This is a genomic window from Lysobacter sp. Soil_C_15 (assembly GCF_057657315.1).
This window is the reverse complement of sequence record NZ_JBDGIR010000006.1, coordinates 56,960-114,107: the sequence shown is the minus strand read 5'-3', so window position 1 is coordinate 114,107 and position 57,148 is coordinate 56,960. Positions and strand designations below refer to the sequence as shown.

General features: G+C 70.3%; 46 protein-coding genes (2 of these 46 cut by a window edge). 19 read left to right on the top strand and 27 right to left on the bottom strand.

Going from position 1 to position 57,148, the window contains the following annotated elements:
* On the top strand, positions 1–626 hold the 3' portion of the coding sequence (locus AC3A57_RS15340; RefSeq protein ID WP_064745944.1) for an HAD family hydrolase. 55 nt of this gene lie to the left of the window's left edge; only the last 626 of its 681 coding nucleotides appear in the window; its start codon lies off the left edge, out of view; the stop codon is at positions 624–626.
* Between the two features lie 59 nt (positions 627–685).
* Complete coding sequence (gene eda, locus AC3A57_RS15335) at positions 686–1,333, top strand: bifunctional 4-hydroxy-2-oxoglutarate aldolase/2-dehydro-3-deoxy-phosphogluconate aldolase (RefSeq protein ID WP_487579703.1); 648 nt, start codon at positions 686–688, stop codon at positions 1,331–1,333.
* A 183-nt stretch (positions 1,334–1,516) separates the two neighbouring features.
* On the opposite strand, the gene AC3A57_RS15330 is transcribed toward eda, so the two are convergent.
* From AC3A57_RS15330 to AC3A57_RS15285, 10 genes are all read right to left on the bottom strand, one after another.
* Complete coding sequence (locus tag AC3A57_RS15330; RefSeq protein WP_487579702.1) at positions 1,517–2,563, bottom strand: LacI family DNA-binding transcriptional regulator; 1,047 nt, start codon at positions 2,561–2,563, stop codon at positions 1,517–1,519.
* Between the two features lie 63 nt (positions 2,564–2,626).
* The gene (locus tag AC3A57_RS15325) at positions 2,627–2,986 is read right to left on the bottom strand and encodes a hotdog fold thioesterase (RefSeq protein WP_487579881.1); all 360 of its coding nucleotides are present in this window, start codon (positions 2,984–2,986) and stop codon (positions 2,627–2,629) included.
* Positions 2,987–3,284: 298 nt separating this feature from the next.
* A complete protein-coding gene (locus AC3A57_RS15320) occupies positions 3,285–3,470 on the bottom strand; it encodes a hypothetical protein (RefSeq protein WP_487579701.1) in 186 nt (61 codons plus the stop codon).
* Between the two features lie 426 nt (positions 3,471–3,896).
* Positions 3,897–4,325: a DUF4279 domain-containing protein gene (locus AC3A57_RS15315; RefSeq protein ID WP_487579700.1), complete on the bottom strand. Its 429-nt coding sequence runs from the start codon at positions 4,323–4,325 to the stop codon at positions 3,897–3,899.
* A gap of 162 nt (positions 4,326–4,487) precedes the next feature.
* On the bottom strand, positions 4,488–6,482 hold the full coding sequence (locus tag AC3A57_RS15310) for a phospholipase D family protein (protein ID WP_487579699.1): 1,995 nt from the start codon (positions 6,480–6,482) through the stop codon (positions 4,488–4,490).
* On the bottom strand, positions 6,479–7,177 hold the full coding sequence (locus AC3A57_RS15305; RefSeq protein WP_487579698.1) for a YceI family protein: 699 nt from the start codon (positions 7,175–7,177) through the stop codon (positions 6,479–6,481). Before AC3A57_RS15305 ends, AC3A57_RS15310 begins: the two co-directional genes overlap by 4 nt.
* Positions 7,168–7,644: a SixA phosphatase family protein gene (locus tag AC3A57_RS15300; protein WP_221670830.1), complete on the bottom strand. Its 477-nt coding sequence runs from the start codon at positions 7,642–7,644 to the stop codon at positions 7,168–7,170. The genes AC3A57_RS15305 and AC3A57_RS15300 overlap by 10 nt, the downstream gene beginning before the upstream one ends.
* A gap of 157 nt (positions 7,645–7,801) precedes the next feature.
* On the bottom strand, positions 7,802–8,431 hold the full coding sequence (locus tag AC3A57_RS15295; RefSeq protein ID WP_487579697.1) for a nucleotide-binding protein: 630 nt from the start codon (positions 8,429–8,431) through the stop codon (positions 7,802–7,804).
* A 55-nt stretch (positions 8,432–8,486) separates the two neighbouring features.
* The gene (locus AC3A57_RS15290) at positions 8,487–9,581 is read right to left on the bottom strand and encodes a hypothetical protein (RefSeq protein ID WP_487579696.1); all 1,095 of its coding nucleotides are present in this window, start codon (positions 9,579–9,581) and stop codon (positions 8,487–8,489) included.
* A 36-nt stretch (positions 9,582–9,617) separates the two neighbouring features.
* Positions 9,618–10,520, bottom strand: coding sequence for an AEC family transporter (locus AC3A57_RS15285; RefSeq protein ID WP_487579695.1), 903 nt, complete (start codon positions 10,518–10,520; stop codon positions 9,618–9,620).
* A gap of 373 nt (positions 10,521–10,893) precedes the next feature.
* On the opposite strand from AC3A57_RS15285, the gene AC3A57_RS15280 reads away from it, so the two are divergent.
* A complete protein-coding gene (locus AC3A57_RS15280) occupies positions 10,894–12,378 on the top strand; it encodes an AAA family ATPase (RefSeq protein ID WP_487579694.1) in 1,485 nt (494 codons plus the stop codon).
* Between the two features lie 120 nt (positions 12,379–12,498).
* Here AC3A57_RS15280 and AC3A57_RS15275 read toward each other — a convergent pair whose 3' ends face one another.
* Both AC3A57_RS15275 and ggt read right to left on the bottom strand, forming a co-directional pair.
* A complete protein-coding gene (locus tag AC3A57_RS15275; RefSeq protein ID WP_487579693.1) occupies positions 12,499–12,852 on the bottom strand; it encodes a gamma-glutamylcyclotransferase family protein in 354 nt (117 codons plus the stop codon).
* Positions 12,853–12,920: 68 nt separating this feature from the next.
* Complete coding sequence (ggt, locus tag AC3A57_RS15270; RefSeq protein WP_487579692.1) at positions 12,921–14,660, bottom strand: gamma-glutamyltransferase; 1,740 nt, start codon at positions 14,658–14,660, stop codon at positions 12,921–12,923.
* A gap of 286 nt (positions 14,661–14,946) precedes the next feature.
* Here ggt and AC3A57_RS15265 point away from each other — a divergent pair, with 286 nt between their 5' ends.
* On the top strand, positions 14,947–16,452 hold the full coding sequence (locus tag AC3A57_RS15265) for a Tle-like phospholipase domain-containing protein (RefSeq protein WP_487579691.1): 1,506 nt from the start codon (positions 14,947–14,949) through the stop codon (positions 16,450–16,452).
* 358 nt (positions 16,453–16,810) lie between these two features.
* A complete protein-coding gene (locus AC3A57_RS15260; protein ID WP_487579690.1) occupies positions 16,811–17,473 on the top strand; it encodes an ankyrin repeat domain-containing protein in 663 nt (220 codons plus the stop codon).
* Positions 17,474–17,877: 404 nt separating this feature from the next.
* On the opposite strand, the gene AC3A57_RS15255 is transcribed toward AC3A57_RS15260, so the two are convergent.
* From AC3A57_RS15255 to AC3A57_RS15230, 6 genes are all read right to left on the bottom strand, one after another.
* Entirely contained in the window at positions 17,878–20,766 is a 2,889-nt protein-coding gene (locus AC3A57_RS15255) for a hybrid sensor histidine kinase/response regulator (protein WP_487579689.1), read from the bottom strand.
* Positions 20,767–20,773: 7 nt separating this feature from the next.
* Positions 20,774–21,970, bottom strand: coding sequence for an EAL domain-containing response regulator (locus AC3A57_RS15250; RefSeq protein ID WP_487579688.1), 1,197 nt, complete (start codon positions 21,968–21,970; stop codon positions 20,774–20,776).
* A 196-nt stretch (positions 21,971–22,166) separates the two neighbouring features.
* Positions 22,167–22,805 carry a tetratricopeptide repeat protein gene (locus AC3A57_RS15245; protein WP_487579687.1) on the bottom strand — a complete coding sequence of 213 codons (639 nt, stop codon included), beginning with the start codon at positions 22,803–22,805 and terminating at the stop codon, positions 22,167–22,169.
* 204 nt (positions 22,806–23,009) lie between these two features.
* Positions 23,010–25,400 carry a family 20 glycosylhydrolase gene (locus AC3A57_RS15240; RefSeq protein ID WP_487579686.1) on the bottom strand — a complete coding sequence of 797 codons (2,391 nt, stop codon included), beginning with the start codon at positions 25,398–25,400 and terminating at the stop codon, positions 23,010–23,012.
* A 283-nt stretch (positions 25,401–25,683) separates the two neighbouring features.
* On the bottom strand, positions 25,684–28,359 hold the full coding sequence (locus tag AC3A57_RS15235) for a TonB-dependent receptor (protein ID WP_487579685.1): 2,676 nt from the start codon (positions 28,357–28,359) through the stop codon (positions 25,684–25,686).
* Between the two features lie 199 nt (positions 28,360–28,558).
* Complete coding sequence (locus tag AC3A57_RS15230) at positions 28,559–29,632, bottom strand: glucokinase (protein WP_221670846.1); 1,074 nt, start codon at positions 29,630–29,632, stop codon at positions 28,559–28,561.
* A 395-nt stretch (positions 29,633–30,027) separates the two neighbouring features.
* Here AC3A57_RS15230 and AC3A57_RS15225 point away from each other — a divergent pair, with 395 nt between their 5' ends.
* The 6 genes from AC3A57_RS15225 (at position 30,028) to AC3A57_RS15200 (ending at position 36,920) form a co-directional block, all read left to right on the top strand.
* A complete protein-coding gene (locus AC3A57_RS15225; protein WP_487579684.1) occupies positions 30,028–31,338 on the top strand; it encodes a sugar MFS transporter in 1,311 nt (436 codons plus the stop codon).
* Positions 31,339–31,495: 157 nt separating this feature from the next.
* Positions 31,496–32,302 carry a lysophospholipid acyltransferase family protein gene (locus tag AC3A57_RS15220; protein WP_487579683.1) on the top strand — a complete coding sequence of 269 codons (807 nt, stop codon included), beginning with the start codon at positions 31,496–31,498 and terminating at the stop codon, positions 32,300–32,302.
* A gap of 7 nt (positions 32,303–32,309) precedes the next feature.
* On the top strand, positions 32,310–33,299 hold the full coding sequence (locus AC3A57_RS15215; RefSeq protein WP_487579880.1) for a YheT family hydrolase: 990 nt from the start codon (positions 32,310–32,312) through the stop codon (positions 33,297–33,299).
* 131 nt (positions 33,300–33,430) lie between these two features.
* Positions 33,431–35,506 (top strand): tetratricopeptide repeat protein, encoded by a 2,076-nt coding sequence (locus AC3A57_RS15210; RefSeq protein WP_487579682.1) that lies wholly within the window; start codon positions 33,431–33,433, stop codon positions 35,504–35,506.
* A 221-nt stretch (positions 35,507–35,727) separates the two neighbouring features.
* On the top strand, positions 35,728–36,354 hold the full coding sequence (locus tag AC3A57_RS15205; protein WP_487579681.1) for a YbhB/YbcL family Raf kinase inhibitor-like protein: 627 nt from the start codon (positions 35,728–35,730) through the stop codon (positions 36,352–36,354).
* Between the two features lie 98 nt (positions 36,355–36,452).
* Positions 36,453–36,920 carry an RDD family protein gene (locus AC3A57_RS15200; protein WP_487579680.1) on the top strand — a complete coding sequence of 156 codons (468 nt, stop codon included), beginning with the start codon at positions 36,453–36,455 and terminating at the stop codon, positions 36,918–36,920.
* Positions 36,921–36,954: 34 nt separating this feature from the next.
* On the opposite strand, the gene AC3A57_RS15195 is transcribed toward AC3A57_RS15200, so the two are convergent.
* The 5 genes from AC3A57_RS15195 to AC3A57_RS15175 form a co-directional block, all read right to left on the bottom strand.
* Entirely contained in the window at positions 36,955–37,815 is an 861-nt protein-coding gene (locus AC3A57_RS15195; protein WP_487579679.1) for a DUF4377 domain-containing protein, read from the bottom strand.
* Between the two features lie 122 nt (positions 37,816–37,937).
* On the bottom strand, positions 37,938–38,879 hold the full coding sequence (locus AC3A57_RS15190; protein WP_487579678.1) for a DUF4377 domain-containing protein: 942 nt from the start codon (positions 38,877–38,879) through the stop codon (positions 37,938–37,940).
* A 125-nt stretch (positions 38,880–39,004) separates the two neighbouring features.
* A complete protein-coding gene (locus AC3A57_RS15185) occupies positions 39,005–39,496 on the bottom strand; it encodes an META domain-containing protein (protein WP_487579677.1) in 492 nt (163 codons plus the stop codon).
* Positions 39,497–39,602: 106 nt separating this feature from the next.
* Positions 39,603–40,112, bottom strand: a complete 510-nt coding sequence (locus AC3A57_RS15180; protein ID WP_487579676.1) for a DUF2750 domain-containing protein — start codon at positions 40,110–40,112, stop codon at positions 39,603–39,605.
* A gap of 19 nt (positions 40,113–40,131) precedes the next feature.
* On the bottom strand, positions 40,132–40,938 hold the full coding sequence (locus AC3A57_RS15175; RefSeq protein ID WP_487579675.1) for an undecaprenyl-diphosphate phosphatase: 807 nt from the start codon (positions 40,936–40,938) through the stop codon (positions 40,132–40,134).
* 299 nt (positions 40,939–41,237) lie between these two features.
* On the opposite strand from AC3A57_RS15175, the gene glnA reads away from it, so the two are divergent.
* The 4 genes from glnA to AC3A57_RS15155 all read left to right on the top strand — a co-directional run bounded on the left by glnA (position 41,238) and on the right by AC3A57_RS15155 (position 45,880).
* Positions 41,238–42,647 carry a type I glutamate--ammonia ligase gene (gene glnA, locus AC3A57_RS15170; protein WP_064749696.1) on the top strand — a complete coding sequence of 470 codons (1,410 nt, stop codon included), beginning with the start codon at positions 41,238–41,240 and terminating at the stop codon, positions 42,645–42,647.
* 635 nt (positions 42,648–43,282) lie between these two features.
* Positions 43,283–44,092 (top strand): TorF family putative porin, encoded by an 810-nt coding sequence (locus AC3A57_RS15165; protein ID WP_487579674.1) that lies wholly within the window; start codon positions 43,283–43,285, stop codon positions 44,090–44,092.
* A gap of 42 nt (positions 44,093–44,134) precedes the next feature.
* A complete protein-coding gene (locus AC3A57_RS15160) occupies positions 44,135–44,473 on the top strand; it encodes a P-II family nitrogen regulator (RefSeq protein WP_221670859.1) in 339 nt (112 codons plus the stop codon).
* A 21-nt stretch (positions 44,474–44,494) separates the two neighbouring features.
* A complete protein-coding gene (locus AC3A57_RS15155; RefSeq protein WP_487579673.1) occupies positions 44,495–45,880 on the top strand; it encodes an ammonium transporter in 1,386 nt (461 codons plus the stop codon).
* Positions 45,881–45,922: 42 nt separating this feature from the next.
* On the opposite strand, the gene AC3A57_RS15150 is transcribed toward AC3A57_RS15155, so the two are convergent.
* The 3 genes from AC3A57_RS15150 to AC3A57_RS15140 are packed head-to-tail and all read right to left on the bottom strand — an operon-like array spanning position 45,923 to position 48,483.
* Entirely contained in the window at positions 45,923–47,218 is a 1,296-nt protein-coding gene (locus AC3A57_RS15150; RefSeq protein WP_487579672.1) for a caspase family protein, read from the bottom strand.
* A 9-nt stretch (positions 47,219–47,227) separates the two neighbouring features.
* Entirely contained in the window at positions 47,228–47,911 is a 684-nt protein-coding gene (locus AC3A57_RS15145) for a M23 family metallopeptidase (RefSeq protein WP_487579671.1), read from the bottom strand.
* Positions 47,908–48,483: a hypothetical protein gene (locus AC3A57_RS15140; RefSeq protein WP_487579670.1), complete on the bottom strand. Its 576-nt coding sequence runs from the start codon at positions 48,481–48,483 to the stop codon at positions 47,908–47,910. The genes AC3A57_RS15145 and AC3A57_RS15140 overlap by 4 nt, the downstream gene beginning before the upstream one ends.
* Positions 48,484–49,057: 574 nt before the next feature.
* Between AC3A57_RS15140 and AC3A57_RS15135 the strand changes: the two genes are divergently transcribed.
* The 3 genes from AC3A57_RS15135 to AC3A57_RS15125 all read left to right on the top strand — a co-directional run bounded on the left by AC3A57_RS15135 (position 49,058) and on the right by AC3A57_RS15125 (position 55,543).
* Positions 49,058–50,425 carry a S8 family peptidase gene (locus AC3A57_RS15135; RefSeq protein ID WP_487579669.1) on the top strand — a complete coding sequence of 456 codons (1,368 nt, stop codon included), beginning with the start codon at positions 49,058–49,060 and terminating at the stop codon, positions 50,423–50,425.
* Positions 50,426–50,895: 470 nt separating this feature from the next.
* On the top strand, positions 50,896–53,574 hold the full coding sequence (locus tag AC3A57_RS15130) for a TonB-dependent receptor (protein ID WP_487579668.1): 2,679 nt from the start codon (positions 50,896–50,898) through the stop codon (positions 53,572–53,574).
* A 406-nt stretch (positions 53,575–53,980) separates the two neighbouring features.
* Complete coding sequence (locus tag AC3A57_RS15125; RefSeq protein ID WP_487579667.1) at positions 53,981–55,543, top strand: sodium/sugar symporter; 1,563 nt, start codon at positions 53,981–53,983, stop codon at positions 55,541–55,543.
* 50 nt (positions 55,544–55,593) lie between these two features.
* Here the strand turns inward: AC3A57_RS15125 and AC3A57_RS15120 are convergent, their stop codons facing one another.
* The gene (locus AC3A57_RS15120; RefSeq protein ID WP_487579666.1) at positions 55,594–56,619 is read right to left on the bottom strand and encodes a LacI family DNA-binding transcriptional regulator; all 1,026 of its coding nucleotides are present in this window, start codon (positions 56,617–56,619) and stop codon (positions 55,594–55,596) included.
* Positions 56,620–56,807: 188 nt separating this feature from the next.
* Here AC3A57_RS15120 and AC3A57_RS15115 point away from each other — a divergent pair, with 188 nt between their 5' ends.
* Positions 56,808–57,148, top strand: partial view of a glycoside hydrolase family 3 protein gene (locus AC3A57_RS15115; protein WP_487579665.1) — the 5' end (the start) only. 2,236 nt of this gene lie beyond the right edge of the window; only the first 341 of its 2,577 coding nucleotides appear in the window; it begins with the start codon at positions 56,808–56,810; its stop codon lies beyond the right edge, outside the window.

Genomic DNA, 57,148 nt, shown 5'->3' with positions numbered 1-57,148 from the left:
ACAGCGTTTACCAGCACGTGTTGGCGTGGAAGCACGCGCTCGATGCCGACGGCATTCCGCTGTCGGTGTGGCGCATCCACCGCAAGATCGGCATGAGCGGCGGCTTGTTCACCAATATCCTGCTGCGCGAGACCGGGATCGACATCACCCCGGAACGGGTCGAACGCCTGCACCGCCTGCACGCCCAGGCCTATGCCGCGCAGGCGACCCAGATCCGGCCGCTGCCGGGCGCGGTCGAGTTGCTCGCGTATCTGAGCGACAACGGCATTCCCTGGGCGATCGCCACCAGCGGCCGGATGGAGACCGCGCGCCACAACCTGGTCGCGCTCGGCGTCGATCCGGAGCGTTCGGTGGTCATCACCCGCGACATGGTCAAGCACGCCAAACCCGACCCGGACCTGTTCCTGGCCGCGGCCGACCAGGTCGGCGCCGACATCGAGCATTCGGTGGTGGTCGGCGACAGCATCTGGGACCTGCTCGCCGCGCGTCGCGCGCGTGCGCTCGGCGTGGGGCTGCTGTCGGGCGGCTACGGCCAGGAAGAACTCGAGCGCGCCGGCGCGTTCCGGGTTTACGAAGATCCGGCCGACCTGCTCAAGCACATCGACGAAGTCGCCGCGCGTCCTTGAGCGCGCATCTTCGGGCGAGCGTCTTTGAGCCAGCATTCCAGCTATCGGGAGTTACGGGCATGAGTTCGATCCAGGATCTGCAACAGCGCGTCGGCGCAGTGCTGGCGTTAGCGCCGGTGGTGCCGGTGCTGGTGATCGATGAGTTGAAGGACGCGGTGCCGCTGGCGCGCGCCCTGGTCGCCGGCGGCTTGCCGGCGATCGAAGTCACCTTGCGCACGCCGGTGGCGCTGGACGCGGTGCGCGCGATCGCGGCCGAAGTCGAAGGCGCTGCGGTCGGCGTCGGCAGCGTGCGCCGGCCGTCGGATTTCGCCGACGCGTTGAAGGCCGGCGCGACTTTCGCGGTGTCGCCGGGCAGTTCGCCGGGCCTGCTCGCCGCCGCGCGCGACATCGACCTGCCGTGGCTGCCCGGCGCGGCCACCGCCTCGGAAGCGATGGCGTTGTTGGAGCAGGGCTATACCCAGTTGAAATTCTTCCCGGCCGAATCGATCGGCGGCGCGACCGCGCTGAAAGGCATCGGCGGGCCGCTGCCGGAGCTGCGGTTCTGCGCCACCGGCGGGATCGGCGCGCACAACGCCGGCGAGTATCTGGCGTTGCACAACGTGCCCTGCGTGGGCGGCTCCTGGGTGGCGCCGGCGGCGGCGGTGCAGGCCGGCGATTGGGCCAGGATCGAAGCGCTGGCGCGCGAGGCGGCGGCGTTGCGCGGCTGAAACTGCTGTTCCCCCCTTTGAAAAAGGGGGGTAGGGGGGATTTGCTGTTGCTGTTGCTGTTGTTTAGAGCGTAAGAGCACAAGCCAAAACAAATCCCCCCTGCCCCCCTTTTTCAAAGGGGGGTAGTAGCAAAGGCAGAGGGGGGCGGTTGCCGCAGCGGTGGCTCGGCGCTATGGCTCGGCGCTATGCCGGCTGCGCCGGTCGCGGCGGCGCGGTCGAGCCGCGCACCACCAGGATCGGGCTGAAGCCTTCGTTGGCCGGCGCTTCCACCGGCTGGTCGGTCTCGCGGCGCAGCTCGGCGATCAGCCGGTACGCGGCATGCCGGGCGATCTCTTCGGTGGCCTGGCGCGCGGTGGTCAGGGTCGGCCAGGACTGCTTGGAGAACGGGCTGTCCTCGAAGCCGGCGATCGACAGGTCGTAAGGCACGTGCATCCCCGAGGACTTGGCCGCGGCCAGCACGCCGGCGGCGATCTCGTCGTTGCTGCCGAAGATCGCGGTCGGCCGGTCGGGCAGGGCGAACAGCCGGCGCGCGCCGCGGAAACCGTCGTCGAAGGAATAGTCGCCCGGCAACACCAGGTTTTCGTCCTCGCCGATGCCGTAGTCGGCCAGCGCCTGCGCATAGCCCTTGTAGCGTTCCCAACTGGAGCGGTGCGACTTGCCGCCCCACAGGAAACCGATGCGCTGATGGCCGAGCTGGATCAGATGCTCGGTGATGTCGTAGGCGGCGTCGCGATCGTCGACCCAGACGCAGGGCGAGCCGTCCTTGGGGTCTTCGGCGGCGGAGACGATGCGCACCAGCTTGATGCCGTGCGCGACCAGTTCGCTGACCAGTTCCATGCGTTCGGACATCGGCGGCGCCAGCACCAGCCCGGCCAGGCGCGCGCCCTGGACCAGGTCGATCAGGTCGGCGGCCAGCAGCGGCGAGGACGAGTCGCAGGGATGGATCTGCAGGCCGTAGCCGGTTTCGCGGCAGGCGGCGAGCACGCCGTTCTGCACGCTGATGATGTAGTACGGGTTCGGGTTGTCGTAGACCACGCCCAAGGCGTACGGCTGGGCGCTGCGCAGGCTGCGCGCCGACGGATCGGGCCGGTAGTCGAGTTCGGCGATGGCTTCGTGCACCCGCGCGCGGGTGCGCGCGCGGACGCCGGATTCGTCGTTGATCACCCGCGACACGGTCTTCAGCGAGACCTGGGCGAGTTCGGCGACGTCTTTGATGGTGGGTCGGCGCACGGGGCTCCTGCGGCGGCGCGGCCGGCGCGGGCGCGCCGTCGGAGGTCTAGCCTACTCGCCGGCTCAGGCCTTGGGTACCACGGCCAGGGTCAGGCGCGAGACGCAGGCCAGACGGCCGGCCTCGTCCTCGATGCGGATCTCCCACACCTGGGTGCTGGCGCCGACGTGCAGCGGCCGCGCGGTACCGGTGACCTGGCCTTGGCGCACGCCGCGCAGGTGATTGGCGTTGATCTCGATGCCGACGCAGACCTTGCCCTCCGGGCAGCACAGGTTGCCGGCGCTGCTGCCCAGGGTTTCGGCGAGCAGGACCGAGGCGCCGCCGTGCAGCAGGCCATAGGGCTGGTGGGTGCGGGCGTCGACCGGCATGGTGCCGCGCACGTAGTCGGGGCCGATTTCGGTGAAGACGATGCCGAGCGGTTCCATCGCGGTATTGCGCGAGAGCCGGTTGAGGTCGTCGACGGTGGTGGTGCCGCGGAACAGGGGACGCGCGGCGGAGGCGGGAGCGTTCATCGCTCCACGATAGCGGCGCGGACGGGGCCCGGCCAGTCGCGATGCGGCGGAAAGCGGACAGGCGCAGGTACTGCGCGGGCGTTGCGCGGAACTTCAAGAAGCCCGGATTCGGCGCGCCGGGCAATGATTGCGGGGGCGCGCCGATCCGGGTCGGGGTGAAGGTGGACGGAGACTTGCTGCGATCGGCCGGTCCATGGTCGGCGACCGGCGATCAGGCGAAGCGGAAGCGCGGCTGGACCCAGTTGCTGGCGTAGCTGCGGTTGCTGGCGTAGCCGCTGCTGTTGCCGTAGCCGACGCCGAAGTCGCGCTGGCGGTGCAGGTGGCGGACCGGAGCGACGGTCTTGGCGGCGGTCGGGGCGGTGGTGGCGACGGTGCGGGTGGTGGTCAGGGCGTTCATGGCGGTTTCCTTTTCCTCGTGTTGTGGAGTCGTAGTGCTTCGGTGTGTTGGTAAAGTACAACACCTGGTCTGGTTCCCACCCGTGCCGTAAGTCATGGTCCTTTCGGCGAGATCCTGAACAGGGGTTCCGGACTGGGCGGCGGGTGCTGGGCACCTGCCAGGGTTCGTAGATAGAGATGTCTTCCGGAGCGGCTTGGTTGCATCGCCGCGCCTATGACTGAAGACCTAGCCAGGGCGGAAAATGTGACCGCGCCGGGGCCGGGTTCTTTTCGCCGGGCTTACGCCGCTGCGGATGCCGGCGCCGGGGCGCCGTCTAGTTCAAGCGCGGTTGCCGTAGCCGCGCGACCGGCGGAAGAGCAAATCCCCGCGTCGACGCGGCCGCTGCAGGACTTCGGCCGACCCAGGGCGCAGCCTCGAAGCTCCAGATCAGTCGCGAATGATCGCGACGGTAAACCGGACCGGCAACGCCAGTTGGTTCAAGGTCGCGACAGCGGCGGCGTCCATGAAGAACTCGCTGGTGCCGCCTCCATCGTGCTCGGCCGTCTGGGCGATGAAGATGTCCACGAAAGCGTCTTCCACGCCGGGCAGGCTCGAGAGGTCGTTGCCGCTGGCCAGGAGTTCCGAAGCGATCTGCTGCAGCAGCAGCGGCAGGTCGATCGCCGATTTCGCGGTCCGGCTCGACTTCCACAGTCCTGTCCGTGCGACGATTTCCTTGCCGCTTTTGGCGATGGACTTCTGGCCACGTCGATGCGATTTCGTCGCTACGACGCCGAGGCGAGCGCTCAGCTCCTCAGGCATCAGATCATCGCCTTTGAGGTAGATCGCCACGGTGTGCAGCGCCTCGGCCTTGCTCATGTCGCTTCCCGGGTCTGTAGTGGGTTCACGCTGGCCGCTTGGTCTTATCGGCGGGGACAGCGGCTTGCGGGCTTAGCGGTTGCGGCAACACTGATTGCCGCATGCAACGATTGACCCGAAGGAGTCAGGACGAGGGCGCTGCTTCGACTCCCGACTCCCGACTCAAAGAATCGGCGCCAACCCTGCCCCGAAGGCGGTGAACATGCGCGTGGTCAAGCTCTTGACGCCCAGGTTGACCTCGGGGAAGTCGCCGACCGGCTTGTAGCAGGCGCGGAAGCCCGGGTCGTTGCGGTACAGCGGGTGCGGGCAGTTCGGGCCGGGCACGAACTCGTAGCTGGTCGCGTAGCGCACCGGCCACAGGTCGAAGATCGGCAGGTGTTCGGAGATCTTGGCCAGCGAGTACTCCAGCCCGGAGAACACCGGCGGCTTGTCGCGGCGCGCGATCACCCAGGAGTTGGCCGGCGCGATGTCGCGGCGGATGCTGTCGGCCAGGGCGCGGGCGAAGGCCGGATCGTCGATCACTACCGCGCTTTCGGTGTTGTAGTGGTCGCCGCGCGGGTCGAAGTTGTGGGTGCCGATCACGCCGATGCGTTCGTCGATCACCATCGACTTGGCATGCATGCCGATGCGCACGCCGGCGCGCTTGAGCGGCACCGGTTCGTTGCTGCGCCGGCGCGCGTAGCGGATCGCGGCGTACTCGCGCGCCAGCGGCTGGCGGTAGCGTTGGCCGTACAGCACGCTGCTGCGGTCGGGCAGGCTGCCGCGCGATCCGCTGCCCTGCAGGGCCACCCGGTTGGGCCGGCTGCGATCGCGCGGCCCGCTCTGGTCCGGGCCCTGCGATTCGGGCAGGCCGGGCAGGTCCAGGTCGGGCAACTGCGCGCCGGTGGCGGCGATGTCGATCGGCGCGTCGGCGGGGAAGGGCTTGTACTCGTAGATGTCGAAGCCGAACTCGCGCAGGTAGCGGCGCTTGTATTTGTACGACAGCGCGTAGGCGATGAAGGCGTCGGTCGCGGCCAGGCTGTTGGTCGAGACGATCACCCGCGGCGCGTCGGGGCGTTCGTGCAGGGTGCGGAACAATTGCTGGGCCGATTTCGACAGCACCAGATAGGGCGTTTGCAGCATCACCTCGTCGCGCGAGTTGGCGATCAGATTGCGCAGCGAGTCGGAAGCCAGCGCGGCGGCGGCGCTGTCCTCGCGGTGCTTGTCCGGGGTGTCGGAGATGTAGCGCACCGCGCCGACTTCCAGCGCCTGCGCGGCCAGCCGCTGGCGCACCTGCTCGGTGTCGGCCGCGTCCTCGCGCATCCGCGCGGCGCGCTGCGGGCGCTCGAACTCGGTCTTGGGCAGGGTCGGCACGCCCTGCTTGAGCAAACGCCGGCCGACGTCGCCGAGCCGCTCGACCGGAACGCTGCGGCGGTCGTTCCAGAACAGCTCGAAGTCGGCGCCCATCAGGTCGGCGACCGGGCCGGCGACCAGCACGTCGCGGTCGCGGAAGTTGTATTCGTCGTCCCAGTCGTAATAGTCGTCCTGGTAATTGCGGCCGCCGGCGATGCCGGTCTGGCGGTCGGCCAGCAACAGCTTGGTGTGCATGCGCTGGTTGAGCCGGCGCCAGCAGCAGGCCGCGGCCAGCACGTACTGCGGATAGCTGATCCGGGCGCGTTGCAGCACCGGGTTGTACAGCCGGACTTCGAAGTTGACGTGCGCGCCGGACAGCGCGGCCAGGGTATCGACGTGGCGCAGCGCCGACAGCTGGTCCAGCAACAGGCGCACGCGCACGCCGCGGCGCGCGGCGGCGAGCAGTTCGTCGAGCACCAGCTTGCCGGCGTCGTCCTCGTCGAAGATGTAGGTCTGCAGGTCCAGGCTACGGGTGGCGCCGCGGATCAGGTCCAGCCGCGCCAGCATCGCATCGGGGCCGCGGTCCAGGATCAGGGCGTAGTGGCGCGGCCGCTCCGGGGTCGAGGCGGCGCGCGCGCGCAGGCCCAGGTCGCGCAGCGGCGACACCTGGGCGCAGGCGTCGGCGGCCTGGCAGTCGACCTGCTGCGAGCGGGCCTGCGCGGCGATCTGGCTGGCGCGGTCGCGCTGCGCCGGACTCAGGGTCGCGCAGGCGGTCAGGCTCAGGGCCAGCAGGGCGGCGGTCAGGCCGCGCGGCACGGGGTTCAACGGGACGGCTCCTTGCGTTCCGTGCCGTCGCCGGCCGGAGTCTTGCTGTCGCTGGGTTTCGGGTCGGCCATTCTGAGGCCTGCAGGCTTCAACCGTACCTGCATGGTGAAGCGGACCCGGTCGCCGAGCGCGAGCTGCCAGCCGTCCAGGCGGTAATCGTAGCGGCTGACGCTGCCGTAGGCGTAGGCGTCGCAGTCCTCGCCCGGGCGGGCGCAGGCGCCGGGGGGCAGGACGAAGGTCTCCCAGCGGCTGACCCCGTGCAGGGTCAGCCGGCCGCGCAGCGGCCCGCCGGTGCGGACCAGGTCGGCGGCATGCGGCTCGGACACGAACTCGATGGCCGGGTAGCGGGCGGCGTCGAAGAAACGCTCGCCGCGCGCCAGCCGGGTGTAGCGCTCGGATTCGCCGACGACCACGGCGGTGGTGGCCAGGCGGATGCGGACCTGGTGGCGGCCGTCGGCCAGGGTCGCGACCTCGCCTTCGTAGCGTGGGAACTCGCCGGTGACCTTCTGCCCCCAGCGGGTGCGCAGTTCGAAACCGAAACGGGTGTGCAGCGGGTCGAAGCCCTGGCTGTGCGCCACGGCGGGCGGTTGCGCCAGGCCCGCGCCGGCGCACAGCGCCAGCGCGATGCCGCCCAGGGTCCGCCGGACCCGGCCTCGCCAGCGCATCGGCGCCGGCGCCGCCGGGTTCACGGCCACCAGAACTGGCTGAGCTGGGCGATGCCCGGTTCCAGGCCGGTGCCGGCCGGCACGGTGAGCACGGCGATGCCCGCCGGCGGCATGCCGCGATAGTCGCCGGACTGGCCGCTGTACAGCAGCGCCGCCAGCCGTTCCAGGCCCGGGTTGTGGCCGACCAGCATCAGCCGCTCGGCTTCCAGGTGGGTGTCGGCCAAGCCGATCAGGGTGCCCGGCGTGGCCTCGTAGATCGACGGCTCGATGCGCTGTTCGACGTAGCCGACCGCGCCGAGCACCGCCTCGAGGGTTTCGCGGGTGCGCCGCGACGGCGAGCACAGCACGCAGTCGGGCACCAGCTTGTTCTGCGCCAGCCAGCGCCCGGCGGCTTCGGCTTCGGCCAGTCCCTCGGCGGACAGCGGGCGGTCGAGGTCGGCCTGGCCTTGGGCGGCCGGCTCGGCGTGGGCATGACGCAGCAGGATCAATTCGCGCATGAGAGCCAGTGTGGTGAGGAAAGGAAACGGGCCGCGGCGGGGGCGCGAACGTGGTCGAAGCATGCCTGTCGGCGCGGGGGAAGGGTAGCGGCGCGGCGGCGGCGGGCGCGTGAACGCGCGCCGCGCAAGGCGGCGCCGGCGCGCGCGGACGGAAGGCTTACTTGCGGATCCACTTCAGCAGCGGTTGCCAGTCGGCCTGATGGTCGCGGATTTGCTGCGAGTGGTAGTCGAACAGGCTCTTGCCCAGCGCGGTCATGACCACGTAGGCCTGGCTGTCGCGGATCTGCCCGACCACCGGATAAGGCCATTCGCGCAGCAGCTCGACCGCCTGCTGCGAGGCGTTGGTCCAGGGCTTGAGCTTGTTGCCGACCAGGCCGACCCGGAGCTGGCCGCGGCGCACCCGCGGATGCTGGGCCAGGGTGTCGAGGAAGGGCACGGTGGCCTCGATGTCCAGGGTCGAGGGCTGCACCGGCACCAGCACCGCGTCGGCGATTTCGAGGAACCCGTCCAGGTCGTCGGCCATCGCCCCGGCCGGCGCGTCGATGACCGTGCGCTGGGCGTCTTCGGGCAGCTGCTTGCGCCAGGCCTTCTTGCGCGTGCCGTCCAGCGGCAAGACCGCGCTTTCCAGCACCGCGCGGCGCTGCGCCCAGCGGGTCGAGGAGCCCTGCGGATCGGCGTCGATCAAGGCCGTGCGCAACCCGTCCAAGGCCGCCTGCGCGGCGAGATGGGTCGCGATCGTGGTCTTGCCGACCCCGCCCTTGGAACTGGCCACCAGCACGGTCTTCATGCGAGCTCCCCTCCGGAAGGAACCCGCAGCGTACACCGGGGGCGGGGGCGGGTCATCACGGGGGCGGGGCGGGTTCGGGCAAGCGGCCGGTCAAAACCAGCGCGCGCGCGTTCTCGCCCTCCGGCAGCCAGTCCGGTGGAGCGCGGTCGCGGCCGGCAGCACGCAGGGCCGTATCGAAGGCGGCCACTTCGCCGACCCGCACCAGCGCCGCACCGAGCTGGGCGGGGTGCCGCAGTTCGCGCGCTTGTGCATTGCGCCAGTGAGCCTGGCGCAGGCGTTCGCGCCAGGCCGGGCCGCCGGCGTCGTCGGCCGTCAGGCGGGCCATCAGGCTCAGGCCGAGCATCTGGCCCATGAAGGTGTCCGAATCCGCCATCAGGGCACCGACCGCGGCGCAGTCGTTGCGGTACGGCGTCCGGTCTTCGCGGCAGCGCCGTTGGGACGCCCGGGCGATGGGCAGGTCGACCGCCATTCCGGCCAGGGTGGCGCGCATGTCGTCGGACGTGGCCGGTTCGATGCGTCCCTCGGTGAGATAGCGCCGGGTTTCGTCGTCCAGCGGCGGCAGCGGCACGCCTTGCAGCGCCTCGCGCACGCGGCTCCATTGGCTGCCGTAGTGCAGGTCGTAGCGGCGCGCTTGCGCGGCGCGGCGCAATGCGGCCGCGAAGCCGGCCTCGTCCGCGCGCGCGTCGGCGACATCGGCCGCCATCAGCCAGACCGCGGCATTGTCGGGTTCGCGCGCCTGCAGCCGGCGCAGTGCGGCATCCGCATCGCAGCCGTCCGCTATCGGCGACCGCGGTCCGGCGCACAGGATCGCCTGTTGCCAGTCGGCTTCGTCGGGCGCCAGCGCGCGTACGCTCGCGATCGTCCGCAGGCGTTCGCGCGCGAGCACCGCCGGGCCCTCCCCGTAGTAGCCGTCCAGCAACGGCTGCAGGCGCAGCAGGTCGAGCCGGCTGGCAGGGTCGGGGCGGGCGGACAAGGTTTCCAGGTGCCTGCGCAACGTCGTCTGGAACGCGTCGCGCCAGGCGGTGGACGCTTCGCTCGGCGCCTGGGATGCGCCGATGGTTCGGTTGCAGCCGGCGCCGAGCACGGCGGCGACCAGGGCGACGAACCATCCGGCCGCGAGGCGTTGGCGGAACCGCAGACGAGGCAACATGCGCTGGGCGACCGTGGCAGGCGAAGGCCGGTCAGCCTACAGCGACCCCGCCCACAGCGGCAGGGTCAGCAGGGACAGCATCAGGCCGTAGCCGACCATCGCCGCGGCCAGGCGCGGGGCCAGGTTGTGGGCGATGGCCAGGGCGCCGGCGGTGACCATCGACGGCATCGCCGATTCCAGCACCACGGTGCGGGCCGCTTCGCCGTGCAGGCCGAGCCAGGGCAGCAGCAGCCAGGCCAGGGCCGGCATCAGCGCCAGTTTCAGCGCCAGGCCGGCGGCCAGTGGCTTGAGTTCTTCGCGCGGCAGGGCCAGCTTCACCGACAGGCCGATCGTCAGCATCGCCAACGGCAGCAGAGCGTCGGACAGGCGCTGCAGGCCGCCGGCGATCCAAGCCGGCGGCTCGGCGGGCATGACGCTGAAGCCGATCAGCAGCGCCCACAGCGGCGGGAAGCGCAGCACCCGGCGCAGCATGTCGCGCGGGCCGGGGCGGGCGTCGCCGCCGTAGCGGGCCAGCACCCACAGGCCGAAGGTCGACAGGATCAGGAAGGCGCCGAACTGGTCGTAGACCACCGCATAGGGCAGGGCGTGTTCGCCGATCAGGGCGCGGGTCAGCGGGTAGCCGAGGAAGCTGGTGTTGCCCAGGGCCACGGTCAGCAGCAGCACCGCGCGTTCGTCGCGGCGCAGTGCCAGCAGCCGCGCCAGCAGGCCGACCGACAGCACGGTCGCGCCGAGCAGCAGCCAGGGCACCGCGGCGACGCCGAGCAGGGCCGGCTCCAGTTGCAGGCGCGGCGCGTAGCGCAGCACCGCGGCCGGCAGGCAGACGTAGAGCACGATCAGGTTCAGGGTCTGGGCGGCGTTGTCCGGCAGCGCGCGCAGGCGCTGGAACGAATAGCCCAGCGCCAGCATGGCCAGGATCAGGGCGTAGGCGTCGAAGGCCATGGGCGGTGGAGTCGTCGATACGCGGAAGTGCCTCAGGCGATGGTCGCGGTTGCGGGGCGCGGGCTCAAGGCGGCTTTCGGGTTAGGGGCGGTAGGGGGCGTGACGCGCCAGCGGAGGGGAGAGCAAAAAGCAAATCCCCCTGGCCCCCTTTTTCGAAGGGGGGAACCCCATCTTGTGTCGGCGCTTGCTGTCGCCGGCTTGGAAGCCGGCGTGGAGCCGGCTTGGAGCCGGCGTGGATGTTGCCGTTGCCGCCTTTGCAAAGGGGGCGGCGACCGCGCAGCGGGCGCGGGGGATTTGCTTATGCTCTTGCTCCTGCTTCGTCAGTCCAGCCGCAGCGCCCGTATCATGGGTGTTCCACGGAAGACCTGCCCCGATGAGCGACCTGCAAGACCTGACCGCGCTGATCCGCTCCAATACCGCCCTGATCGTGATCGAGACCCGCGACGAAGCGCGCGTGGTCGAGCTGTTCCGCCAGGCGCTGATGAACGTCTGGCGCGCGCTGCATCGCTGGTCGATCACCGAGGGCCTGCGCCGGATCGACCTGGATCGCGAGGACCAGGCCGAGGTCGCGCCGGACATCTCGACCACCTTGCAGGCGATCCGCGAGGCCGACCAGCGCGGCATCTATCTGCTGTTCGACGCCCATCCCTACCTGGGCTACGCCAGCACCCAGCGCCAACTGCGCGAGATCGCCCAGCGCCGCGACTGCGAGCCGCATGTGCTGGTACTGGTCGGGCATCAGGTCGAGCTGCCGCCGGACCTGGATTCGCTGGCGGTGCGCTTCGCTCCGCGCCTGCCCGACGCGAACGCCCTGCTCAAGCTGGTGCGCGAGGAAGCGGCCAACTACATGCGCGAGCACGGCGGCCGCCGGGTCGAGAGCGATGCCGAGGCGGTCGAGCAGATCGTGCGCAACCTGCGCGGCCTGGACCTGGTCGACGCGCGCCGCATCGCCCGCCATCTGATCTTCCGCGACGGCGCGATCGGTCCGGACGACCTGCCGGAACTGGCCAAGCTCAAGTTCGAGTTGCTCAACCGCTCCGGTCATCTGCATTACGAATACGACAGCGCGCGCATGAGCGAAGTCGCCGGTGCGCGCCGGCTCAAGCGTTGGGTCGAACAGCGCCGCAGCGTGTTCACCGGCGCCCAGCCGCCGCCGGGTCTGGATCCGCCCAAGGGAATGCTGCTGCTCGGCGTGCAGGGCTGCGGCAAGTCGATGCTGGCCAAGGCGGTCGCCTCCGGTTTCGGCGTGCCCTTGCTGCGCCTGGACTTCGGCACCCTGTACGACAAGTTCCACGGCGAGACCGAAAAGAACCTGCGCGCCGCGCTGGCCTCGGCCGAGCAGTTGGCGCCGGCGGTGCTGTGGATCGACGAAATCGAGAAGGGCCTGGCTTCCGGCGGCGATGGCGACGGCGGCGTGTCGCGGCGCGTGCTCGGCTATCTGCTGACCTGGATGGCCGAGCGCAAATCCCGGCTGTTCCTGGTCGCGACCGCGAACCAGATCGAGGCGTTGCCGCCGGAACTGCTGCGCAAGGGCCGCTTCGACGAAATCTTCTTCGTCGACCTGCCGGTGGCGGAGGTGCGCGAGGAATTGTTCGCCGCCCATCTGCGCAAGCGCGCGCTGGAGCCGCAGCAGTTCGATCTGCCCGCGCTGGCCGCGGCCAGCGAGGGCTTCTCGGGTGCCGAGATCGAACAGGCCATCGTCGCCGCGCTGTACGCCGCGCACGCCGCCGGCGCGCCGTTGTCGGACTTCGTCCTGCGCGGCGAGCTCAAGCAGACCCGGCCGCTGTCGGTGACGATGGCCGAGCAAGTGCAGGCGCTGCGCGCGTGGGCGCACGGACGCACCGTCGCGGCGGATTGAGCGCGCGCCGGTTTCGGGCGCGATGCATGAGGGGATGCGACGGCGACCGCCATGGCCACGATCGTCGCTGCGGCGTTGAAGGGGGCGGGCCGCTGCGGCGCCGAATGCCGCGGCGCGGCGTCAGCCGCGCCGCTTGACGTATACCCAGGCGCGTTGCCCGGAGGCCAGTTCGGCCTGCACGCGTTCGTACTCGTCCACTTCGTACGCGTCGGCCCGCGCCAGTTCCGCGGCGCTGATCGCGAACACCGTGCCGTCGACGCGGTCGTGCGGGTCGCCGCTGGCTTCGACGATGGGGTGATGGGCCTCGCCGCTGGTGGCGACGACCTGCGGGTCTTCGATTCTGACCATGGTGCGGCGGAAGCCGGTCAGGGCGTCGGCCTGGCCCTGCAGCAGGCGGCCGAAGGTGGCCTGCTGCACCGCCGGCAGTTGCAGGGTGCCGTAGGAGAACAGGCGTTGATCGTAGGCGTCGGTCATACAGATGTCCGCGATAAAGGAGCAGAGGCTTTTGTAGGAGCGACGTACGCCGCCGAGAAGGCGGTCGATCAATAGCCGGCCGCCTGGCCGTCCTTGCGCGATTCGCTGGCGCCGATGTAACCGCCGTGCGGGTTGACCATGATCGCCTGGTAGCCGCCGTAAGGCCCGTGGGCGAAGCGCACGCTGTGGCCGCGGCGCATCAGCTCGCGCACGGTTTCGTACGGGTAGCCGGTCTCCAGGTCGAGCTCGCCGCCGTCGCTCATCGCCGTGGCCTGCCCAGCCGGTTCGGTCGAACCGTCGTGCTGGATCCGCGGCGCGTCGCCGGCTTCCTGCAGGTTCATGCCGAAGTCGATCAGGTTGATCAGGATCTGCGCATGCCCCTGCGGCTGCATCGCCCCGCCCATCACCCCGAACGACAGCCAGGGCTTGCCGTCCTTGGTCACGAACGCGGGAATGATGGTGTGGAACGGGCGCTTGCCCGGCGCGAACGAGTTCGGGTGCCCTTCCTTGAGTACGAACTGCTCGCCGCGATCCTGGAAGATGAAGCCCAGTCCCGGCGGCGCCATGCCGCTGCCCATGCCGCGGTAGTTGGACTGGATCAGCGAGACCATCATGCCGTCGGCGTCGGCCACGGTCAGATAGATGGTGTCGCCCTGGTCGAGCTGCGCCGGCGTCGCCGGCTGCGCCTCGCGCAGCGCCTTGTCCATCGAGATCAGCTTGCGCCGCTGCGCGGCGTAGTCCTTGGAGATCAGCTTGGCCACCGGCGAAGATTTCTCGAACGCCGGGTCGGCGTACCAGCGCGCGCGGTCGGCGAAGGCCAGCTTCTTGGCTTCGGCGAACAGGTGCACGTGCTCGACGCTGCCGAAGCCGTGCGACTTCAGGTCGTAGCCTTCCAGGATGTTGAGGATCTGCAGCGCGGCGATGCCCTGGCCGTTCGGCGGCAGTTCCCAGACATCGTAGCCGCGGTAATTGCTGCTGACCGGCTCGACCCACTCGCCGCGGTGCTCGGCCAGGTCCTCGTAGCGCAGGAAGCCGTCGTTGGCTTTGAAATAGGCATCGATGGTGCGGGCGATGTCGCCCTGGTAGAACGCGTCGCGGCCGCCGTGGGCGATCCGTTCCAGGGTGTCGGCCAGGTTCGGGTTCTTCCACATCTCGCCGGTTCGCGGGGCGCGGCCGTCGACGGTGAACTGTTCCTTGAAGCCCGGCCACTTCGACAGCCGCGGCACCGAGGCGTTCCAGTAGTAAGCGATCACCTCGTGCACCGGATGGCCTTCGCGCGCGTAACGGATCGCCGGCGCCAGGTTCTGCGCCATCGGCTTGCGGCCGAAGCGCTGGTGCAGGGCGAACCATGCGTCGACCGTGCCGGGCACGGTGACCGGCAGCGGGCCGTGCGGCGGCACTTCCTTGAGCCCGCGCTTCTCGAACTCGGCCAGGCTCAGCGCCTTGGGCGAGCGGCCGGAGCCGTTGTAGCCGTAGAGCTTCTTGCTCTTGGGGTCCCACACGATCGCGAACAGATCGCCGCCGATGCCGTTGCCGGTCGGCTCCATCAGCCCGAGCGCGGCGTTGGCGGCGATCGCCGCGTCGATCGCGCTGCCGCCGGCCTTCATCGTGTCCAGCGCGATTTGGGTGGCCAGCGGGTGCGAGGTCGCGGCGATCGCGTGCGGGGCGTAGACCTCGCTGCGGGTGGCGAACGGCTGGCCGCCGATGCGGTCGGCCGCCGGCGCGGTGCCGGGCAGGGCGAGGGCGCAGGCCAGGGCGAGCGCGGCGCGCAGCGCCGGCCGGCGTCGCGCGGGGATCGGTCGGGACATGAAGGCTCTCTCCAGGGGACGAGCGACGATAGCGCAGCCGGACCCGGCTACGCCCGGGCCGAAGGAAAGGGGCGCAGGGGGTTAAGCCGGCCTGCTCATGCGGAGGAAAGGGACGGAGGAGGTTAAGCCGCCTGGCTCATGCCGGCCGGCCGATGCCGCGGTGCGGCTCAACCCCCTGCGTTCCCGGGGGCGACCTAGGGTCGACCCTAGCTGGGGAAGGCACCAGCTTTGTGCCGATCCTGTCATCCCATACGCTGCCGTCCAGATAACGGAACAGGGCCTTGCCATGAGCTTTCCGGAATTCTCCAACCCGCTGCTGCGTTTCGCGCAACTGCCCGGGCTGATCGACCAGCTGCTGCACCAGCAACAGCCGCAGCAGCCGGCGACGCCGGCCCCGGTGATCGAGCAGGCGCCGGCCGCGCCGATCGAGCTGCCCTACAGCCCGCATGCGCCGGTGCCGAAGGCCGAGACCAAGCCGCTCAGCGAGCAGCTGTACGGCCAGCAGCCGCAGAAGGAAATCGATACCGCCCTGGCCGAGCTGTCCAGCGATGTCTACGACACCGAAGGCAAGGGCGCCGCCGGCTGGACCCGGTTGAGCCCGGAGCAGGTCAGCGCGCTCAAGACCCCGGACGGCAAGCCGGCCGGCATCGACCCGGCCGACCTGGAGGTCGAAAGCTCGGGCTTCCGCGCCGCGATCTACACCAACGGCAACGGCCAGTACGTGGTCGCCTTCGCCGGCACCAACGGCTACAACCCGATCGGCGACGGCGACATCGCCAACGACGTCGGCCAGGGTCTGGGCTTCAACACCAGCCAGTACAAGCAGGCGGTGGCGCTGGCCAAGGAAGCCGAAGCCGCGTTCGGCGACAACGTGGTCTACACCGGCCACTCGCTCGGCGGCGGCCTGGCCTCGACCGCCGCCCTGGCCACCGGCAACACCGCGGTGACCTTCAATGCCGCCGGCCTCAGCAACGACACCCTGCGCGACCTGGGCTTCAGCCCGCACGAAGCGCGCTCGCAGGCCGAGGACGGGCAGATCCGCCGCTACAACGTCGACGGCGATCCGCTGACCGGCGTGCAGCAAAGCGTCGAAGTGCTCAACGGCATGCCCGACGCGGTCGGCTACGAGCTCAACCTCAAGCATCCGGAAGGTTGGCCCAACGTGCTCAGCGCGCACGGCAGCGCGACCGTGATCGAGGCGATGAAGACCCAGACGCCGACCCCGACCGAGAGCACCGAGGGCGACGAACTCGGCGCGCTCGACGCGATGGCCGAGACCGTGTCCGAGACCGGCATCGACCTGCTCGGCGACGGCATCCAGGAAGTGGTCGACCTCGGCGTCGACGCCTTCAACGTCGGCTACGACTTCGGCGGCGACCTCGACGGCGTGATCAACAACGAATACGCCAACGGCCGCTATGTCGACGGCACGCTGAAGCTGGCCGGCGACGTAACCGAAGGCCTGCTCAACCTGACCGGCGACGTCGCCGAAGGCGCGTTCGACCTGACCGGCGACGTGCTGCAGGGCGCCGGCGAACTGAGCGGCGGCCTGATCCGCGACCTCGGCGAATACGTCGGCCTGGAAGGCGCCGGCGACACCGTCGGCGGTTGGCTCGAGGATGGCGGTCAGTGGTTCGGCGCGCGCGCCGAGGACCTGGGCGACATCAGCGAGGCGGTGATCGACGGCGTCGGCACCGCGGCCGAGGCGACCTTCGACGTGGTCGGCGACGTGGCCGAGGGCACGGTCAACGTGGTCAAGGACGTCGGCAGCTTCCTCAATCCCTTCGATTGAGCGCGCGGGCGCGCTGAGAGCCTAGCCCGCGACGGGCCCGGCATTGCGGCTGCGCCGGGAACCGATGTTGCCCGTGGGGGCAGGAGCTCCGGCTTTGGCTCTTCCGTTTAAAGCCGCACTTCGGAAGGCATCGGCCATGCCGACGCAGGCACCCGTAAGCCGCGCTGCGCACGCCGCGACTGACTTCGCAGCGGCCGGCGCCGGCCTGCGTTAGCATCGGCCGATGCAGCGAACCCAGGTACCTGCCATGTCCGCGTACTCCTCGCTCCTGCGGCGCCTGTCCTCGCGCGTGATGGCCGCCGCCGTCTTGCTTATGCTGTCGGTCTGCACGGCGTGTGCCGGCCCTGGGAGCGGATCGATGCAAGCCAGCGAAGTTTTCCCCGACCTGCGCAACGCCGAACTGGCCGAGGCGGCCGCCGAAGGCAACGGTGCGCGCGTGCGCGAGTTGGTCGCCGCCGGCGCCGACCCCAACGCGCGCGGCGCCAAGGGCGTGACCCCGTTGCAGTGGGCGTTGTACCACCGCAGCACCGACGGCCTGAAGGCGCTGCTCAGCGCCGGCGCCGATCCCGCGGTCGGCAGCGACGACGGCATGACGGTGCTCCACCTGGCGGCGATGGCCAATGATCCGCGCCTGCTGCGCGCGCTGCTCGACCAGGGCGTGGACCCGAACCTGCCCAACACCGTTACTCGCGCCAGCGCGCTGGCGTCGGCGTTGATGGGCGAGCGCGAGGAGAACTTCGAAGCCTTGTTGGCCGCCGGGGCCAAGCCCGATCTGGCCGACCGTACCGGCAACACCCCGCTGCACGAGGCGGCCAAGGTCAACGAATTCGGCCATGCTCTGACCCTGCTCAAGGCCGGCGCCAGCCCGAACGCACGCAACGTGCAGGGCGCGAGCTTCCAGCGCTTCATGTTCATGACCCCGAGCAAGCTGCTCAACGCCCAAACCCGCGACCAGCGCGAAGCGGTGGTGGAATGGCTGCGCGAGCACCGGATTCCGATCGAGGACGCGCAGGCCAAGTGAGCCTGGGGGGCGGGTTTAAGCAGCCGATCGGGCGTCGTCGTGGCGGGTGTGGGGCGTCGCTTGCGGGCGCCAGGAGCAAATCCCCCCTGCCGCCCTTTTTCAAAGGGGGGAACAGCAAGAGCAACGCCCGTAGCAACAAAGGCAACAGCAACGAACGCAACAGCGACGACGCTTGCACTAGCGGCCACGATGGTTCGGCACTGCGCCATGCCGCGACGCGCAGGGCTGGCCAGCCTGGGTCGCAACCGGCCAGGCCGCCTTCGCTGCTTTTTTTGAAAATTTGCTGTCCCCCCTTGAAAAAGGGGGGCAGGGGGGATTTGCTTTACCCGAGTCCCGAGTCCCGAGTCCCGAGTCCCGAGTCCCGAGTCCCGAGTCCCGAGTCCCGAGTCCCGAGTCCGAGCTCCTCAAACCACCCGCCGCAAGCGCTCCAGCGCCGTCTCCAGATCGCTCAGCAGCGGCAGCGCCAGGGCCCAGTCCTGCGCCCGCGCCGCCTGTTCCAGGGCCATCGCGGTGCGTTCGAGTTCGTGCGCGCCGATCAGGGCCGCGGCGCCCTTGATCCGGTGCGCCTGGCGCTGGATCGCGCCGATGTCGCCGTCGCGGCGGGCGGCTTGCAGCGCGTCGCGGTCCTGCGCCGCGGTGGCGAGGAAGTCGTCGAGCACCTCGCGGCCGTCGCCCTCGTCCTCGGCGAGCAGGCCGCGCAATACCTCGCGGTCGAGCACGTGCGAGGCGTCGGCCGCAGGTTCGTCCAGCGCGCTTTCCTCCGCCGCGACCTGATCCGGCCCGGTCTCGTCCGCGGCTCCCTCGCCCGCCGCCGCCGTGTGCGGCAGCCAATGGCGCAGACACGCGGCCAGCCGCGCGACCGCGACCGGCTTGACCAGGTAGTCGTCCATGCCCGCACTCAGGCAGGCTTCGGCCTCGCCCTTCAGCGCCGAAGCGGTCAGCGCCACGATCGGCGTGCGCGGCCGGCGCTCGCGCGCTTCCTCGCTGCGCACCGCCCGCGCCAGCGCGTAGCCGTCCATGCCCGGCATGTGCACGTCCGACAACAGCAGCGCATAGCGGCCGCTGCGCCAACGCGGCAGGGCTTCCTCGCCGCTGCCGGCCGATTCGCTGGCGTAGCCGGCCAGGGCCAGCTGGCGGGCGATCACCAGGCGGTTGGTCGGGTGATCGTCGATCAGCAGGATCAAACTGCCCTGGCGTTGCGCCTGCTCGACGTCGGGCGCCGCGCGCGCCGGCATCGCGCCCTCCACGCCGATCGGTGCCGGCGCTGGCGGCAGTTCGGCCTCGCTGGCGCGCGCCAGCGGCACCCGCAAGCGCAGAGTGGTGCCGCGCCCGGGCTCGCTGTCCAGTTCGATCTCGCCCTCCATCAGCGCCGCCAGCCGGCGGCAGATCGCCAGGCCCAGGCCGGTGCCGCCGTAACGCCGGGTGGTTTCGTTGTCGGCTTGGCTGAAGGGTTCGAACAAATGCCGTTGCTGTTCGGCGTCGATGCCGATGCCGGTGTCGGCGATGCAGAAGCACAGCGCGTCGCGCGGCCGGCCGGCGGCATCGGGCGCGGCCTCGCCTTCGTAGCTCAGCCGCGCCTCGACCGTGCCGCGCTCGGTGAACTTGACCGCGTTGGAGAGGAAATTGCCGAGGATCTGCCGCAGCCGCAGCGCATCGGCGCGATGCGCCGGCGGCACCCGCGGGTCGACCTCGCAGTGCAGTTCGATGCCGCGGCTGGCCGCGGCGCCCAGGAACCCGGCGACGGTGGTGCGCAGCAGGGCCGGCAGCGCCACCGGCTCCGGCGCCAGTTCCAGCCGGCCGGCCTCGATCTTGGAGAAGTCCAGGATGTCGCCGATGATCTGCAGCAGCGAGTGCGAGGATTGCTGGATCACCTCCAGCGCATGCCGCTGCTCCGGATCCAGGCGCGAATGCGCCAGCACTTCGATCATGCCGGTGACGCCGATCATCGGCGTGCGGATCTCATGGCTCATCGCCGCCAGGAACGAGGACTTGGCCCGGCTCGCGTCCTGCGCCCGCGCCTCGCTGACCCGCAGCTCGCGCTCCAGCCGCTTCAGCGCGCTGAGGTCGGCGGCGATCAGCAGCAGGCCGGGGCGGTCGTCCTCGTCGGCGGTGGCCGAGACCGCTACCAGCGCCGGCACCCAGGTGCCGTTGCGGTGGCGCAGGCGGATCTCGCGCGGCGCGGCGCGCGATTGCGCGAGCTCGCGCAGCGCGGTCCAGTCGGCCGCCACCGGCCGGCCCAGGCGCGCGCCCAGTTCGGTCGCCAGCGCGCGCAGCGCGCGGCCTTCGAACACCGAATGCAGGTAGTCGCGGCCGATCGCCTGTTCGGCGCGGATGCCGAGCAAGCGTTCGGCGAACGGATTGACCAGACTGAAGCGGCCCTGCTCGTCGACCGCCAGGATCGCGGTCTGCGCCGCTTCCAGCAGCGAGCGCTGGAAGCGCTCGCGCCGCTCCAGTTCGGCGCGGGTGCGTTCGTTGCGGATCAACTGGCCGGTCAGCTCGGTCTCGAAGCCGAGCACGTCGCGGCGCATGTCGATGAAGGCCTGCATGACCGCGCCGAGTTCGCCGGGCGGCAGCTCGCCGGGTTCGGCGGTGTAATCGTGCTGGCGCATCCGCCGCGCCAGCCAGGTCAGCCGGACCACGCCGCGCGAGGCGTTGCGCAGCACCCGCTGGCCGACCAGCGCCGCCAGCAGCAGCGCCGCCAGCGACACGCCGATGCGCAGCAGGCTGATCCGCTCGCTGCGGACGATGTCGGCGCGGACCACCGCATCGGCCTGGATCAGCTCCAGGTCGGAGATGGCCTGCAGGCGCTGGGTCAGCGGGTCGATCGACGGATACAGGCGGGTGTCGGCGAAGCGGCCCAGCGCCGGCAGGTCGCGCCGGCGCAGGATCGCCTGCAGTTCGGCCGCGGCGGCGTCGGCGCGGTGGCGGGCCTGTTCGGCGGCGCGCAATTGGTCGTGCTCGATCGCGGTATGCGGCAGGTGCTGCAATCGCCGCCAGCCGCGGTCGATGCGCCGGCGCGCGTCGTCGACGCGGCGCAGGCCTTCGTTCCAGTCGACCAGGCCGTTGCGCACCCGGAAGGCGGTGTCGACCACGTCCAGACCGTAGGCGTCGGACACGGTCTTGAGCAGGCGCAGGCCGATCAGCCCGTCGTCCTTCAGCGCGTGCAGGGTCTTGCGCGCCCGGTACTGTTCGAACTCGTCGATCGCCAGCACGCTGGCGCCGGTCAGCAGGAACAGGCCGAACAGGCCCCACAGTTGGTGGCGCACGCTGATCCGGTCGAGCCAGGCCAGCATCGCCGCCTCAATGCTCGGGCCGGCGCCAGCGGCCGAGCAGGGCCGGCAGTTCCGCGCCGGGCACGGCGTCGCCGATCAGCCGGCCCTGGGCGATGGCGCAGCCCAGGTCGGCCAGCATCTGCCAGTCCTCGACCGTCTCCACGCCCTCGGCGACCGCGTCCAGGCCGAGCTTGCGCGCCAGGTCCAGGCTGGCCTCGACCACCGCCCGCTTGCGCGGCTGGTGGGCGGCGCCGGCGACGAACTCCTGGTCGATCTTGAGTTCGGTGAACGGCACCTGCGACAGCTGCGACAGCGACGACCAGCCGGTGCCGAAATCGTCGATCGACAGGCCGAAGCCCTTCAGCCGCAGCCGCGCCAGCACGCCCAGGCCGCGCGCGGCGTCGGCGATCAGCGAGCTTTCGGTGAGCTCCAGCACCACTTCGCCGGGCTCGACCCCGGCCTCGCGGACGATGCGCTGGTAGCGGTCGGCGGCGCCGGCGTCGTCGAGCGCGGTCGCCGGCACGTTGACCGACAGCTTCAGGCGCAGGCCCTGGCGCTCCCATTGCCGCTTCCAGGCGCAGGCGGCGGAGAGAATGCGCTCGGTCAGGCCGTCGAGCAGTTGCAGCTCTTCCAGCACCGGCATGAAGTGCTGCGGCATCACCACCCGGCCGTCGCTGCGGCGCCAGCGCGCCAGCGCCTCGACGCCGATCGCCCGGCCGTTGCCGAGTTCGACCTGGGGCTGGAACCAGGGCTGGATGTGGTTGTTTTCGAGTGCGGCGCGGGCGCTGTCGGGGCTGATTTCGCCCGGGTCATCGTCGGCGGCGGCATCGACGGCGTGGTCCAGCCCGGCCAGGGCCTGGGCCAGCTTGGCCCGGGTCAGCGGCTTGGGCACCGCCTCCAGCACGTGCAGGCCGCAGGCGCGGGCCATGGTCTGGACGGTGTGCAGCAGGGCGACGTCGAGCGCGCTGGCGACCAGGATCGAGCGCGCCAGGTGTTCCTGGGCGAGGTGGTCGATGAACTCGATCCCGTCCATGCCGGGCATGTCCAGGTCGACCACCACCACGTCCGGCGCCTGCGGCAGCGCGCGCAGCAGGCGCAGCGCGGCGTGGCCGTCGCCGGCTTCGTGCAGGCGGGCGATGCCGAGTTCGGCCAGCAGGCGCAGGGCCATGCGGCGCTGGAAGCCGTGGTCTTCGACTACCAGGACGCTCAAGGCCGACAGCGGCATGCGATCCCTCGGCTGCGTTTACGGCGCCAGACCGAGTCCCGGAAGCGGGCATCCGGCCGCGAACGACAGACTGTAGCCGTGTCTGCGGGATCGGCGGAGCGCGCGGCGACGAACGGTCGCCGCCCAGGTTACGCGCCGCCCGGCGGCGGCGCGTGAAGTCCTGCCGGCGCCGGGCGCGACGGCCCGGCGCGGCGGCTCAGGGCCAGCGCGGCGGGTCGGCCGCCCAGGCCTGCTGCACTTCGGCCAGGGTGGCGCGTTCGGCCTCGCGCCACTCCGGCAGCAGCTCGGCATAGCGCGCGGTGCCGCGCCACAGGTCCGGCTCGGTGCGCACGGCAGCGGCGTACCACTGCAGCGCCTCGTCCTTGCGCCCCAGCTGCCACAGCGCCACGGCGAAGGTCGGCGGCATCCAGGCGGCGCTGACGCTGCGCGCGTTGTGCAGCGCCGTCCATTGCTTGAACGCGTCTTCGTAGGCGCCGGCGCGGTACAGGTCCCAGCCGTAGTTCCAGTTGATCGCGCGCCACAGGCTGCTGCCGCTGTCGGCGTCGCGGAACGCGCGCGCATACAGCTGGCGGCCGACTTCGGTGCGGCCGGCGGCCATCGCCAGGTGGCCCAGCTGGGCCGCCTCGGCCGGGGCGTTGGCCTTGCGTTCGAGGGTCTTGGCCAGGCGTTCCATCGCCGCTTCGCCGGTTTCGCGGACCGCGAGCACCGGCTTGGTGGTCTGCCCGTCCACGTCGAAATAGAACTCGACCGGCTTGGACAGGGTCTGGGCGCCGGCAGCGCCGGACACGAGGGCCGCGGCAAGCGCCGCCGCCAACAACGAGTTGCGGATGAGCATGTAGATCGAATCCCCCTGGCTACCCGCACATGCTAACCGCTGCACAGCACAATCCATGAACGAGCGCACATAACTCTTTGACATAATCTGGCAGCCGGCCTGTTTGCGGCCGGCGTTTTCGCGTATTTGCGCGGCACCGCTCATGCGGCCCGCCTGTTCATCCAGTCCCGCGCCGCCGTCGCCGGCGCCGCGGGCCCCTCGCGCTCAACCGCCCGGACGCAACACCACCCGGTCCAGCGCCCACAACGGGTCGTGGCCGCCGCTGGCGAAGACGAAGCACAGGTTGTGACGGCCGCCGATCTTCGGCAGCGTCGCCTTCAGCACGGTCAACCCGGCCGAGCCGCGCGCCGGCGCCAGCGGCAGGCGCGCCACCGGCTCGCGCTTGCAGTCGTCCAGCCGCACTTCCAGCGCGCCGCCGAGTTCGGCCTTGCGCACGACGATGTTCTTGGTGTCGTGCCAGAGCTGGAAGTTGTACGGCAGCTGGCCGACCCGGACCTCGATTTCGCCGATCCCGTCCAGCGCGGCGTTGGGGTAGATCCAGCACGGGTCGATCAGGTTCACGGTCAACGCCGCGCGCTCGCCGTCGCCGCGGCCGTCGCGCGCGGCGTCGTCTTCCACCCGCAGGTTGTAGCCCTCGCGGCACGGAGTCAGCGCGGCGCTGCCGAGCGCGCCGAACTCGGCGGCCTCGGCGATCGCGTAGCGGCGCGGCGCCGACACCGGCTGGGTGTCGAAGAAGGTCGTCGCGACCAGGTCCAGCGGCGCCTTGGCCGGCAGCGGCGCGGTGTAGACCGGCGAGTTCGCGTCCGGCTCGCCGCCGTCGGTGCGGTAGCGGATCTGGCCGAAGCCGGTCTGGTTGGACAGGCGGATCTGCGCCGGCGCGCCTGGCTCGGCGGCGAGTTCGAACTCGACCGCGTAGGCGGCGTCGCTGGCGCCGACCCGCTGCGCCCGGTAGCGCGCCAGCTGCGGCACCAGACGGCGCTGGAAATCGTTCCAGTCGCGCCCGGCCTGCGGCGACCACACCACCTCCGCCAGCGCGTCCAGGCGCGGATACAACGCCAGCTCGACCCGGTCGAAGCCGCGCTTGTGCTCGCTCCACAGGTTGGCCTGGGCGCCGATCACGCGCCGAGCCTGCTCGCCGCGCAGTTCCTGCGGGATCACCTCGAAGCCATAGAAGTCCTGCAGGGTGCTGACCGGATAGCGGCCGCTGGGTTCGTCGTCGCGATCGCTCTGGACGTAGTCCAGGTACAGCTTTCGGTCCGGCGACAGGACCACGTCGTGGCCTTCGCGCGCGGCCTCGACCGCGCCCGCGGTGCCGCGCCAGGACATCACCGTCGCGCTGGCCGGCAACTTGCCGCCTTCCAGGATCTCGTCCCAGCCGACCAGCACCCGCTGGTGCGAGTCCAGGTGCTGGCCGATCCGGCCGACGAACCAGCTCTGCAGCGCCATCTCGTCCTTCAGCCCCAACGCCTTGATCTTGGCCTGCACCGCCGGCGAAGCGATCCACTGGTCCTTGGCCGCTTCGTCGCCGCCGATGTGGATGTACTTGGACGGGAACAGGCCGACCACTTCGTCGAGCACGTTGCGCAGGAATTCGAAGGTCGAGTCGTCGACGCCGTACAGATAGGTGTGCACGCCCCAGTCCGGCGACACCGGCGGCGCCTGCTTGACCACGTCGCGCACGCCCAATTCCGGATACGAGGCGATCGCCGCCTGGGCGTGGCCGGGCATCTCGATTTCCGGCACCACGGTGATGTGGCGCGCGGCGGCGTAGGCGACCACCTCGCGGATCTGTTGCTGGGTGTAGAAACCGCAGTAGGGACGCGGCTTGCCGTCCTCGCCGCGGCCGGCGGCGCCGGCCTGGATGCGGCAGCCGCCGACCTCGGTCAGGCGCGGGTAGCGCTGGATCTGGATCCGCCAGCCCTGATCGTCGGTGAGGTGCCAGTGGAAGGTGTTGAGCTTGTGCAGCGCCATCTGGTCGATCACCGACTTGACCTCGTCGACGCTGCGGAAATGGCGCGCGACGTCGAGCATCAGCCCGCGCCAGGCGAAGCGCGGCGCGTCCTCGATGCGTTGCGCGGCGATCGCGGTCGGACCCTGGCCGCCGGCGGCGGTGGCCAGTTGCCACAGGCTGACCGCGCCGTAGAACAGGCCGGCCGCGGCGCGCGCGCGCACCTGCACGCCGTCGGCGCGCACCTCCAGCGCATAGGCTTCGTCGCCGGCCGGCGCGGCCGGGTCGATGGCGAACGAGATCGTTCCGGCGCCGGGCGACGCGGCGGTATCGATCGCTGGAGCGAAGCCGCGCGCACGCTGCACGCGCGCGGCGAAGTCTTCGGCCACCTGGCGCGCCGCCGGGTCGCCGGCGGCGACGCTGAGCCGGGTCTGCGGACCGAATACGAAGCGGCCCTGGCCCGGCACCATCTGCGCCGGCCGTGGGATCAGCGCGCTGGGATGGGCGGCGGTGGCGACCGCGGCGTCGGTCGTCGCGGCGGCGGGCCGGGCGGCGCCGGGCGCGTCGGGATGGGCGCCGTTGCAGGCGGCCAGCGCCAGGCTCAGCGCGGCGGCGGCGGTGCGGGTCCAGGCGGTGCGTGTCTTCATCGTCTCAGAGTCCTTGCGGCGCACTCGCGCGGCGGCGGCGCGAACGGGCGATCGGTGGCGTGGGGCGTGGTCGGTCCGGTGGCGAGCGCGGCGACCCCGACCGGGCCGACGCGGATGAAGCTCGCCGCGCGGGAAAAGCGCCGCGCGCGGCGCAAGGCCGCGCGATCGGCGGATAACGCAAGACGCCGGCGCGGGGCCGGCGTCTTGGGTCGAACGATGCGGACGATGCGGCGGCGCGAAGCCGCCGCATCGGCGCTTACGGCTCGGAGGAGCCGGACGGTGCTCAGAAGTTGAACCGGAACGTGGCCATGTAGCGGCGGCCGCTGTGGTACTTGCCGACCAGCTTGTCCTTGCTGCCGGAGTACTGCACGTACTCCTCGTCGAGGATGTTCATGGCGTCGAACGACACGCCCATGTTGTCGTTGAACTTCCAACCCACGCTGGCGCCGAGCTCGGAGTAGTCGTCCACGCTCGCCGGCGCCGCGCCGGCCACGTAGCCGCCGGCCAGGTAATGGCTGCGCCAGTTGTAGGACAGGCGCACGCTCAGCGGACCCTGCTCGTAGTAGGGGCTGATCGCGACGCTGTCGCGCGACTGGTAGGGCAACGGGTCGCCGGTGTTGTTCTCGCCGTCGGCGTAGGTGTAGTTCGCGGTCAGGCCGAAGCCGGTGTCGGCGAACGGCTGCTGGTAGCTGACGTTGAAGCCCTTGACCTTGCCCTTGCCGGCATTGCGCGGACGCTGGATGTCGTAGTCGCAATAGCCGTCGCTGGTGCAGCCGTGGAAACCGACCAGGGTGGCGTCGAACAGCGCCCGGTTGGTGTCGCGGATCGAGTTGTACTGGCGCTCCACCCGCGCGGCGCTGTCGATGTAGTTGTCGATGTCCTTGTAGAACACCGACGCCGCCAGCACCGCCTGCTCGGCGAAGTACCACTCCACCGACAGGTTGTAGTTGGTCGACTCGTACGGCGACAGCTCGGCGTTGCCGCCGCTGCCGTTGTAGGTGGTGTCGTTGAGGAAGGTGTTGTTGACCATCTGGTTGTACGGCGCCCAGGCGATCACCTTGGCCGCGCCGAAGCGGAACAGCAGGTCGTTGCCGGTGTCGTAGACCACGTTCACCGACGGCAGCAGGAAGTCTTCCTTCTTCGACTTGGTCTGCCACTTGCTGGCCAGGTTGGTCAGCGACGGCGCGCCGCCGTAGACGAAGCCGCTGGCGTCGGTCTTGGATTCGACGTAACGCAGGCCGAAGTTGCCGCGCCAGGCGCCGGTGGCGAAATCGGCCTGGACATAGGCCGCGGTGTTGGTCTGCTCCAGCGCCCAGGTGTTGTTGAGGTAGCCGGCGGCGTCGGGGGCGGCGAAGTTCAGCGGGCTGCCCTTGACCCAGTCGAGCACGTTGCCGCGGCCGACCTGGATGTGGCGGCCGTGGTCGTTGCTGAAGCCGCGGATGTCGGTCAGGCCGGAGGTGCCGACGTCGGCCAGGGTGCCGCGGTCGACCGGGCCGTAGATGTTGAGTTCGAACGATTCCTCGTGCTTGGCCCGGCGCACGCCGAACTGCAGGTTGTTGATCGCGCTGTCGAACTCGACGTTGAAATCGATCTGGCCGTAGGTGTCTTCGCTTTCGGTCGAGAACACGCCGTTGTTGCCGAGCCAGCCGGTGGCCAGGCCGCCGGCCGGACCCCAGTTGGCCGGATTGCGCGCCGCCGCCGGGTCGTCGAAGGTGATGCCGCGGTTCATGTCCCAGCTGAAGCCGCCGTTGAACACCGGCTCGATGAAGTACTGGGCCAGGCGTTCGTTCTCGGATTTGCTGCGGCCGATCTGGCCCTTGAAGCCCCAGTTCTCGGCCTTGTACGCGGTGCGCAGGTCGATGCCCTTGGTTTCGACTTCCGATTCGCGCACGTTGTTGTCGTACAGCACGGTGCCGCCGGTGGCGTCGGTGTTGCGCACCGAGTGGCCGCTGGTGACGATGCCGTTGCGCGCGTCGCCGAGACGGTCGACCGCGGCGCGGGTGTTGTCGTTCCAGGTCAGGAAGGAATACAGCGACTGGTTGTAGTTGTCGAAGTTTTCCTTGATGTACAGGCCCTGCAGGTTGATGTCCCACTCGTCGCTGGGCTTGAACTGCAGGTTGACCACGGCGCTGTCGCGCTTGCGGTGCTGCTGGAACCAGGCGGCGTTGATCGAGTTGGGCACTTCGGCGTTGGGATCCAGGCCGGCGCGCTGGGCGTTGGCGAAGTCGGAGACCTTGGCGTAGCCGAACACCTCCATGCCCTGGCGGTCGACCTGCTCCTCGTAGTGCTGGGCCGAGACCGCGACGCCGAAGGTCTCCTCCGGGTTCTTCCAGCTGTACAGCACCGAGCCGCTCGGACGGCCCTTGCTGCCCTGGTCGCTGTAGTTCCAGCTGACCGAGCCGGCGATCGAGTTGGCGTCCAGGTCCAGCGGCTGGCGGGTGTGCATCAGCACGGTGCCGCCGAGGCTGCCTTCGGTCAGGCGCGCTTCGGAGGACTTGATCACTTCCAGCCGGCCGAGGATTTCCGGCGCCAGCAGGGTGTAGTCGAAGCCGCGGTTGGGCTGCTCGCCGTACAGCCAGATCGCCTGCGCGACCGGATGGTTGTCGAGGAAGCTCAGGTTGAGGCTGGGGTCGGTGCCGTCGATGCTGACCCGTTCGCCCTGGCCGAAGCGGCGGTCGAGCGACACGCCCGGGATCTGCGACATCGCCTCGGCGACGTTGGTGCTGGCGAACTTGCCGATGTCTTCGGCGGTGATCGCCTCAGACACGGTCACGTTGGCCCGCTTGGTGTCGAGCGACTTCTCCAGGCTGGCACGGATGCCGGTGACGACGACGGCGTCGAGCTCGGTGGCGTCGGCGCCGGCGGCCGGGGCCGTGGCGTCCTGGGCCATCGCCAGGCCCGGGCCGAAGGCCAGGGCCGCGACGATACTGGCCGACAAGATGGTCTTGCGCGCTTTCATTACTGTTCCTCCCTCGGGCGGTGATGGCTCGGCGATCGACCGTGCAGCCGGTTCGTCGCGAAGTCCGGTTGTGTTCTTTGATTTGCTGCCGTGCCGGTCGCGGCGCCGCCGCTTCCGCTTGCTGCGTGTTGCCGCCTTCGATGCGAGGCCGCGATGACGCGCGCACGCGCCGCAGGCGCGTGCGCCTGAGGCCTTGCGCCTACTGCGTTTGCTGTTGCCGTCCCGACGCTGCGGGCGCGTTCGCGCCGCCGTCGGAACCGTTGTCGCCGGATTCGTACTGACCGTGTTCCAGGTACCAGCTCGCCGCGCCGATCACGCCGAGCCGTTCGTTCTCGATCAAGCGCACCGGCACGCGTTCCATCACCGGCCGCATCGCGCCCTTGTCGAGCATGCGGGCGTGGAATTGGCTGTCGGGCAGGAAGTCCTTGAGCTGCGGCAGGATGCCGCCGGCGATGAACACCGACTTGGCGCCGGCGATCGTCGCCAGGTCGCCGATCACGCTGCCGAGCAGGGCGCAGAAGGTCAGCACCGCTTCGCGCGCCAGCGCTTCGCCGCGCCGCGCCGCTTCGGTGATCGCCGCCGGCGCGCGCAGCGAGGGCTCGACGCCGTTGAGCGTGCACAGCGCGCTGTACAGGTTCACCAGGCCGGGACCGGAGACGAAGTATTCGGTCGGCACGTGGGTCTGGCCGCGTTGCTGGGCCAGGCGCAGCATCTCGACTTCGCGCGCGTTGCCGGGCGCGAATGCGGTGTGGCCGGCCTCGGTCGGCAGGATCACCGTGCCGCGGCCGTGCGGGATGCGCACCGCCGCGCCCAGCCCGGTGCCCGGGCCGATCACCAGGGTCGGACCCGGCGCCGATTCGCTGACCCCGGGCGTCAACAGGGTCGAATCGCCAGGCGCCATGCATTGGGCGGCGTTGGCGTTGGCCTGGAAGTCGTTGATGAACAGGACTTCGCGCAGGCCCAGTTCGCGCCGCAGCTCGGACAGCGAGATCCGCCACGGCAGGTTGGAATTGATCACCTGGTCGTCCAGCACCACGCCGGCGCAGGCGATCACCAGGCGATCGATGCCGACCCCGTTGCCGGCGATGAACTCGGCCAGGATCGCGGCCAGGCTGGGGTAGTCGGCGCACACGTACTTGCGGTGCGCGAGCACGGCCACCGCCGATTCGGCGCCGGTGCCGGGACGGACCAGGCCGACCCGGGTGTGGGTGCCGCCGACGTCGGCGGCGATGAACTGGGTCGAGGCCGGATTCAGCCGGGCGGGAGCGCTCATGCGGCCGCTCCGGCGACGCGCTGTTGCGCGTCTGCGTCGTTCAAGCTGCGTCCCCGCGGGGACATCGACGTCCCGTACCAATCCCACTGCATGCGCCCTCCACGGCCGTCGGTTCCCCTGGCGGCGCCGAGAGTGCGATGCGTTTGACAACGTTGTCAACAAGTTCCCGCGAAATTGTCATCGCGACACAAAAATGGCCGGATCGGGCCGCCCTAATTGATGCGGCGCAACATGACGGCGCGCGCCTGAGATCACGGTTTGGCGGGGGTTTCATGCTCGCGTCTGGCGTCGGCGGAAAAGTTGTGACAACGTTGGGCCGACGCTTGTCGTGCCGGTCAACCGGAGCGGCCGCGCGACGTGGCGGGCGGTACCCGCCTCTCTGGGAGGGGAGTCAAATGTCGGTTTCCAACGCCAGCGCTCAGCCGCGGTATCTGGGTTCGATCGCGATCATCGGCGCGCTGTTCTTCGTATTCGGCTTCGTCACCTGGCTCAACGGGCCGCTGATCACCTTCGCCCAACTGGCCTTCGATCTCGACGAAGTCGGCGCGTTCCTGGTGCCGATGGCGTTTTATCTGTCCTACTTCTTCCTCGCCCTGCCGTCGTCGGCGATCCTGCGCCGCACCGGAATGAAGCGCGGCATGGCCCTGGGCCTGCTGGTGATGGCGATCGGCGCGGCGGTGTTCGGCGAGTTCACCACCCAGCGCTGGTATCCCGGCGCGCTCGGCGGCCTGTTCGTGATCGGCGCCGGCCTGGCCGTGCTGCAGACCGCGGTCAATCCCTACATCAGCATCCTCGGCCCGATCGAGGGCGCGGCGCAGCGCATCGCGGTGATGGGCATCTGCAACAAGATCGCCGGCATCCTCGCCCCGTTGGTGCTGGGCGCGCTGGTGCTGCACGGCATGGGCGACCTGGCCGCGCAGGTCGCGGCGGCCGATCCGGCGACCAAGGCGCAGTTGCTCGACACCTTCGCCGCCAGCATCCACGGCCCGTATCTGCTGATGGCCGGCCTGCTCGCCCTGCTCGCGGTCGGCGTGCTGTTCTCGCCGCTGCCGGAACTGCGCGCCGAAGAGGTCAACAGCGGCCCGGTCGACGGCGGCGGCCGCGACAGCCTGCTGCAGTACCCGCACCTGTGGCTGGGCGCGCTGTGCATCTTCGTCTACGTCGGCGTGGAAGTGATGGCCGGCGACGCGATCGGCACCTACGGCCAGAGCTTCGGCCTGCCCTTGGACAAGACCAAGTTCTTCACCTCGCTGACCCTGGGCGGGATGCTGGTCGGCTACGTGGTCGGCCTGATCGTGATTCCGCGCTTCATCTCGCAGGAGCGCTACCTCAGCGTGTCGGCGGTGCTCGGCGTGGTGCTGACCATCGGCGCGTTCGCCACCCATGGCTATGTCTCGGTCGGCTTCGTCGCCGCGCTGGGCTTCGCCAACGCGATGATGTGGCCGGCGATCTTCCCGCTCGGGATCCGCGCGCTCGGCCGCCATACCGAAGTCGGCTCGGCGATCATGATCATGGGCATCGCCGGCGGCGCGGTGATTCCGCAGCTGTACGCGGTGCTCAAGCAGCATCTGGACTTCCAGCTGGTGTTCTTGCTGCTGATGGTGCCGTGCTACCTGTACATCCTGTACTTCGCCCAGGCCGGCCACCGGGTCGGGCTGCGCCAGCGCGCCGCCGCCGCGAACGCGGCCGTGGCGGCGCCGAACTGAAGCCCCGCCGGGCGCCGGGCCGGCCCGCGACGGGCCGGCCGGCCGCCGCGGTGCCGGCAGCGAACGCCCGGTCAACTATTCACCGCGGCGCGCGTTTCGCGCCCAAGCGTGAAATCGCCGCTGGCTGCCGACCCGACGCTTCGGTATCGTGCACACAATGAATGCGCCGCCTCCCCACGCCGGCGCGCTCGCGCCCTCCGGGGCGCCGACCGCGCGCGCGCTGCGTTACCTGATCCGTGTGCCCCTGCTGCTGTGGCATGTGCTCGTCCACCTGCCGCTGGTGCTGCTGCTGTCCTCGCCGCTGACCGGCCGCATCCGGATCGGCGCGGAAAGCCTGGAGCACCGGCTGATCCGGGCCTGGTCGGCCGGGCTGATGCGGATCTTCGGCTTCCAGTTGCGCCGCATCGGCACCCCGCTGCCGGGCGCGACCTTGTTCGTGGCCAACCACGTCAGCTGGGTCGACATCGAGATCCTGCACAGCCAGCGCATGATGGGCTTCGTCGCCAAGCGCGAGATCGCCGGCTGGCCGGTGGTCGGCTGGCTGGCCGCGCGCGGCGAGACCATCTTCCACCGCCGCGGCAGCACCGAATCGCTGGGCGGGGTGCTGCACGAGATGCTGTCGCGCCTGCGCGCGGGGCGTTCGGTCGGCGTGTTTCCCGAAGGCGGCACCCGCGGCGGGCGCGAGATCGGCCCGTTCCACGCCCGCATCTTCCTGGCCGCGGTCGAGGCCGGGGTGCCGGTGCAGCCGGTGGCGCTGCGCTACGGCGAGGGCGGCAGCGCCCAGACCGTGGTCGCGTTCCAGGACAAGGAAAGCTTCTTCGCCAACTTCCTGCGCCTGCTCGGCGAACCCGGCCGGCTGGCCGAGATCCATTTCCTGACTCCGATCGGCCCGGGCGAGGCCGACGGGCGCCGCCGCATCGCCGAACTGGCGCGGCTGCGCATCCTCGAGGCGATGGCGGGCTGAGGCCGTGCTGACCGCCTCCGACTATGCGCCGCCGCGTTGGCTCCGCAACGCGCACGTGCAGTCGGTGCTGGGCTCCAGCCCGTTGCGCCGGCGCCGCGCCGAACAGCGCCTGGCGCAGGCCGGCGCGAGCACCGAGTCGCACCTGATCGAGACCGCCGAGGGCGTACGCCTGCACGGCCTGCACAGTTGGATGCCCGGCGTGCGCAGCCGCGGCCTGGTGCTGCTGCTGCACGGCTGGGAAGGCAGCGCCGAGTCCAATTACATGCGCCTGACCGCGGCGCAGCTGTTGGCGCGCGGTTTCGAGGTGTTCCGGCTCAACTTCCGCGACCACGGCGACACCCACCACCTCAACGAAGGCCTGTTCCACTCCAACCGCATCGACGAGGTGGTCGAGGCGGCGCTGGAAATCGCCCGGCGCTTTCCCGGCCGGCCGTTATCGGTCGCGGGCTACTCGCTCGGCGGCAATTTCGCCCTGCGCCTGGCCTTGCGCGCGCCGCAGGCCGGCCTGGAGCTGGCCCACGTCGCCTCGGTCTGCCCGGTGCTGGACCCGGCCCGGACCATGGACGCGATGGAAGCCGGCCTGCCGGTGTACCTGTGGTATTTCGAGCGCAAATGGCGCGGCTCGCTGGCGCGCAAGCGCGCGCTGTTCCCGGCCCTGCACGACTTCGACGACCGCACCCTGGGCCTGAGCATGCGCCCGCTGACCCAGTGGATGGTCGAGCGGCATACCGACTTCGGCACCCTGGACCGCTATTTCGACGGCTATTCGATCGCCCGCGAGCGCCTGGCCGCGCTGGCGGTGCCGGCCAGCATTCTGATGGCCGCCGACGATCCGGTGATTCCGCTGGCCGGCTTCCGCGAGCTGGTCCTGCCGGCGCACGCGCGGTTGGAGATCGCGCCCTGGGGCGGGCACTGCGGTTTCCTCGAGAACGCGAGCCTGGACGGTTTCGCCGAGCGGTGGATCGCCGACCGCCTGGCCGCCCTCGCCGCGGCCTGAGCGCGGTGCGCATGACCGGGGCCGCCGTGACCCGGCGGGCGGCCCATGAAAACGGGCCGTGAGGGGCCGCCGGGGAAATGGGCCGCGGGGCCCCTACAATGGCCGGTCTACCCTCAGCCGAAGCAAGCGCAATGTACGAACCCATCCTCGAGGCCCTGCGCCGCAGCGACGCGGCGCAGGCCGTGATCGCGGCCGAGCAGGCCGTGGCCGCCGATCCGCAAGACGTCGGCGCGCACCGCCTGCACGCCGCCGCGCTGCGCTTGAACGGCGACCCGGCCGCGGCCCTGGCGGCGCTGGACCGGGCCATCGGCCTGGCCCCGGAGGATGCGCAACTGCATCTGGAGCGGGCCGGCGCCCTGCTCGACGGGCGCCAGCTCGACCAGGCTCAGGCCGCGCTGGCCCAGGCCATCGGCCTGGACCCGAACCAGTTCCCGGCCTATGTCATGCGCGCCCACCTGGCGATCGCCCGCGGCGACCTGGACGAGGCCGAGCGGCTCGGCCGCACCGCGGCGCGGATCGCGCCGAACCACCCGCAGGTGGCGGCGGTCGAGGGCGCGCTGGCCCTGCACCGCGGCGATCCCGACCGCGCGCTGGCGGTGCTCAGCCACGCCGCCGAACTGGCCCCGGACGACTCGCAGATCCTGCACAGCCTGGGCTTCGCCTATTTCGCCAAGGGCCACTTCGCCTTCGCCGAAGGCGCCTTCGCCAAGTTGGCCGAGCGCTATCCGGAGCAGAGCTCGCTGCAGCTGCTGATCGCCGACCTGCTGCGCCGCCAGGAGCGTTTCGCCGATGCCGCCGACCGCATCGCGCCGCTGGCCCAGGCCGCCGACGCCGGCTTCGGCGTGCAGCGCTGGGCGGGCGAACTGGAGATCGACGCCGGCCGGCCGGAACGCGCGCTGCCCTTGCTGCGCGCCGCGCTGGCCGCGCATCCGCAGGATCCGCGCACGCTCAACGCGATCATGGAAGCCTGGCGCCGCCTGGGCGATGTCGAGGACGCGCGGCGCACGCTGGAATCGGCCCTGGCCACCCACGCCGACCAGCCCAACCTGTGGCGCGCGCGCCTGGCGCTGGAGCCGTTCGCCGGTCCCGAGGCGCTGGCGGTGGTCGAGCGCTGGCACCAGGCCATGCCGCAGTACCTGGGCGCGCTGGAAGCGCGCGCGGCGATCCACGACCAGCACGGCGAGCACGAGCAGGCCGAGGCCATCGCCCAGCGCATCGTCGAACTCAGCCCCGGCGATGCGCGCGCGGAAATGCGCATCGTCCAGGGCCTGGCGGAGCGCGATCCCGACGCCGCGGTGGAGCGCATCGAGCGCCTGATCGCGATGGCCGCCGACCCGCTGGTCAAGCGCGAACTGCGCCAGCTGCTGGGCCGTTCGCTGGACTTGGCCGGCCAGCCCGCCGCCGCCGCCGCGACCTGGGCCGAACTGCACGCGGAAGTCGCCGACCAGCGCCTGCCGCGCAACGCGATCAGCGCGCGCGGCAGCGACGAGTGGCCGGCGCTGGCGCCGATCGCCGACGGCAGCCGCGGCATCCTGCTGCTGTGGGGCGCGCCGGGCTCGCAGATCGAACGCGTCGCCCAGGTGCTGCGCCTGGCCGGCGCGCCTTTGCTGGTCGACCGTTTCGGCGCGCAGCCGCCGACCGATCCCTTGCAGCGCTACGGCACGGTCGACGAACTGGTCGCCGGCAAGCTCGATCCGGCCTTCCTGGCCAAGCTCTACCGCGCCGCCCTGCCGGCGCGCGGCGCCGCCGACGGCCCGGTGTTCGACTGGCTGCTGTGGTGGGACAACGCCCTGCTGCGCGCGCTGCGGCCGAACCTGGCCGAGGCGCTGTTGCTGATCGCGGTGCGCGACCCGCGCGACATGCTGCTGGACTGGCTGGCCTACGGCAGCCCGACCCCGTACGCGCTGGAGACCCCGGAAGCCGGCGCGCGCTGGTTGGCGCGCCTGCTCGAGCAGATCGCCGACCTGCACGAGCGCGAACTGTTCCCGCACGCGCTGGTCAAGCTCGACGAGATCGGCCAGGATCCCGGCGCGATCGCCCAGACGATCGCCGACACCCTGCGCGTGCAGATCTCGCTGCCCGAAGGCGTCGGCCTGGGCGGCGAACGCCTGCCGCCGGGCCGCTGGCGCGAGTACGGCGAGGCGCTGAGCGAATGCTTCGCCGTGCTGACCCCGGTCGCGCGCCGGCTGGGCTATCCCGAGCAGTGATCCGGGCCGCCGCGCGCGTTCGCGCGCGCGGCCACGGCGTATCGTTCATGCCCCGAGCGTCGTGTCTTGGCGCGCCGCGATCCGGGCGGCGCGAAATACTTTCTTGCAAGCTGTCAGCTCAAGAGTCGCCTGCTCCAGAGCCGCCTGCTCCGGAGCCGCCTGCTCCGGAGACGCTTGTTCCAGAGCCGTCGTCTCAAGAGCCCATGTCAGGAGGAGTTCCGATGCGCATCCACAGCAACAGCTTCGAGCACGGCCAGCGTCTGCCGGCCGAGTTCGCCGCCGGCCAGGCCAGCGGCGACGGCTACGGTTTCGCCGCCAACCGCAACCCGCACCTGGCCTGGGACGAGGTGCCCGCCGGGACCCGTTCGTTCGCGCTGATCTGCATCGACCCCGACGTGCCGACCGTGGCCGAGATGGTCGGACGCGCCGACGTGCAGATTCCCGAGCACCAGGTGCGCGGCGATTTCATCCACTGGGTGGTCGCCGACCTGCCCGCCGACCTGCGCGAGATCGCTGCCGGCAGCTGCAGCGACGGCGTGGTCGCGCACGGCAAGCGCGACCCGGCCGGCCCCGCCGGCTCGCGCCAGGGCCTGAACGACTACACCGGCTGGTTCGCCGCCGATCCGGACATGGCCGGCGACTGGTACGGCTACGACGGCGCCTTCCCGCCGCCGAACGACCTGCGCCTGCACCGTTATTTCTTCCGCCTGTTCGCGCTCGACGTCGAACGCCTGGAGCTGGATCCGCGCTTCACCGCTGCGGACGTGTTCTACGCCATCCAGGGCCACGTGCTCGGCCAGGCGACGACCTACGCGACGTATTCGTTGAATCCCGCGGTCGCGGGCTGAGTGCGGCCGGCCGCCTCGAAGCACATTCGTCGCGGATTGCGGCCCGGCGGCGGCCGGCTTAGAGTCGGCGCCGTCGATCCGGTGGAGCGGTGCCGCGCATGGAAGAGCAACCCAACCCCTACCACGCGCCGCAGGCGGCGGTGGCCGTGCCGGAACGGGTCGTCGCCCTGGCCGACGCCAGCCGCGGCCGGCGCCTGGCCAACCACGTGATCGATACCCTGGCGATGTTGGCGATCATGTTCGCCGGCGCCATGGCCTACGCGTTGATCGCCGGCGATGCCGCGGTCGGCGCGCTCGAACAGCCCAACCTGGCGCGCGACATCGGCTTCAACATCGCGCTGATGCTGGTCTACTACGTGCCGCTGGAAGGCATGTTCGGCGCGACCCTGGGCAAGCTGGTCACCGGTACCCGGGTGGTCGACGAGCGGGGCTGGCCGCCGAGCTGGGGCCAGGTGCTGGGCCGTACGGCGTGCCGGCTGATTCCGTTCGAGCCGCTGTCGGTCCTGATCTCCGGACGCGGCTGGCACGATCGCCTGCCGCGCACCCGGGTGGTGCGGACGCGCTGAGCGCGCCCGCAACCGGCTGCTCGGCCTGCGTCGCTCAGCGCTTGGGAGAGACCAGCTCGCTCTCGACCACCATGTCGAGTACGTAAGCCACCGACGAGGCGTCGGCCGGCGGATTCTTGATGTCGAACTTCTTCACCCGCACCACGTTGCGCACGCCGGGCTCGTGGGTATAGCCCTCGATCTCCTGGTACAGGAACTGCCACTCGCCTTCCGGCTTCAACGCCACGCCGCTGGCGTCGTACTTGCGCTCGCGCACCCACAGGCACTGATGGTTGGGGATCAGCGGATGCGGGCAGCTGCGGCGCTGGGCGTCGACTTCGAAGAACGCGGTCGCGCCCGGGCCGCCGTAACGGGTTTCCGCGGTCGCTTCGCCGCTGAGTTCGAGCTTGGCGCCCGAGGCGGTGGTCAGCAGCAGGCGCGGCTGCGGCGCTTCGCCCTGGATCGCGTACCGGGCGCTGCCTTCCAACTGCTTGGCGATCTCGCTGTCCATCTGCATCAGGCGCTGGTCCTGGCAGGCCATCAGCGTGGTCTGGAAGGACTTGATCTCGAGCTTGTCGCCGGCGAGCGCGTACGCGGCGCCGGCGCGGTTGCAGCCGCCGGTCACGCCGATGCGGCCGTCGCGGAAACTCAGTTGCAGGCCGTACTTGCCTTCGCGTTGCAGCAGCGCGATCGGCTGGCCGGCGGCGTCGCTGGCGCGCTCCAGGTTCCAGACGTAAGCGGGCAGTTCGGTCGCGGACGCGGCCGGCGTCGGGTCGGACTTGGCCGCATCCGGTGCGGCGCTCTCGGGCTTGGCGCCGGCGTCGGCGCCGTCGCGGTTGGTCGAAGGCGCGGCGCAGGCGGCGAGAAGAACGCTGGACAGCGCGGCGGCGAGAAGCAGAGGACGTTGGATATTCATGGGGCGCGATGATCCGGGTTGGGCTGCGAAGATCGGATCAACGGCCCCGCGCGCGCAGTGGGGTTGGGCGGTGTTCAGCCGCGGGTCGGGTTCGCGCCGCGCGCGCGAGCGCGGCCGCCGCTTCACGGCGAGTCGTGGGGGGCTTCGCCGCCGACGCTGCCGTTGCGCTCGTCCGGCGGCGACGTCCAGGGGGTGGCGTGGTTCAGGACATAGGAACTCACCCAGCCGCCGCGCGATTTCAGCGGGTAATGGCGCAGCTCGACCCGTTCGTTCGTGCCGGAACGGTGTCGGTAGCCTTCGATCGGACCGTAGAAGCGATGCCAATCCCGGTTCGATGCCTGCGGTCCCGGCGCGCGGCGCAACTCGCGCACCCAAAGGCAGCTGGGCGCGGCGACCGGCAGACCGGCGCAATCGACGGGCTTCGCCGCGACCTCCAGCGTCGTTTCGATCGGCTTGCTGCCCCAGAACGCATCCTCGGTCTGCAAGACCAGATGGGTGCCGTTGCTGCTGACCAGGCGCAGGCGCTGGCGCACGCCCTGGCCGTCCAGGCGGTAACGGTAAGGCGGCCGCAAGTGCTCGTTCGCCGCATCCGAGGCCGCGAGCTGTAGCTGGCTCTCGCAGCCGACCGCCTGCTGGCCCTGCTCGAACACTTCGATGACGTCCTCGCGCAGCCGATAGTCGCCGAACCGCTCGCCGCACAGCCCGTCGACGGTCAGGCGCCCGTCGGTGTCGAATTCGAAGTGGATCTGCGAGAACCGGTTCGGTTGCAGCTCCGGCAGCGCGCGACCGTCGGCGGCGGTGGCGAGCAGGATCTGCCAACGGTAGCCGACCAGGCCCTGCGGCCCCGGATCGGGTTTCGGCGGCGGCGGGGGTGGCGTCACCGGCACCGGAGCCGCGCCCGCCCCGGCTGCGGCTTCGGGCTCGATCGCCGCTACCCCCGTCGCCGCGATCTGGCCGGGTGGCTCGCCGCTGCGGCTGCAGGCAACCGAAAGCAGGGCGACGGCCAGGGGCGCCAGATGCGCGAGGCGGCGATGGGCCGGACCGGAGAGCGATGGCGAGGGCATGGGTGCGTCCTGGGCGAAATGGCATAGCCTGGGCGCGTGGTTCATGCCGCGAAATAGCCTGGACGCGGCAAACCATGAGCCCGGTCACGTTGTCGCGGAAGAAAACGCTCGCGCGGCCGGCCGCTTCAGCGCGCCGGCGCCGCCGTCACGCCGATCAGCTCCATGCGCGCGCCATCGTCGGCGATCAGGTGCAACAGGGGCGCGCGGCCCTGCGTGTCGATGACGAAGCGCGTGTCGAGCAGCGGCTGGGCGAAGAAAGCCTCTTCCATCGCCTGACGGCGGCCGCAGCCTGCGACGGTCTGGATGCCGTCGACGGGGCCGCGCAAGATCCGGTCGCCTTCGATCCGGTAGCTGCCGCCTGAGGTATTGCAGGCACCCTGGTAGTGCAGGTTGCCGCGGTCGTCGAAGCGCACCCACAAGCCGCGCTTGCGCGCGCCTCGCAACGCGCGCACGGCGCGTCCCTGCGCGTCGCTGGCTCGCAACGGCTGCCAGACATAGGTTTTCAGCAGTTCGGCCTGGCTGGGCGCCGGCACGGATGGCCCAGGCGCGGGCACGGCTTCGGCCGCAACCACCGGCGCGCACGCCGCCAGGGCGGCGGCGAGCGAGAGAACGAGCACGATCCGGCGCAATGGCGAACCTCCCTGTCGTGGGGCCGGGCGCGCCGCGCGCCGGCCGGAACCGCGATCTTAGCCAGGCGGCGTCGCGCCGACCGGGCGCTGCGGCTCAGGACTCGGGTTTGGCGAACTTCTGCGTCAGCGCGCGCCGCGCCTGCTCCAGGTCGATGCCTTCGGCGGCGCTGTCGCCAGCCTCGTCCGCATCGCCGCCGCCGGCCTGGTCGGCGAGCACGGCATCCAGGTGGGCCAGCACCTGCGCCGGCGCGACCGCCGCGCATTGCCGCTGCGCATTCGGGAACACGCCGACCAGCACACCGTCCTGGTCCAGCGCCGGCGCCGCGCGCTCGCGCCAGACGGCCAGTTCGCGCGAGGCCGGCGCGTAGTCCTTGAGCTTGGCCGCCGAGGCCAGGCTGGCCTGCGCGGTCTCGGCCGAGGGCCATACCGGCAGCAGTTCCTGGCCGTCTTCGTCGAACAGGGTCAGCACGTAGTCGCCGGACACCGCGACCCACAGCCGGCCCTCGCGCGCCACCGCGTCCAGCCAGGCCGCGTAGCGTTCCGGCGCCGACAGTTCCTGGTAATCGAGCAGGCGTTGCGGATCGGATTCGTCGAGGTCGTGCATGGCGGGCTCCGGAAGGCGATCAGCTGCCCGACGGCATCAGCAGCAACAGCGCCGCGCCGAACACGAAGCGGTAGATCGCGAAAGCGGTGAAACGGTGGGTCTGGATATAGCGCAGCAGCCACTTCACCGCGATGAAGGCGGTCACCGCCGAGGCGATGAAGGCCACTCCGAGCGCATTCCAGTCCTCGTTCGCGGCCGCCGGCGTGCCGAGCACGTCGAGCAGTTCGTAGCCGGTGGCGGCGAACATGGTCGGGATGCCGACCAGGAAGGTGAACTCGGTCGCCGCGGCGCGGCTGGTGGTGCCGGCGAGCAGGGCGATGAAGATGGTCGCGCCCGAGCGCGAGGTGCCGGGGAACACGCCGGCGATCACCTGGGCGATGCCGACCAGGATCGCCACGGTCCAGGTGATCGCGCTGCGCTCGCCGAGCGCGGCGGCGCGCTTGGCGGCGAAATGCTCGGCCGCGATCATCCACACCCCGCCCAGCACCAGCGCCCAGGCGATCGGCAGGACCTGGTCGGGCAACTGGAAGCCGGCCTTCTTGACCGCGATGCCGAGCACCGCGGTGACGCCGAACGCGGCGCCGAGCTTGAACAGGTAGTCGCGGTTCTCGCGCCGGGAGAAGCCGGTGGCCAGTTGCCACAGCCGCTTCCAGTAGATCACCACCACCGCCAGGATCGCGCCGGCCTGGATCGAGATGTTGAACAGGTCCGAGCGGTGACCGAGCCAGTGCTGGGCGATCAGCAAGTGACCGGTGCTGGAAATCGGCAGGAATTCGGTGATGCCTTCGATGATGCCCAGGATCAGGGCGGCTAGCAGGTCGGTCATGCGTGGGGGCGGGGACTGGGGATGGGGATGGGGGTTCGGTTCGAGCCGCTGCGGTCGGGGGAGGCGCGGCGGCCGGTCAGGATAGCGGAAAGCATGTTGCACTAACTTGGTGCGAAACCCCGGTTTCGTGCATCCGGTTGGTGCGATCCTGGGCGGCGTACACGGCGAACTCCATCAAAAACAGCCGCTTGCGGCTCACGAAAACTTGGCATGCCGTTTGCTTCCGTTGTGGGCAGCGGCGCCAGCGCCCTCGCTACGCACCCATCCCCAATCTCGAATCCCCAATCCCGGATCCAGCCATGTCCCTCGAACACGTCGAAAAGCTCATCAAGGACCACAAGGTCGAATTCGTCGATCTGCGCTTCACCGACATGCGTGGCGTGCAGCACCACGTGACCTTCCCGAAGTCGATCGTCGAGCCGGCGCTGTTCGAGGACGGCAAGATGTTCGACGGCTCCTCGATCAGCGGCTGGAAGGGCATCAACGAGTCCGACATGATCCTGCTGCCGGATTCGACCACCGCGTTCCTGGATCCGTTCACCGCCGATCCGACCCTGGTCCTGACCTGCGACATCCTCGACCCGGCCACCATGCAGGCCTACTCGCGCGATCCGCGCGGCGTGGCCAAGCGCGCCGAGGCCTACCTGAAGTCCAGCGGCATCGCCGACCAGGCCTTCTTCGGTCCGGAACCGGAATTCTTCATCTTCGACTCGGTGCGTTACGCCAACGAGATGGGCCACACCTTCTTCCACATCGACTCGGAAGAGGCGCACTGGAATTCGGCGCGCGAATACGAAGGCGGCAACAGCGGCTACCGTCCGGGCATCAAGGGCGGCTACTTCCCGGTCGCTCCGCTGGACTCGCTGCACGACATCCGCGCCGAGATGTGCAAGACCCTGGAGCAGGTCGGCATCGAAGTCGAAGTGCACCACCACGAAGTGGCCAACGCCGGCCAGTGCGAAATCGGCACCAAGTTCAACTCGCTGGTCGCCAAGGCCGACGAGCTGCTGACGATGAAGTACATCATCAAGAACGTCGCCCACCGCAACGGCAAGACCGCGACCTTCATGCCCAAGCCGATCGTCGGCGACAACGGCAGCGGCATGCACGTGCACCAGTCCTTCGCCAAGGGCGGGGTCAACCTGTTCTCCGGCGACGGCTACGGCGGCCTGTCGCAGCTGGCGCTGTGGTACATCGGCGGCGTGTTCAAGCACGCGCGCGCGATCAACGCCTTCACCAACTCGGGCACCAACAGCTACAAGCGCCTGGTGCCGGGCTACGAAGCGCCGGTGATGCTGGCCTACTCGGCCCGCAACCGTTCGGCGAGCTGCCGCATTCCGTACGTGGCCAACCCGAAGGCGCGCCGCATCGAGATGCGCTTCCCCGACCCGATCCAGTCCGGCTACCTGACCTTCGCCGCGCTGATGATGGCCGGCCTGGACGGCATCAAGAACCAGATCGACCCGGGCGCGCCCAGCGACAAGGACCTGTACGACCTGCCGCCGGAAGAGGAGAAGGGCATCCCGACCGTGTGCCACTCGCTCGACCAGGCCCTGGAAGCGCTGGACAAGGACCGCGACTTCCTCAAGGCCGGCGGCGTGTTCACCGACGACTTCATCGACGGCTACATCGCGCTGAAGATGCAGGAAGTGACCAAGTTCCGCGCGGCGACTCATCCGCTCGAGTACCAGATGTACTACACGATCTAAGTCACGCAGTACGGACGCATCGCGGTCTTTGACCGGCGGATGTCCGGCCCGTCCCTGGCGGGTCGGGCGCTCACCGGGCCGGAATGCGCTTCAACGCATTCCGGAAAGCCCCCGGTTCGCCCGCTCGATTACCAGATGTACTACACGATCTAAGCCACCAAGCCTCCGCCATGAACGCCTTCGCCCCGCCACCGCCCGCTGTCCGACTGTGCCGCCCCGCTGCGGCGCGGCGCGAGGCGATGCGGCGGTGCGCGGCGGAGCGCGCGGCGAGGTGAAACGGCACACGGCCCGGGGCTAACGCTCCGGGCCGTGTCGCTTTCAGGGAACGAATTCCAAGCCGGGCGGCGCCACCCGCCCACCCCCGCCCGACGACGGCCCGCGGCCGCCGTCGCGGGAGCGGCTTGGCCGAAGAAATCCATGGCAAACGCGGCAAAGCGGCACCGGGCGGCACCGACACGAGACCGAAGAGTCCGGCGGCGCCAAGGCAAGCAGGCACGGCGACACAGGAGGAAGGACATCGCAGCGAGGCGGACCGCAGAGTCCGTCGCGCCACCGCCGCCGCATCCCGCGCAGGGGACCGGCGCACCGCAGCAATGACCGGGGAGGGGCCACCGCTTATGAGGAGTGCCTGTGTCATGTCACGCATCACGATCGCCAGCACCGAACATCGTCCTACCCGTCGCACCCGCACGGCGCGCGCGCACGCGCTCGCCCTGGCCGCGACGGCCGCCTTCGCGCTGCTCGCGGCGCCCGCCCATGCCGGCGTAACCGGCTCGGTCGCCCTGACCAGCGACTACCTGTTCCGCGGCGTATCGCAGACCGACCAGGATCCGGCCCTGCAGGGGGGCATCGAGTACGCCCACGACAGCGGCTTCTACGCCGGCGCCTGGGGCAGCAACGTCAGCTGGCTGTCCGACACGGTGGTGGTCGGCGACGACATCTCCAGCAGCCTGGAACTCGACGCCTACCTGGGCTACCGCGGCAAGGCCGGCGAGATCGTCTCCTACGACGTCGGCGTGCTGACCTACTACTACCCGGGCGACTACCCCTCCGGCTTCAACAGCCCCAACACCACCGAGATCTACCTCGGCGGTACGGTGGCGCCCTCGGACACGGTCTCGGTCGGGCTGAAGTACTCCTACGCCGTCACCGACCTGTTCGGCTACGCCGACTCCGACGGCTCGTCCTACCTCGACGCCAACCTCAACTGGACCTTCCAGCCCGGCTGGACGCTCAACCTGCACGGCGGCAAGCAGTGGATCGAGCACAACCAGGACTTCGAGTACGTCGACTGGAAGCTCGGCGTGACCAAGAGCTTCGACCACGGCTTCTCGGTCGCCGTCGCCTACAGCGGCACCGACGCCGAAGAGGCGCTGTACACCAATGCGCACGGCCATTTCCTTGCCGACGACGCCTTCGCCCTGACCCTGACCAAGGCGTTCTGACGCCTTGCGCCCCATCGTTCAAGAACTCCACGGAGCTGCGAGATGAAACTGATCACTGCGATCATCCGCCCGTTCAAGCTCGACGAAGTGCGCGAAGCGCTGACCGAAGTCGGCGTATCGGGCATCACCGTCACCGAAGTCAAAGGCTTCGGCCGGCAGAAGGGCCACACCGAGTTGTATCGCGGCGCCGAATACGTCGTCGATTTCCTGCCCAAGCTCAAGGTCGAGTGCGCGGTGCCCGACAGTCTGCTCGACGCCGCGCTGGAAGCGATCCAGAACGCCGCGCGCACCGGCAAGGTCGGCGACGGCAAGATCATCGTCCTGCCGGTCGAGGCGACGGTGCGGATCCGCACCGGCGAACTCGACGACGACGCTCTCTGACCCCTCACGCGAGATACGACCATGAAGTACACGACGATCGAATCCCGCTCGCGCGAGCGGTCCCCCCATGCCTCGGCCCGGGCCTGGGCCCTGGCCGCGGCGCCGGCGTTGGCTTGGCTCGCCTCCGGCGCCGCGCGCGCCCAGGACGCGGCCGCCGCGGCCGCGCCGACGGTCGACAAGGGCGATGTGGCCTGGATGCTGACCTCGACCCTGCTGGTGCTGTTGATGACGGTGCCGGGCCTGGCCCTGTTCTACGGCGGCCTGGTGCGCTCCAAGAACGTGCTGTCGGTGCTGATGCAGGTGCTGGCGGTATTCTCGCTGATCGTGCTGCTGTGGGTCAGCTACGGCTATTCGCTGGCCTTCGCCGGCGGCAACGCCTGGATCGGCAGCTTGGACAAGCTGTTCCTCAAGGGCATCGACAAGACCTCGCTGGCGGCGACCTTCAGCGCCGGCGTGGCGTTGCCGGAATACGTGTTCGTGGCGTTCCAGTCGACCTTCGCCGGCATCACCGGCGCGCTGATCGTCGGCGCCTTCGCCGAACGGATCAAGTTCTCCGCGGTGCTGCTGTTCGCGGCGATCTGGTTCACCTTCGCCTACCTGCCGATCGCGCACATGGTCTGGTACGGGCCGGACGGCTTCCTGTTCGCCAAGGGCGCGATCGACTTCGCCGGCGGCACGGTGGTGCACATCAACGCCGGCATCGCCGGTCTGGTCGGCGCCTACTTCGTCGGCAAGCGGGTCGGCTACGGGCGTGAGGCGATCAAGCCGCACAACGTCGCCTACACCATGATCGGCGCTTCGCTGCTGTGGGTGGGCTGGTTCGGCTTCAACGCCGGCTCCAACCTGGAAGCGAACGCCGGCGCGGCCCTGGCCTTCCTCAATACCCTGCTCGCCACCGCCGCCGCGGCGCTGGCCTGGAGCCTGGTCGAGGCGGTGATCAAGGGCAAGCCGTCGATGCTCGGCGGCGCCTCGGGCGTGGTCGCCGGGCTGGTCGCGGTGACCCCGGCCTGCGGCACGGTCGGGCCGTTCGGCGCGATCGCGATCGGCGCGATCGCCGGCGCGGCCTGCGTGTGGGGCGTGCACGGACTCAAGCGCCTGCTGCGCGCCGACGACGCGCTCGACGTGTTCGGCGTGCACGGCCTGGGCGGGATCATCGGCGCCCTGCTCACCGGCGTGTTCAGCGCGCCCGCGCTGGGCGGCTTCGGCCTCGGCGCCGGCAACGACAGCATCCTCGAGCAGGTCGGCGTGCAGGCGCTCAGCGTCGGCATCACCGTGGTCTGGTCGGGCGCGGTGTCGGTGCTCGCCTTCGTCCTGGTCAAGGCCGTCACCGGCCTGCGCGTGGCCGAAGAGGCCGAGCGCGAGGGCCTGGACATCACCAGCCACGGCGAATCGGCGTACGAGAGCTGATCGCGCGGCGCGCCGGCCCGGCTCCGCGCCGGGCCGGCGCGCTCAGTCGGTGGGGCAGGCGCGCAAGGCTTCGACCTGCTCGCGGCTGAGCCGGTCGGCGCCGTTCGCGCGCAGGCCGGGGCCGCCCAGCCAGGTGGTGGTCAGCACTTCCAGCTGCAGCGGCTTGCGCCGGTAATCGCGGAACGGAAGGATCGCCTGCAGGGCGACGCCACGATCGAGCAAGGCCAGGGCCAGGGTGCGGATCGCCGCGCCCGGCGTGTCCGGCCCGCAGGCGATGGCGTTGGTATGCAGGCGCTCGGGCAACTGGGCGCGGGTCTTGCGGTAGGGAATGCCGCTACGGCTGAGCGCATCGTGGATCGTCGGGCCGTCGGCGATCTTCTGGTAATAGACCACGTCGATGCCGCGGAACACCGCCATCTCGGCGCGGTCCGGCTCGCCGAGCAAACGCGCCTGCGCGCCGCGGGTGCCGTCGCCGCCCGGCGCGCGCGCGCGGATCGGCGCCGTGGCCTGCATGCCGCTGGGCTTGAACAGCACGTCGCCCTGCTGGAATTCCTTCAGCGTCGAGGAGCCGTATTGCGGCGTCTGCCGGCCGAGCCGGGTGATCTCGGCCTTGAGCCAGTAGCCCAGTTCGTTGCCGGTGACGATGCCGTCGGGGTAGGTGTCGGCGGCGCCGGCGATGCCCTCGATGAACTTGACCGCGAAATCGCTGCGCGCCGGCACCTGGTCGCTGGCGCTGCCGGAACTGATGAACTGGCGCACCGCCTTGTCGGCGTTGTTGAGGAACAGCTCGCCCGGCCGCAGGTTGGCGCGGGTCAGGAACACCGCGCCGGAGAAGCAGCTGTCGAACACCATCATCACGTGCTTGGCCGGCGACTGCTTGGACCAGTTGGAGATGTCCTCCAGGCTGACCATGTGATCGAGAAAGCCGGGCTCGCCTTCCAGCGGGTTGTCGACCGGCAGGACGAAGCCGGTGAAACGGCGGTCGGTATGGCCGTGCGCGGCGACGAACAGCAGCAGGCGGGTGTCGCGCGGCACCGGCTGGTAGAGGAAAGCGCGGATGCGCTGACCCAGTTCGGCGCCGCCCAGGTCGGCGACCAGATCGACCTGGTCGAAGCCTTGCTGCAACAGCGCATCGCGCAGGTTGCTGGTTTCTTCCGGCACGGTTTCCAGCGCCGGCCAGGGGCGGTAGCGCGACTGGCCGATCACCAGCGCGCGGCTATGGCCGTAGACGGTAACCTCGCCGGTGGTCGAGGCCACGGTCAACTCGCCGGCCTGCGCCGGCGCGGCCGCCAGCAGCAGCGCCAGCCAGCCCGACCGCAGCAGCGCACGCGCGTTCACGGCCGCGCCTCAGGGCCGTCCGGCCAACAGCCGTTCGTAGGCGGCGCGCAGGCTGCTGTACGGCGGCACGAACAGCACCTGGCCGCGGCCGCCGACGCGCACGCTGTCCTTGATGTCGAAGTGCAGGTGAATGGTGGTCGCGGCGCCGCCGAAGTCGTTGGACACCTTGCCGATGCGCGCGCCGCGCGCGACCGCGTCGCCGCGGCGCACCGCCAGGTCGTCCATTTCCAGATGCAGATAGCGGTAGACGGTGCCGGCGGGAGTTTGCAGGCTGACGCTGTACTTGCCGATCTGCACGATCTTGCCGGCCTCGGCCGCGACGGCCCAATGCTGGCCGGCCTTGCAGGTGGCCGGGCGGATGTCCTGGCCCTGGTGGCCCTGGCCCGAGGGGCACAGCGGCATGCCCCAACTGCGCGACTCGCAGAAGTTGTCGCGCCAGGGATAGCTGTAGTTGGCGCGGTCGCACTGCCCGCCGGCCGGGCCTTTGCTGCCGCCCTTGCGCCAAACCTGCGAGTTCAGGAACGCCGGCGCCTTCTCGATCGGAAAGCGGATGTCGCGCAGGTAGACGTTGCCGTCGGCGACCCCGCGGCCGGAGCCGGCTTCGAGTTGGCCGGGCGGCGAGAACGCCGGCTCGTCCTGGGCCCATGCGGCCGCGCTGGCCAGCCAGGCGGCGAGGATCAGCCATCGTTTCATCGTGCCCGCCCTCCGACCGCGACCAGGCTCTCGGCGATCTTGCGCAGGAATTCGTCCTTGCGGCAGCGCGCATCGTCGAGTTCGTCGCAGGCCAGCCGCAACACGTACGACGCGCCGTAGCGCAGGAAGCTCAGGTCGGCGCCGTACTCGTAGCTCTCGAACACGTAGGCCGGCGCGTCGCTGGCCAGCAACCCGGCGAGCGGCGCGTCTTCGGCCACCGCCAGCGCCGAGGCCGCGCCCAGCACCACCAGGTCGGCGCCGTCGAGCGGATAGTCCGCGGCGTAGGCGCGGCCCTGCTCGATCAGCGACGGCGCCGCGCGCACCGAGTCCTGGTCCGGCACCAGCACCGGCAGGGCGATGCGGTCCAGGGTCTGCTGCAGGGCCGGCGCGGAGCGCAACTGGGCGACGGTGGCGCGGTCGCCGCTGTCGGCGCCAGGACCGTCGGCGGCGCGGATGTCGGCCTGCGCCTGCGGCCAGTCGATCTTCGCCTCGACCCGCTCGGCGGCGTCCGCCGCCGGCGCGGCCAGCCATAGCGCCGGCAAGAGCAGCATCAGCCATCGCGGTTCGGCCATGAAACGCACTCCGGTTCGGGCAGGCGAGCTTGGGCAGGCGCGCGTTGCTCAGCCAATTCGCGCGGACGAACTCGGCCGAGCGCTCGCACTGCGGTCCGGCGACGCGCGCCGGGGCACACGCGTGGAACGGGCCGGGGGCCGGCACGTGAACCCGGCACGTGAACCCCGCCGCGCGCCGGCGCCTGTGGCGGCTCACCGAAACCAACGCAAGTCCGGCGCCGGCCCGGACATCGGCGCGCCCATCCCACTCTCGGTTGCGCCGCCGGCGCGGCCCGGTTTGCGACGGTCGCGTCCGCGCCGGCGAGGGACGCGCGCGCGGCCGACCCGGCGCCGGGCGTGATCGCAATTGCCATGCCAAGCCACGGAACCGATGTGACGAATAGTCGTTTTGTCGTTGTCGAATAAATATTCCCGCCTAGGCTGCCTAGCCCGGATGCATAGCGCTGCATCCGCCACGACGTCCGGACGCAATCGCGGAAGGCAGCCGTATCCCCATCGTCGATCGCGAGAGAACCAGGACGGTTCGCCGCATCCCTGCGGCCAAACGAAACGAAACCTCACGGGAGTTTCGCCAATGTCTCAGCAATCCAAGCGCAATCTCCGCCGCCACGCGCTGGCGGCCGCCACCCTCGCCCTCGTCGCCGCGCCCGCCTTCGCCGCCGAGCGCGTCAACCTGAGCAGCCTCGATCCGGATCGTCCGGTCGAGGGCTTCATCGTCGCCTACAAGTCCGGCTCGCCGGGCAAGGCCGCCGACTTCCAGCACCGCCTCGATCGCGCCGTCGCCGCGCTCGGCAAGAAGAGCCTGAGCATCAAGCACGCGCGCTCGGTATCGACCGGCGCCGAACTGGTCGAGACCAGCCGTCCGCTCGACGTCGCCGAAGCGACCACGCTGATGCAGCACATCGCCGCCGACCCGAACGTCGAATACGTCGAGCCGAACTCGATCTTCCATCCGGCGCTGACCCCGAACGACCCCAGCTATCCCTCGCAGTGGGGCCTGCACGGCACCTGGGGCATCCGCGCCAATACCGGCTGGGACAACGGCTACCAGGGCCAGGGCGAAATCATCGCCGTGCTCGACACCGGCATCACCAACCATCCCGACCTGGTCGCCAACCTGACCTCGCCGCGCGGCTACGACTTCATCACCAACGCCACCACCGCCAACGACGGCGGCGGGCGCGACAGCGACCCCAGCGATCCGGGCGACTGGTGCTCGCCGAACCCGTCCAGCTGGCACGGCACCCACGTCACCGGCATCGCCGCCGCGGTCACCAACAACGCCACCGGCGTTGCCGGCACCGCGTTCCGCGCCAAGGTGCTGTCGGCGCGCGTGCTCGGCAAGTGCGGCGGCACCCTGGTCGACATCGCCGATGCGATCACCTGGGCCTCCGGCGGCACCGTCGCCGGCGTGCCGGCGGTGGGCGTCAACAAGGCCGGGGTGATCAACCTCAGCCTCGGCGGCGGCGGCGCCTGCAGCTCGACCTTCCAGAACGCGATCAACGGCGCGGTGTCGCGCGGCACCACGGTGGTGGTCGCGGCCGGCAACAGCAACGCCGACGCGCGCAACTTCCAGCCGGCCAGCTGCGCCAACGTGATCACCGTCGGCGCGACCACCTCCAACGGCGTGCGTGCCAGCTTCTCCAACCACGGCCCGGCGGTGGACGTCGCCGCGCCGGGCGCGAGCATCCTGTCGACCTTGAACACCGGCACCACCACCCCGGGCGCGGCCAGCTACGCCAACTACAGCGGCACCTCGATGGCGGCGCCGTTCGTCGCCGGCATCGTCGCGCTGATGCGCTCCAAGCCCGCGGCGGCGCCGTCGCCGGCCGGGATCGAGTCCATCATCAAGGCCAACATCACGCCGTTCCCGGTCGCGCAGGTGCCGACCATCGGTACCGGCATCGCCAATGCCGACGCGGCGACCGACGCCACGCCGTAAGCGATCGCCTGTTGCCACCGTTCCATCGCGAGCCCCGGCTGCGGCCGGGGCTCGCGCTTGCGCCGGCGCCGCGCGCCTGCGCGACTCGCGCGGACGCATGATGCACTGCGCCATGCGGTGGTCGCGCCGGCACATCTGCCGGCCGACGACGCACACTCGAAACCGATTCGACTTTGGTCGAACCCGAGCCGTCGGCGAGCGCGTCTGTAACCGCTTACGCCGAGCCCGTACAAGCGCTTGCGTGATTGCAGTCACGCTTGCTGGCGCCGGCGATGCCGCTCGCGTCGCGCAACGGCCGCCGCCCGCAACCATGCTGCGCCGCCACATCGTGTCCATGAAATTGACAGCGCTGTCATAGTCGGGCTACATCGGCCGCGCATCGTCGTCCGCGGCGACGGGCCCGGCCCGGAACCGCGCGCGCCACAGACCACAGCAGCGGCCGCCGGCCGACCCCCGGGAGGGATGTTCTGATGACCGTGTCCAGCAGCGCGCGCCTGCGCGATTCGAGCCTGAGCTTGGCGATCTGTTCGGTGCTGCTGGCCGCGCCGGCCTGGGCCCAGCAGGCCGCGCCGGCCGCGCCAACGGACGAGGCCGCGACCGACCGCGACGCCACCGACCTGGATTCGGTGATCGTCACCGTCGAGCGGCGCGAGCAGAGCCTGCAGAAGTACGCCGGTACCGCCCAGGCGTTGTCGCAGGACGACCTGCGCGGGCTGGGCATCAACAACGAACTGCGCCAGATGCAGGTCGCCGTGCCCGGCCTGAGCATCGCCAATCAGGAGGGCGCGACCGAGGTCTTCATCCGCGGCGTCGGCTCGTCCAACAACACCGAACTCGGCGACCCCGGCGCCGCACCGCACGTCAACGGCGCCTACATCCCGCGCCCGCGCGGCCTGGGCGGGATGTTCTACGACCTGGAGCGGGTCGAGATCAACAAGGGCCCGCAGGGCACCCTGCGCGGCCGCAACGCGCTGGCCGGCACCCTCAACATCGTCACCAAGAAGCCCGAGCTCGGCGGCGAATTCGGCGGCTACGTGCAGGGCGAGGTCGGCAATCGCGAACAGCGCGGTTACGAGACCGCGCTGAACTTCCCGCTCGGCGACTACGCCGCGCTGCGCTTCGCCGGCTACCACATCGAGAAGGAGGCCGGGTTCGAGAACGTCGGCCTGTGGCGGCACATCGAGCCGGCCGGAATCCAGGACGACCATGCCGGCCGCCTGTCGTTCCTGTACGAGCCCGACGACAAGCTGTCGGTGTTCGCGATGCTCGACGTCGGCCGCGAACGCGGCACCGGCTACCCGGGCGCGAACCTGTTCCGCGCCGCCCAGGAGGGCTACAAGGCCGACGACATCGAGTTGCGCGACATCCTCTACCGCGGCGTGCAGGGCAAGGTCGACAACAAGCTGTGGGGCTTCCAGGGCACGGTGCGCTACGACTTCGGCCCGGTCAACCTGGAGTACAACGGCAGCTACCGCGACGTCGACTATTTCCAGATCAATTCCGCTTCCGACGGCAATACCTGGCCCGGACGCGACCTGCGCGAGCGCCCGCCCGGCCAGCCGGCGAGCTGGGGCGGGATCGACTACGACAACTTCGGCACCAACTACCTGCAGGCGCGTTCGCAGGCGCAGACCCACGAACTGCGCCTGTCCTCGGCCGACGACGCGCGGTTCCGCTGGACCACCGGCGGTTTCTACTTCCACGAGAAGCAGCAGGTCGGCTTCATCGCCCTGGCCGACAAGGGCGCGTTCTACTCGGGCACCGAGTTCACTATGCCCGACGTCGACGGCAAGTCCTGGGCGGTGTTCGGCGACGGCACCTTCGACGTCAACGAGAGGTTCCGGGTCAAGGGCGGGCTGCGCTATACCGACGAACGCAAGTCGCGCGACGGCATCGGCGGCAACTGGACCATCGGCCTGGGCGGCGAGGGCGGGGTATTCCAGACCCGTCTGGGCACCGAAGGCTTCATGCCGACACTGCTCGACCGGCCCAGCTTCGACGTCTCCGGCCTGACCAGCAACGCCGACATGGCCCGCTTCCTGCTCCAGGGCATCCTGCGCGCCGGCGCCCGCGACACCATGCAGCAACAGCTGCAGGGCATCGTCGACGGATCGCGTCCCAACGGCACCTGCGTCGACCGGCCCGACACCGGCGGCAACAGCGTCGACTGCCCGGCCAACGGCCAGCACAGCTTCCTGGTGCTCGGCGTGCCGTCGCCGCAGCACGGCTCCAGCGCCTTCGACTTCCTCGACTGGCGAATCGGCTTCGAGTACGACCTGACCCCGCGCAATCTGATGTACGCCACCGTCTCCACCGGTCACAAGGCCGGCGGCTTCAACGACAGCTTCGACGTCAACGTCATTCCCGAGACCTACAAGCCGGAGAAGCTGACCGCGCTGGAGATCGGTTCGAAGAACTCGTTCGACTTCCTCGGACGCACATCGACCTTCAACATCAGCGGCTTCTACTACGACTACGCCGACCAGGTGTTCCAGGACCTGAGCGTGATCGCGTTCAACCCCGACGGCGAGGCCACCGGCTTCGCCCTGGTCAACCGCAACGTCGGCAAGTCCGAGCTGTACGGCCTGGAGGCCGAAAGCCGGCTGCGCTTCGGCGCCGGCTTCACCCTCGACCTCAACGCGCTCTACCTGCAGACCAAGATCAAGCGCGGCGTGGTCGCCGACGTGCGCAGCCAGGACTTCGGCAACGGCGGCATCACCTCGCAGATCGACCTGACCGGCAACGAGCTGCCGCTGTCGTCGCGCTTCACCCTCAACGCGCGCCTGCAGCAGGCGATCGAGTTCGCCCGCGGCACCTTCGACTGGCAGATCCTCGCCGCTTACCGCTCCTCGTTCTTCCTGACCCAGTACAACGACCGCGACGTCACCTTCCTGCGCGACACCGCCGGCACGGTCGACCGGGTCGAGGACTCGGCCACGGCCGGCTTCCCCGACGAGCAACCCGGCTTCACCCAGATCAACGCCGGCGCCGGCTTCACCACCCTCGACGGCGCCTGGCGGTTCGAGGTCTGGGGCAGCAACCTGACCAACAAGGACGTGTCGCAAAAGGCCCTGGTCGGTTCCGGGGTCAACGTGCGCTTCCTCAACGACGCGCGCAGCTACGGCGTGCGCGTGCGCTGGAACTTCTGATGGCCGGATCGCGTCGCAAGCCCTTCGCCCCGTCCCGCGTTCCGCTCCGCGGCGTGCGGGCGGGACGGCGGGGCATCCGGGCGGGCGCGGACACAGCACCCTTAGCGTCACCTTCGGGCAGTCGTTCCCGCAAAAGCGGTAATCCAGAGGCTTCAGCGTCAGGCCTCGGTGGGGCCCTGGATTCCCGCTTTCGCGTGAATGACGTCGAGCGGTTTTCGCGGTCGCTGGCTGCTGCCGCGCGCGGGCGCTGCGCACGCAAATCGTCCTCGGCCCGATTCGACCCGCCGAAAACCGTTCCCGACTTCATTGCAATCGAATTCTTGCCCGAAAACTCCGTTGCGCCGTGGCCAAGCCCGGCGGCGGCCGGTAGAACGGCAGGCACCGCGCAGCCATTCTCCGGAGCCGCATGAAACTCTCCCTGCTCGATACCCTGATCGTCCTGGTCTACCTGGCCGGCGTGTTCGCCCTCGCGCAGTGGGTCTCGCGCGAGAAAGGCGGGCACGAGAAAACCGCCAAGGACTACTTCCTGGCCAGCAAGGCGCTGCCGTGGTGGGCTATCGGCGCGTCGCTGATCGCGGCCAACATCTCCGCCGAACAGATCATCGGCATGTCCGGCTCGGGCTACGCGCTGGGCCTGGCGATCGCCTCCTACGAGTGGATGGCGGCGGCGACCCTGCTGGTGGTCGGCAAGTTCTTCCTGCCGGTGTTCCTGCGCAACGGCATCTACACCATGCCGCAGTTCCTGGAAGAGCGCTACGGCAACCGCATCCGCACCCTGATGGCGGTGTTCTGGCTCGGCCTGTACGTGTTCGTCAACCTGACCTCGATCCTGTGGCTGGGCTCGATCGCGGTGGCCCAGGTCACCGGCATGGACCAGTTCCTGGCCCTGGCCCTGCTCGGCGCGTTCGCCCTGGCCTATCAGCTCTACGGCGGGCTCAAGGCGGTGGCGTTGACCGACATCGTCCAGGTCACTTTGCTGGTGCTCGGCGGGCTGATGGTGGCGGCGCTGACCCTGGGCAAGATCGGCGGCGACGCCGGCATCCTGGCCGGCTTCAAGACCCTGTGGGCCGCGCATCCGGATCACTTCAAGATGATCCTGTCGCCCGACAATCCGCACTACAAGGACCTGCCCGGCATCGGCGTGCTGCTCGGCGGACTGTGGGTGATGCACGTGAGCTACTGGGGCTTCAACCAGTACATCATCCAGCGCGCGCTGGCGGCCAAGGACCTGCGCGAGGCGCAGAAGGGCATCGTGTTCGCCGCCGCTTTGAAGATCATCCTGCCGATCATCGTGGTGTTGCCGGGCATCGCCGCGGTGATGCTGGCGCCGAACCTGCCGCGCTCCGACGACGCCTACCCGGCGATGATGGCGCTGCTGCCGACCGGCGTGCTCGGGCTGGTGTTCGCCGCCCTGGTCGCGGCGATCGTGGCCTCGCTGGCGTCGAAGATCAATTCGGTCGCGACCATCTTCACTCTCGACTTCTACGCCAAGCGCCGGCCCGACGCCTCGGAGCGGCAGCTGGTGCGGATCGGCCGGCTGACCGCGGCGGCGGCGATCGCGATTGCGATCCTCACCGCGCGCCCGCTGATCGGCGGCTTCGACCAGGGTTTCCAGTACATCCAGGAATACACCGGTTTCTTCACTCCGGGCATCGTGGTGATCTTCGTGCTCGGCCTGTTCTGGAAGCGCGCCAACGAGGCCGGCGCGCTGGCCGCGGCGCTGGGCTCGTTCCTGCTCTCGATCGCGCTGAAGCTGGCCTGGCCGGAGCTGCCGTTCGTGAACCGGGTCGGGCTGGTGTTCCTGCTCGCCGCCGCGCTGGCGGTGACGGTGTCGCTGGCGACGCGTTCGGGCGCCGGGGTCGACCGCATCCGCCACGACGGCGTGGGCTATGCGACGGCGCCCTCGTTCAACATCGCCGCGGTCGCCGTGCTGGCGATCCTGATCGCGCTGTACGCCGTGTTCTGGTGAGGACGGTGCGGTCCGCCATGCGCGGCGCCGGTGCCGCGCAGCCGCTGCTTTCAGCGCCGGCGCGCGCGCGCCTTGCCGACCGGGCCGGTGGACTGGCGCAGTTGCAGTTCGTAGGCGGCGACGATCATCTGCCCGTCCTCGGGCGACTTGATCCGTTTGAACAATTCGTGGGTCGCCAGCCGGCCCATCTCGCGGGTGGGCTGGCGCACCGTGGTCAGCGGCGGATAGATCTGGCGCGCGATCGGGGTGTCGTCGAACCCGCATACCGACACGTCGCCGGGAATCGACAGGCCCATTTCGCTGGCGGTGCGGATGGTGCCGGCGGCCATGTCGTCGTTGGCGGCGAAGATCGCGGTCGGCGGGTCGGGCATCAGCAGCAGGCGCTGGGCGCAGATCGCGCCGGTGTCGTAGTGGAAGTCGCCCTCCACCACCAGCGCCGGGTCGTACTCGATGCCGGCCGCGGCCAGCCCGTCGCGGTAGCCGTTCAGGCGCCACTGGCTGGCGCCGTGTTCGGGATGGCCCTTGATATGGGCGATGCGGCGGTGACCGAGCGAGATCAGGTGGGCCATCATTTCGCGCACCGCGCGCTCCTCGTCGAGGATCACGCCGATGCGCCCGCTGCGCAGCTTGGGCGAGATGTTGGCGTAGGGAATGCCGAGCTGGCCCAGGCGCTTCATCAGCCCCGGGTGGTCGGTCAGCGGCGGAGTCAGCACCAGGCCGTCGGCGCGCGAGCGCTGCACGATCTCGTCGACGTGGGTCACCAGCTTGCGCTCGCCGTAGGTGACCGGGGCGAGCATCAGGTTGTAGTGCTGGGCGATGCAGGCGTCGAGCATGCCGGCCTGCACTTCCATCAGGTAGTTGCTGGACGGGTTGTCGTACAGCAGCGCGACCAGGAACGAGCGCTGTCCGGCCAGGCTGCGCGCCGACGGGTTGGGGCGGTACTGGAGCTTGCGCGCAGCGGCCTCGACGCGCTTGCGCGTCTCCTCGCTGACATTGGGTTCCTGGTTGAGCACGCGCGAAACGGTCTTCATCGACACGCCTGCCGCGTCCGCCACGTCTTCGATTCGCACCCGCATGAGTCGCCGATTCCCTGTCGCGTGTTGGGCGCATTCTGCCAGAACCGGCGGCGGATGCCCGCGCCGCGGCGATTCCGGTTCCGCCGCGCGGATGCAGCGTCCGTCCGGCATGCCCACACGGTGCATCCACACGGTACGTCCACACGGTACGTCCACACGGTACATCCATCGATTCCCAGGAGCGGATCATGAACGCAAGCAAGGGGCGCGCAGGCGCCGTCCACGCACCGGCGCAAACGCGAGCCACGGCACGGCGCCGGCTGGCCTGCGGCATCGCCCTGGCCCTGCTGCCGGTCGTGCTGCAGGCCCAGGCGCCGCCGCTCGATCCCGCGCGCTGGCCCGAATTGCAGGCGCCGATCCCGCGCGATGCGGCGTTGGAGGCGCGCGTGGCCGCACTGCTGGCGCGGATGAGCGTGGAGGAGAAGGTCGGCCAGATCGTCCAGGCTGACATCAACAGCGCGACCCCTGAGGACGTGCGCAAGTACCACCTGGGCTCGGTGCTGGCCGGCGGCAATTCCGAGCCCGGCGG

Excerpts from the sequence above, each read along its gene's own strand:
- eda (WP_487579703.1), top strand. The coding sequence starts at position 686 with ATGAGTTCGATCCAGGATCTGCAACAGCGCGTCGGCGCAGTGCTGGCG.
- AC3A57_RS15325 (WP_487579881.1), bottom strand. The coding sequence starts at position 2,986 with ATGGAACCGCTCGGCATCGTCTTCACCGAAATCGGCCCCGACTACGTG.
- AC3A57_RS15320 (WP_487579701.1), bottom strand. The coding sequence starts at position 3,470 with ATGAACGCCCTGACCACCACCCGCACCGTCGCCACCACCGCCCCGACC.
- AC3A57_RS15315 (WP_487579700.1), bottom strand. The coding sequence starts at position 4,325 with ATGAGCAAGGCCGAGGCGCTGCACACCGTGGCGATCTACCTCAAAGGC.
- AC3A57_RS15300 (WP_221670830.1), bottom strand. The coding sequence starts at position 7,644 with ATGCGCGAATTGATCCTGCTGCGTCATGCCCACGCCGAGCCGGCCGCC.
- AC3A57_RS15295 (WP_487579697.1), bottom strand. The coding sequence starts at position 8,431 with ATGAAGACCGTGCTGGTGGCCAGTTCCAAGGGCGGGGTCGGCAAGACC.
- AC3A57_RS15290 (WP_487579696.1), bottom strand. The coding sequence starts at position 9,581 with ATGTTGCCTCGTCTGCGGTTCCGCCAACGCCTCGCGGCCGGATGGTTC.
- AC3A57_RS15285 (WP_487579695.1), bottom strand. The coding sequence starts at position 10,520 with ATGGCCTTCGACGCCTACGCCCTGATCCTGGCCATGCTGGCGCTGGGC.
- AC3A57_RS15280 (WP_487579694.1), top strand. The coding sequence starts at position 10,894 with ATGAGCGACCTGCAAGACCTGACCGCGCTGATCCGCTCCAATACCGCC.
- AC3A57_RS15275 (WP_487579693.1), bottom strand. The coding sequence starts at position 12,852 with ATGACCGACGCCTACGATCAACGCCTGTTCTCCTACGGCACCCTGCAA.
- ggt (WP_487579692.1), bottom strand. The coding sequence starts at position 14,660 with ATGTCCCGACCGATCCCCGCGCGACGCCGGCCGGCGCTGCGCGCCGCG.
- AC3A57_RS15265 (WP_487579691.1), top strand. The coding sequence starts at position 14,947 with ATGAGCTTTCCGGAATTCTCCAACCCGCTGCTGCGTTTCGCGCAACTG.
- AC3A57_RS15260 (WP_487579690.1), top strand. The coding sequence starts at position 16,811 with ATGCAAGCCAGCGAAGTTTTCCCCGACCTGCGCAACGCCGAACTGGCC.
- AC3A57_RS15255 (WP_487579689.1), bottom strand. The coding sequence starts at position 20,766 with ATGCTGGCCTGGCTCGACCGGATCAGCGTGCGCCACCAACTGTGGGGC.
- AC3A57_RS15250 (WP_487579688.1), bottom strand. The coding sequence starts at position 21,970 with ATGCCGCTGTCGGCCTTGAGCGTCCTGGTAGTCGAAGACCACGGCTTC.
- AC3A57_RS15245 (WP_487579687.1), bottom strand. The coding sequence starts at position 22,805 with ATGCTCATCCGCAACTCGTTGTTGGCGGCGGCGCTTGCCGCGGCCCTC.
- AC3A57_RS15240 (WP_487579686.1), bottom strand. The coding sequence starts at position 25,400 with ATGAAGACACGCACCGCCTGGACCCGCACCGCCGCCGCCGCGCTGAGC.
- AC3A57_RS15235 (WP_487579685.1), bottom strand. The coding sequence starts at position 28,359 with ATGAAAGCGCGCAAGACCATCTTGTCGGCCAGTATCGTCGCGGCCCTG.
- AC3A57_RS15230 (WP_221670846.1), bottom strand. The coding sequence starts at position 29,632 with ATGAGCGCTCCCGCCCGGCTGAATCCGGCCTCGACCCAGTTCATCGCC.
- AC3A57_RS15225 (WP_487579684.1), top strand. The coding sequence starts at position 30,028 with ATGTCGGTTTCCAACGCCAGCGCTCAGCCGCGGTATCTGGGTTCGATC.
- AC3A57_RS15220 (WP_487579683.1), top strand. The coding sequence starts at position 31,496 with ATGAATGCGCCGCCTCCCCACGCCGGCGCGCTCGCGCCCTCCGGGGCG.
- AC3A57_RS15210 (WP_487579682.1), top strand. The coding sequence starts at position 33,431 with ATGTACGAACCCATCCTCGAGGCCCTGCGCCGCAGCGACGCGGCGCAG.
- AC3A57_RS15205 (WP_487579681.1), top strand. The coding sequence starts at position 35,728 with ATGCGCATCCACAGCAACAGCTTCGAGCACGGCCAGCGTCTGCCGGCC.
- AC3A57_RS15200 (WP_487579680.1), top strand. The coding sequence starts at position 36,453 with ATGGAAGAGCAACCCAACCCCTACCACGCGCCGCAGGCGGCGGTGGCC.
- AC3A57_RS15195 (WP_487579679.1), bottom strand. The coding sequence starts at position 37,815 with ATGAATATCCAACGTCCTCTGCTTCTCGCCGCCGCGCTGTCCAGCGTT.
- AC3A57_RS15190 (WP_487579678.1), bottom strand. The coding sequence starts at position 38,879 with ATGCCCTCGCCATCGCTCTCCGGTCCGGCCCATCGCCGCCTCGCGCAT.
- AC3A57_RS15180 (WP_487579676.1), bottom strand. The coding sequence starts at position 40,112 with ATGCACGACCTCGACGAATCCGATCCGCAACGCCTGCTCGATTACCAG.
- AC3A57_RS15175 (WP_487579675.1), bottom strand. The coding sequence starts at position 40,938 with ATGACCGACCTGCTAGCCGCCCTGATCCTGGGCATCATCGAAGGCATC.
- glnA (WP_064749696.1), top strand. The coding sequence starts at position 41,238 with ATGTCCCTCGAACACGTCGAAAAGCTCATCAAGGACCACAAGGTCGAA.
- AC3A57_RS15165 (WP_487579674.1), top strand. The coding sequence starts at position 43,283 with ATGTCACGCATCACGATCGCCAGCACCGAACATCGTCCTACCCGTCGC.
- AC3A57_RS15160 (WP_221670859.1), top strand. The coding sequence starts at position 44,135 with ATGAAACTGATCACTGCGATCATCCGCCCGTTCAAGCTCGACGAAGTG.
- AC3A57_RS15155 (WP_487579673.1), top strand. The coding sequence starts at position 44,495 with ATGAAGTACACGACGATCGAATCCCGCTCGCGCGAGCGGTCCCCCCAT.
- AC3A57_RS15145 (WP_487579671.1), bottom strand. The coding sequence starts at position 47,911 with ATGAAACGATGGCTGATCCTCGCCGCCTGGCTGGCCAGCGCGGCCGCA.
- AC3A57_RS15140 (WP_487579670.1), bottom strand. The coding sequence starts at position 48,483 with ATGGCCGAACCGCGATGGCTGATGCTGCTCTTGCCGGCGCTATGGCTG.
- AC3A57_RS15135 (WP_487579669.1), top strand. The coding sequence starts at position 49,058 with ATGTCTCAGCAATCCAAGCGCAATCTCCGCCGCCACGCGCTGGCGGCC.
- AC3A57_RS15130 (WP_487579668.1), top strand. The coding sequence starts at position 50,896 with ATGACCGTGTCCAGCAGCGCGCGCCTGCGCGATTCGAGCCTGAGCTTG.
- AC3A57_RS15125 (WP_487579667.1), top strand. The coding sequence starts at position 53,981 with ATGAAACTCTCCCTGCTCGATACCCTGATCGTCCTGGTCTACCTGGCC.
- AC3A57_RS15120 (WP_487579666.1), bottom strand. The coding sequence starts at position 56,619 with ATGCGGGTGCGAATCGAAGACGTGGCGGACGCGGCAGGCGTGTCGATG.